The organism is Cupriavidus sp. 05T41, assembly GCF_056396525.1.
In genome coordinates, this window is the sequence record NZ_JBFTLQ010000078.1 from 1 (window position 1) to 54,354 (window position 54,354).

Genomic DNA, 54,354 nt, shown 5'->3' on the forward strand with positions numbered 1-54,354 from the left:
ATCGTGTCGCCCTCCATAGGATCGCAAATCGCAATGACGTCCGGAACCTGTCCCGGAAAGAGTTTGCGCCACATGCCATCGAACGTCTCCGGAGCAGTCTGAATACGCATGCTGGCTACCGCTTCCGGTGTCRCTAACGCCTTCGCATCAGGAAAGCGGTTAAGGAGGACTTTCAGTCCTAGGAAGTGATCACCATGCGCATGKGTKACGTAGATGGTTCGGAGCGTCTTGCCCGTGCTCGCAATCTTGTCTGCTAATTCCTCGTTTTGCGCTATGGTCAGGAACGTGTCGACCAGTACAGCATCGCTCTTCCCAGAAATCAGCGTGGAAGAGTTAGCAACCCACATAAGGGATTCTTTTCCCGGCGGAATGTCCCTATTGAGACCCAGACGGGTGGCAGTGAACACTTGGTAACTCAGACCGCTCGCGCTTTCCGCACTAGCGATAAGGGGTAGCGCGGGCATAAGGCACAGTGCACCCAGCTTCAGCACATTTCTACGATTCATCTCTCAGCCTCTAATTGAAACTTCGGCAATCCAATACGCCGCACAAGATTCCGGAACTTCTCCTTGCGAGTCAAAATTTTGAAGAACGTGATCGAACCTTCCCCAAACCGACAGTATATGACCGGTCATCTTAGTTTTCAAGGGCAGAATTTCGTGTGCATCGGTTCGATCTCCGGGGTCGTATAGATTCATGTTTGTATCGAGGGAGGAACTGGAGGGCTATCACTTTTCCCCGTGCGACGCAGGATCTCCTCGCTTGTGTGACAATGCGACGCATCGACGCGTGCGCTACTTGCGACATGGTCGACCGTCAATAGTAAGCGGAGTCGATTGTTGATGACATTTTTCTCCCCAGCCTTAATCTCCGAATGGGGAACGTGGGTAGTATTTCTCAGCGTCCTGGTGACCCAACTTKGCGCGCCGGTTCCCGCGGCACCGATGCTTCTCCTAGCTGGCTCTCAGGTAGCKGCTGGTTTCGTCTCCTTCGGTTCAGTATTCTTGGCCGCGGTCACCGCTGTTCTCATTTCGGATGGACTATGGTTTGCGCTTGGACGGCTGTATGGTCGGCGTCTCCTCGCACGGTTAGTCCGAGTATCTCTATCGCTGGACTCGAGCCTACGGAAGGCCACCGCCTGGTTCGAGCGTTATGGGGCACCACTGCTGCTTGTAGCKAAGTTCGTCCCTGGTCTTGGACTTATCGCGTCTCCGCTCCTTGGTACCACCAAGATTGACCGAAGAGTTTTTCTCTCGTGGGACATCGCTGGCGGCGCGATGTGGTCAGGGGTGTGGCTCGCTGGAGGAACGCTATTTGGTTCACAGTTGACCAGGATGATGTCCCTGGTGAGTGCGCAGGGCGTAACTGTTGCCGAAGTTCTCCTTGCTGTCGCGGCGTTGTTTGTGGCATACCGATGGATTCAGCGGCTACGTTTCCGTCGCTGGCTCGCGCATATTCGGATTACACCTCATCAGCTTGATGAGATGATGCGGTCAGAGCGTCCGCCTGTCATTCTCGATGCTCGCCCACAAGCGGTGCGCCATGCAGAACCACACGGCATCCCGGGCGCAATACCAATTGACTTGGCTTCACCCGAGAAAGTCGATCAGGCGCTACTCGAACGTGATCTTGTGGTCTATTGCGTTTGCCCTAACGAAGCAACGGCGAAGACGATTTCGCAACAAATGCGTCGAAAGGGATTTCGGCACGTGCGTGCGTTGAAAGGCGGCCTTGATGCTTGGGAACATCACGGTTATCCGGTAGAACAGCTCTCGCTGACGACCGAGAAAGAGGGCGTTGGAGAGGATGACAAGAACAATATGACCGTGCGCGCCATAGCTCCGAATTGAGAGCCAAGGACGGCAGGAATACGAACTCATGCTAGTCCTCGCCACCGGATCGGGCTTCTCTACTCGCCGCCGGTAATGTCAGCGTCTAAGCAAGATCGCGCACCTGCCGCGCTCGGATTGCGAGCGAACGAGTGAAGCCGTCGTGCCAGGTCTGCTCGAAGGCCGATTGTGCCGGAGGGTTTTCCAGAGCGACTCGTGCKAACGCGTCGGCGCTATTTCTGCAGCCCTTCCAAKGAGGCACGCAACAGCCGGCCACGGTGAAAGATGCCGGGTCTTTCCTGCAGGTCGCAGGCGTTAAGAACGTCGTTAGCGATCAGAATTTGCTGTGCGGCGAATCAATCAGCGATCCGACCGCTATACGTCTTGGGGAATTTCACGGTCCTACATGGGCCGGGCCGGCGTAGTGACAAGTGTAGCCGGATCGGAGGGCACATCACGTCGATCGCGCTGTCGACTGTCAGAGTCTTCGGCGGGCCGCATCAGATTGCGGTGATTGTGCAACCCGCAGCAGACAGACGCGTGGATCAGAAATGCTCCAGTTGCATCGGGCAAGGCGAGATCCCCGGGTGAAATGCTTGTGGCTGGTATCGTCGAGGGTTCTGAGGGCTACCGGTCAAACTCGCTGGACGCGTAAACCTTCGTCAGGCTACCTTGGCCAAAAGTTCATCGAGGGCTGCCGGCATCCAGGCGGCGCCGGTCCATCTTTCGAGGTGAAGGTCACGGAGCGGAATCGCTGTCAGCGCGCCGACCCAGTCGGTGGGGGCCGCGCCGCAACGCAGGCCGCTGGCGACCATCTCCATGGCCTCGCGCACATCGATATCGGCCACACGTGTCACCGTCGGCCACGGCAGCAGGCGTATGTCCCCCTCAGGCAAGCCAAAGCGGTACAGGCCAAACCGCGCATGTAGCGCGGCACGCGAAAGCAATTGCTTCGCTCCACTCAATCTGTTGTCAGCCAAGGCGGACGGGTCCCACTGCTGATTGCGTGAGAACCACAGTATTTCGTCGCCCGAACGCGGTGCTGTCGCGTGCGTAACTGCCGGCATCAGCCGCCTCGAGTGCGCAATAGCGACGAGGAGCGTCCCTATTGTGTAGTGCCAGACGTAACCGTTATCGCTATCCATAACACGCCTTGCTCTCCAAGATCTTCTCCCGTCGTCCATGAACGCCGGCGCGCGGTGGTTGAGTTCAAAACTTTGGGGGCTGTGCAAAACCCACGAGCATTTCCTCGTTGGCGTGCGATCACAGTGCCGAGATCCCGCCGTCAACGGCCACGGCCTGTCCCGTCAGATGCGAATCTTCCCTCGCGCATAGCGTCAGCATCGTGGCGACAAATTTCCTTGGGTCGGCGTACCAGGCCCTGATCCCATGCCGTCCGTCCTTCAATCAACCTTTGTATAATATGACTGGTCAGCTTGCAAGACAAGTACCGTAGCTACCGTTGAGTAGCTCATAGGCACATTGCGCAACAATCTGTGCCGGATACGGTCCATGCCACCCGTGGAGCTGCCCTATGCAGGCCGCGTTAGAAGAGTCCGGCGGGCGTCCGTACGCACTCAATTCGAGGATCGGCTCCTCGCATATCCACCGCGAAGGCGGTCTCTGTAATGGGGAAGGGTATCCTCCCCGCCACCCGCGTAATGCGTCCTCAGTAACTGCACGGATGAATGGTCGACGCGAGTCGATCGCAGCAGCGGGTTCATGCGGGTATGTTGCTCTTGACGCTGTCCTCGTGATGAACTATCGTCCGTTAACTAAACGATAGTTCATCAATAAAGGAGGGCGACAGGATGGATGCAAAAGAGCAGAAGGTAGCGCTCGTAATMGGAGCGGGCGACTCGACAGGTGGAGCGATTGCCCGACGTTTCGCCGCGGAAGGCATGGTTGCCTGCGTAACCCGCCGTTCTGCGGATAAGCTCGAGCCGTTGGTCGAGTCGATTCGGAGTACAGGGGGTACGGCCTACGCCTTTGGCACGGATGCGCGCAAGGAAGATGAGGTTGTGGCACTTATCGAAAAGATCGAGTCTGAGATTGGACCAATCGAAGTGCTCGTCTTCAACATCGGAGCCAATGTGCCTAGTTCAATCCTTGAGGAGACCGCGCGCAAGTACTTCAAGATMTGGGAAATGGCCTGCTTTTCAGGTTTCCTGAATGCCCGGGAAGTGGCCCGACGCATGGTCAGGCGACAACGGGGCACCATTCTCTTTACGGGTGCGACTGCAGGGCTGCGAGGTAAAGAGAATTACGCTGCTTTTTCAGGTGCGAAGCATGCTCTACGCGCGCTTGCACAAAGCATGGCGCGCGAACTCGGGCCCAAGAATATTCACGTCGCACATATTGTGGTCGATGGCGCTATCGACACCGAGTTCATTCGCTCGACTTTCCCTGACCGTTATGCATTGAAAGACCAAGATGGCATCCTGAACCCGGAGCATATCGCAGAGAACTATTGGTACCTCCATTCTCAGCCGCGTGATGCCTGGACATTCGAGTTGGACCTGCGTCCCTGGATCGAAAACTGGTAATCAAATCAGCTTGTCGTCTTCTGCTATTGATCCTGCATGTCGGCTCAGATTGCCAGCGAGAGGAAGTCCCGGACGACCGAAAGTCGGTGCCCCTTCGTCTATACGGATCAATAGAGCGGCGACTTGTGTCTGCCCATATTGTCATCATTAGGAGCGTAGTGTGCGCGAAGCAGTCATTGTTTCTACGGCGCGGACCGGGATCGGTCGTGCTTATAAGGGTTCCCTGAACAACACGAAATCGCCTTCCCTAATCGGCCACGTTCTTGCGCATGCGGTTCAACGCGCAGGAGTAGCGCCGGAAGAGATCGAGGACGTCGTTGTCGGTACATCGATGCCTGGAGGTACAGCGGGGATGAATCTTGGCCGCCTTGGTGCTCTGGCCGGCGGATTGCCAATCAGCGTCGCTGGACAGACCATTGACCGCCAGTGCGCCTCTGGCTTGATGGCCGTGGCCACGGCGGCCAAGCAGATTATGGCGGACGGTATGGATGTAGTTGCCGCAGGCGGGCAAGAGAGCATCTCGCTGGTGCAGGACCGCTTTGTCGAATGGATGGCTAGTGCCGCTGATCCGGCTTTGACGGAACGAGTTCCCCACGCATATATGCCTATGCTGCAGACGGCCGAATTCGTAGCCCGTAAGTACGGCATTTCGCGGGAGGCCCAGGATGTCTACGCAGCAGAGTCGCAGCGGCGTACTGCCTTTGCTCAGGAGAGGGGGCTTTTTGCGGATGAGATCGTGCCAATCAGGACTTCGATGGCCATCCAGGACAAGGACACGGGGGAGATCAGTTTCCGTGAGGTGACACTTGATCGAGATGAAGGAAACCGTCCCGGCACAACGGTGGAAGCATTGGGAACGCTTAGGACTGCAATTGACGGTGGCGTAGTTACCGGTGGCAATGCCAGTCAACTATCTGACGGTGCGTCCGCCTCCATCCTGATGGAACGCCGCTTGGCTGAGCGCCGTGGTTTGCAGCCTTTGGGAATTTATCGCGGCATTGCAGTCGCTGGCTGTGCGCCAGAGGAGATGGGGATTGGCCCAGTCTTCGCGGTCCCCAAGCTCTTGGAGCGCCATGGCCTGAAGGTAGGGGATATTGGACTGTGGGAGCTGAATGAAGCGTTTGCAAGCCAAGTCATCTACTGTCGGGATCGTCTTGATATCGATCCGGAGCGCCTCAACGTCAATGGTGGTGGCATTTCAATCGGTCATCCATACGGTATGACGGGGGCGAGGCTTGTTGCTCATGCATTGATCGAAGCCAAAAGGCGTAGTGAAAAGTATGTGGTTGTCACCATGTGCATCGGCGGCGGGATGGGTGCTGCGGGACTGTTCGAAGTGGCGTAGAGCGTTAATCGGCGTGGTGCAACGGCAGAATTGCTCAAGGCGATTTGCAAAAAGTCCGCTGGCACAAGCAGAAATCCATCCGGAAATCTTCATGAAATATATGACGTCTAAAGACCAGAATGCATCACACGACGACGCAAAGAAGTTTTCCCTATTCGTATTGAACTCGGCCGTTGAGCTAGCCGGTGTCATTACGATTGAGGCGCGTTCGGCAGGCGACGCGAGGGAGCGGTTCGAAGCCACACGGTCGGCCGACCAACACCTGATATCGGTACTGTCTGAATGTTCTCAGACATCATGGCACTCTCGGAGAAGCTGACCACCCTCTTGCACCGGCGTCGAGCCACACACGCACGGCCTGCGGGCCGTCGCTACATTTCACACAGACTTCACTATGCTCGTTGTCCAGGAGACATCATGAGTGCCCCACGTGTCCAGTTCCACTTTGATTTCGGTAGTCCAAATTCCTATCTTAGCCACAAGGTCATTCCGGCTATTGAGGCACGTCAAGATGTCGAGTTTGAGTATGTTCCGGTGCTACTTGGCGGAATTTTCAGACTAACAGGAAACCGATCGCCAGCCGAAGCCTTTGGGGGAATCAAGAACAAGCCGGAGTATGCGGAGCTGGAGATGCAACGCTTTGTCGCCAGGCACGGTCTGACGGCGTTCCAACATAACCCCTTTTGGCCTATCAATACCTTGCAGATAATGCGTGGCGCCGTGGCCGCCCAAAAGAACGACACCTTTATGTCCTACGTGAATGTCGTCTTCGAGAATATGTGGGAGCAAGGGTTGAAAATGGATGATCCGGCCGTCATCGCTACGGCGCTCGATGCTGTCGGTTTGGACGGTAAGGGATTTCAGGAGCGCATCGCAGATTCCGAAGTCAAACAGATTTTGCTAGAAAACACCGAGAACTCCTTTTCCCGCGGCGCGTTTGGCTCGCCAACATTCTTCGTCGGTGATGAAATGTTCTTCGGAAAAGATCAGTTGCGGGACGTTGAGGAGGAGATTCAAAAGACGAAAGCACGCAAGAAATAGATGAGTACGAAAAAAGGCAGGTACAAATAAAAAACCGCGCAACCATGATGATGGTGATATCGCAGCGGAAGAGGAGACAACATATGGAACGTCGATCGTTCTTGGCGGCTGTAGGTGCAGCATGGTTCGGAGGCACGACATTTGCAAGCCATCTAGCTCTTGCGCAGGAAGCAAAGAAGTACCMGAACAAGATTATCCGCGTGGTAGTGCCGTTTCCCGCGGGAGGGGCGACCGACAATCTCGCGCGTGCGTTGGGCCAAGAGCTCACGAAGGCAACGGGGCAGGTTGTCGTAGTCGACAACAAGCCTGGAGGTTCGACGATTGTCGGCTCAAGCGCTGTCGCTCATGCAGCGCCGGACGGCTACACACTCTTGCTGACACTCAGTGACGCGCTAACGCTGGTTCCATATACGATCAAGACACCATACGACCCAGTTCAAGATTTCACGCCTGTGGCGCAGATTGCTCGCACGCCAGGCGTCATGTACATGCACCCTTCGGTTCCCGCCACAGATCTCGCTGGGCTGGTCACTTGGATGAAGGCCAATCCAGGGAAGACGAACTTCGCCTCTGTCGGCCCCGGCACATCATCGCACTTAGCTGGCCTGTTATTCAATCAGTTGGCCGGAGTCGACATGCGGCATATTGGCTACAAGGGTTCGGCTCCGGCTCTCCAGGATCTACTCGGCGGGCAAGTTCAGGTCATGTTCGACGTGATGTCGACCGTGATGCCGTACGTCGAAAAAGGGAGATTGCGAGCTATGGCGATCAGCAGCCCAGCAAGGACCAAGCTTGCACCAGGAGTTCCGACGTTCAGGGAATTGGGATACCAGGGCATGGAGCAACTTGCCGTTAGCTTTGACCTGTACGCCCCACGAGGAATGGACAGGGAGCTGGCTGTTCACGTCAATGCGCTTGTGAAAGGGGTGCTGAACGCGCCAGTATTCGGCGAAAGATTCGAGCAGTTACGGCTGCTGCCACCCGATTTAGGGGATGTGGACAGTCTCACAAAGCAACTCGGCCAGGATCGGGAGAGGTGGGGCGAATTCATTCGCAGGCTTGGTTACAAGCCAGAGGTCTAGTCGCKGATTCATCGCCCGCTTCAATGCTGAGCCGCGGTGCGATGCGCCCGTCGAATATTCCCGCGGATTTACTACACACGAGATCTGGAGACTATGAACGAATTCCCCAATCCTACGCAGATGCAATCTCAGGATTTGCTGCCGCGGTCTGTCGTTACGGCTTTTACGAGCCTGCCGGACATGATTCACCAATGCGCCGCTGCGTGTGGAGAGCATCCGGCCATCATCTGTGAGGGAGAGACGGTCAGTTTTGCCGCGTTCGACGCCATCGTTGGCCGCTGCGCCGCGTCACTGCAACGCGATAGCATCGTCCCGCAGGACACCATCGCTATCTGCGCAAAGAGCTCCGTCCGCTATGCCGCCGTCTTCTTTGGTAGCCTGCGCGCGGGGGCCTCGGTGGCGCCGCTATCGCCTGATGCGCACCCTGATAGCCTCGCAAGCATGATCGCCAATTCCGGGGCGCGCATTGTCTTTATTGATGGGCCCGTCGAAYAGGTACTGGCGATGGCAAAGCTGCCGACGGGAATCCGCTTCATCCGAGTCGACACCCAGGAGTACGACGCGTGGCTCGCCCCTAAGGGCAGCGCGTCGTGGCCTGTTKACATCCAGCCGGAATGGGCCTTCAACATCATCTACTCGTCCGGCACCACTGGCACGCCCAAGGGAATCGTACAGTCGCACGCAATGCGCCACGCTTACACCGTGCGCAGCGCAGAGCGCGGCTACGGACCCGATGCGGTCACGATGATCTCCACACCGCTGTACTCCAACACCACGCTGGTTAGCTTTATCCCGACGCTAGCACTGGGAGGCACAGTCATCTTGATGCCGAAGTTCGATGCATCCCAATATCTCGAGCTTGCTCAACGTTGCCGTGCCACGCATACCATGCTGGTACCGGTGCAGTACAAGCGCTTGCTGGAGGATCCGGACTTCGATCGCTACGATCTTTCCTCGCTGCACAACCGCTTCTGCACCAGTGCTCCTTTTTCCGCGGCGCTCAAGGCAGATATCCTGCGACGCTGGCCAGGCGAGCTCACGGAGTTTTACGGTATGACGGAGGGCGGGGCGACATTCGAACTGCGAGCGCATGAATATCCCGATAAGCTCCACACCGTMGGAAGGCCAATCTCCGGTGACGAAGTGCGCATTATCGATTCGGAAGGCCGCGAACTCGAGCTTGGCGAGGTTGGCGAACTCGTGGGCCGCTCGCCTGCCATGATGACCGGCTACTACAAGCAGCCCGAAAAGACGGCTGAAGCAGAGTGGTACGACAGCGAGGGCCGCCGGTTCATTCGCACAGGTGACGTTGGCCGTTTTGATGAGGACGGCTTTMTCGTGCTAATGGACCGACGAAAGGACATGATTATTTCTGGTGGCTTCAACATCTATCCAAGCGACCTGGAGCAGGTGCTTGTGAATCACCCTAATGTTTCCGAGGCGGCAGTTATTGGCGTGCCGTCGGAACGGTGGGGCGAGACTCCTGTCGCCTTTGTCACTCTGCGCGCCGGGGCGCAACAGTTGGGCGAGGGATTGCAGGCTTGGGCCAATGAGCGCATCGGCAAGATGCAGCGCCTGGCGGACCTCGTTATCGTCGATTCATTGCCCCGCAGTCCGATTGGTAAGGTGCTAAAGCGCGAGCTTCGTGCCTCCTACAACGACAACCGTCCTCTCGCCTGATGACAGTGCCGGGCAGGCGACTCGAGCACGCCGAAGGCGGCACTTTGTTTCAGTGATACCGGTAGTGTTGGGGCGGTTCCTGTCCAACCCCGCATGCGCGTAGCGAAAGAAGCCGACACCATTGCATTTCTAAGACTGAACACGTGAACATTATGAAGACTCGTATTACCGAGATGTTTGGCATCCGACATCCAATCATTCAGGGCGGTATGCACTATGTCGGACTCGCCGAGATGGCGTCCGCAGTTTCGAATGCCGGCGGTCTCGGAATCATTACCGCTCTGACACAAAAGACGCCGGAGCTACTGGCACGCGAAATTGCGCGCTGCRCTGCCATGACCGACAAGCCGTTTGGCGTGAATCTGACGTTCCTGCCTACTTTCGCCGCGCCGCCCTATGCAGAATATATCGCCGCGATCCGCGAAGGGGGCGTGCGCATTGTCGAGACCGCCGGTCGCAGCCCGCAAGAATTCATGCCTTTGCTCAAGGCAGCCGGTATCAAGGTTATTCACAAGTGCACTTCTGTGCGGCATGCGCTGAAGGCTGAGCAGATTGGCTGTGACGCGGTTAGCGTCGATGGCTTCGAGTGCGGTGGACATCCAGGGGAAGACGATGTGCCCAACATGATCCTGTTGCCCAGAGCCGCGGATGAACTAAAGATTCCCTTTGTGGCATCAGGCGGCATGGCGGACGCACGCAGTCTTGTCGCGGCGCTAGCGCTTGGCGCCGATGGTATGAATATGGGAACCCGGTTCGTCGCTACAAAGGAAGCGCCAGTACATGAAAACGTCAAGCAGGCCATTGTCAGCGCATCAGAACTTGATACTCGCCTTGTTATGCGCCCGCTGCGCAATACGGAGCGAGTCTTAAGCAACGCGGGCGTCGAGCGGATCCTGGACATCGAGCGGGAAAAGGGGGGGAAACTGCAAATCGATGATATCTACGAACAGGTAGCTGGAGTTTATCCCAGGGTCATGGTCGATGGGGACATGGACGCGGGTGCCTGGAGTTGCGGCATGGTGGCGGGCCTGATTCGAGATGTCCCGACCGTACAGGCCTTGATCGATCGGATTATGGATGAGGCCGAACAGTTGATTGCGCATCGCCTCGCGCGGCTCCTGTCAGATCGTCGCGGTTAGTTAAACGTACATCATCGCGTCTGGACGCCGTTCGCTGTGGGATTAGTCGGTCGCACTTCAATTCCTAGCCAGGGCGTCCGCAGATGCTGTGCCTGCAACCAAATGCTATGTTMTCCGCCATGTCTTCATCATTGAAAAACGTCGAAAGCCTTTATACGAGAGTGCGGCTGATCGCGCGATGAAGTTTCAGGCGAACGCTGGGTGCTACTAATTTTGCGCGAGGTATTACAGGGCGGGAGACACTACAATCAGTTCGAAAGGTCGCTAGGCATCGCGCCGAACATGCTCAGCCGACGGCTGCGCTCCTTAGAGGCCCTAACAAAATGATCCTGCAGGGCTGCTAACTTCAAGCGACCTTTGCTAACCTTTGCGTTGTGTTAAGTCTTGGTGAGCGGTTCGAGTTGCTCGATGGACCGCCCAAGGAAGCGGCGGCTAGACGCGAGAATCTGCTGTCTAGTCCTGTCTGATTCAACCACTCGTGCGAGCAAGATGGCGCCCACGCACTGCGCTAGCAAAGCCCAGGCTGCATCAGAATCATCCAGGCGATTCTTCCAACTGCTCTGCAGCTTTCTTGCACTTTGCTCTACGGAGCTGCGGACTGAGGCGTCGGCCCTCGCAATCTCTGGTCCCAAGGTCGGTAGGGCGCAGCCTGTTTCTGGATGCAGCACATGAGAACTGCTCAAGTAACTGCGGATACGTTTCACAAAATGATCTTCATCTGTCTCTTTGCCCGCAAGCATTTCCGTGCTGTTGGAAAGCTCTTGCTCGATAACAGCAGCAAACAACTCCGCCTTCGAATCGAAATGACTATAGAAAGCGCCGCCGGTGAGCCCAATCGCCTTCATCAAGGCATCGACGCCTGTTGAATCGAATCCGCCCGTCTTGGCTATCGCTCGGCTGCTGTTCAGAATCTTCTCTCGTGTCTCCTGCTTGTGAGTGCTTGAGTACCGCATTCCGTTCACCATGAATGAGTCAATGTGTGGAAATTATAGCATTACGATCGTTTAGGAAAACGACCGCCACGCCGGCAGGCATTGGCATAGCCCAACACCGGCGCGCTGCGGTACTTGTAGGCCTGACCTAGGTCCCTGCGGCGTTCCCTGCCATGAATACCTGTTGACATGCTCCTGTACGTAACCTACGATCGTTTACCAAACGAACGTTAAACTACAGTCGAACCAGCTGGTGGCGTTTCCCCTTCGAGGGGGGTCCACGAGATGACAAGCGAGATAGAATTCGTCATGCAGCCTGGCAGGCACTGTGCGATACAGCCCACGGATTCAACCGGGGTATAACAACTATCAAGGAGACATTGAAATGGAAGCCAAGCGCTGGCATGGATCCTATCCGCCCGAGATGCCAACTGAGATTGAGATCGACGAAGAGGCGACGCTAGKATCAAAGATTGCGCAGGTAGTCAACTTGTTCGCGGACCGTCCATCGCTCACTTGCTTGGAAGAGTCGCTGACCTTTAGAGAACTTGGTCTCCTATCCGAGGCGCTTGCTACCTTCTTCCAACAGTCGGGATTGAAGAAAGGCGACCGGGTAGCCCTGATGCTGCCAAGTTGTCCTGCGTTCATGATCGGCCTGGCAGCCGTATTCCGAGCGGGGATGGTGGCGGTTCCGGTCAATCCTCTATATACGCCACGGGAACTTAAGTACCAGCTACAGGATTCTGGCGCTACCTGCATTATTGTCGCGGAGCAGTTGCAGCAGTCATTGCAGCAAGTACTGGCCGAAACCAGCATCGCGCAGGTATTAACAGCGACTGTTGTCGGACTGGGGGCGATTGTTGGCGAACTCGCGGCGACTGATGCTGAGCCTGTCCAGCAAGACGAAGCCGACGGCAAAGGGAATGCCAGAGCGTTGGCCGACGCGATCCTGCGTGGAGGCAGGAGCCGACTTGTCGAAGTCACTCAGACGGCTCAAGACATTGCCATTCTGCAGTACACCGGTGGTACGACAGGTCTATCCAAAGGGGCGATTCTCACGCACAAGTCCGTTTGCGCAAGTCTGGCGCAGGTTTCGACTTGGACTGGGTTCGCATTAACCGGAATGAAGGCATCGATGATTACACCGCTGCCTCTCTACCACGTCTTTCCACTCGCGACCGCACTGCTGGGACTGTCGCTAGGTGTTGAAAATCGTCTAGTTCCCAATCCCCGCGATGCCGCTACTGTGATTGCCGAAATGAAGCGGCATCCATTTCAGATTTTCATCGGTGTCAATACCTTGTTCAATACCTTGGTCAACGAACCTGAACTTCAATCGGTCGACTTCAGCGAGACTCGGCTGGTTATTGGTGCAGGGGCGTCAATCCATGAAGCCGTCGCGACGCGTTGGCGCGCAATCGGCGCGCCCGCCGTTACTGAAGCGTACGGTCTGACCGAGACTTCACCCAGCGCTACATTCAATCCTCCCGGCCGAAGTGGAACGATCGGCCTCCCTGCACCATCTACTGATGTTCGGATCGTGAACGAGGGTGGGGATGATGTCTCGCTTGGATCCCCAGGTGAGCTTCTTATCAGGGGGCCACAACTCTTCAACGGCTATTGGAACCGGGAGGAGGAAACAAAGAAGGCGTTTTCTACCGACGGTTGGTTCAAAACGGGGGACATCGTGACCATGGACGAGCAGGGCTTCATGAGAATGGTGGACCGCAAGAAGGACATGATTCTCGTCTCAGGCTTCAACGTTTATCCAAATGAGATTGAGTCTGTCATGGCAATGATGCCGAATGTCTTGGAGTCGGCGTGCATTGGCGTTCCAGATGAACGCTCTGGAGAAGTACCACATCTCTTTGTCGTGCCGCGCGGGGACGTGAACCTAACAACGGAGCAGGTGGAAGCACACTGTCGCGCTCATCTGGCGCCCTATAAGGTGCCGCGGCACATTACGCTAGCGGACTCTCTGCCTAAGTCCACGGTTGGAAAAATCCTACGGAGAGAATTGCGCTCTCGCATGGCACCCGATCGGGAAAGTACGTAGGCTCAGCTGATCGTATCGAATCTCGCATTCTTTCTCAAAAATAAACGGCAACTCGCCAACAATAGCTATGAACGCCTATCACGCTCCAGTTCGCGAATATCAGTTCGTGCTCCACGAACTGCTCGATGTGACAACCCCTCCCGCGTTTTCCGAAGCTGATGACCTGAGTTCCGAGACAATAGACCAGGTGATAGAGGCGGCTGGTCTGTTCGCGACAGAAGTGCTGGCACCATTGAACGACATTGGGGACCGCCAGGGATGCTCCATGCCCTCCGCAGGTGTGGTTACCACACCCGACGGGTTCAAAATGGCGTATCAGCAGTTCATTGAAGCAGGCTGGACGTCGCTGGGATGTAACCCGGAGCATGGCGGTCAAGGTCTACCCAACACCGTGAATGCGGCAGTTCTAGAGATCTTCGCCGGTGCCAACATGGCGTGGGCAGCTTATCCGGGAATGTCACAGGCGGCCTATACTTGTCTAGCTGCAAACGCTACGGCAGCGCAGAAAGAGCTMTACCTGCCGAAGCTGGTATCTGGCGAATGGGCGGGAACGATGTGCTTGACCGAGCCACACGCAKGAACCGATCTTGGACTCTTGCGAACTCGAGCTATTCCGCATGACGATGGCACCTTCGCCATCACGGGTACGAAGATATTTATATCGGGCGGTGAGCACGATCTCACGGACAACATCATCCATCTGGTACTCGCGCGGCTTCCGGACTCTCCGCTTGGCGTCAAGGGCATTTCTCTCTTCCTTGTTCCGAAGATCCTGGTGTCCTCCAAAGGGGAGTTGGGAGAGCGCAACGCGGTCTTTTGCGGTTCTCTCGAGCACAAGATGGKGATTMATGCAAATGCCACGTGCACAATGAACTTTGACGGTGCGACCGGATATCTCGTGGGTGAGGTGAACAAGGGGCTGGCGGCGATGTTCGTCATGATGAACCATGCGCGACTTCTTGTCGGTGTCAATGCAATTGGACTGATGGAAGCGGCGTATCAGAAGGCGCTAGCCTATGCCAAGGATCGTTTGCAAGGCAGGTCTCCAAAGGAATCGGCTAGAAGGGGCCCCGCAGACTCAATTATCGAGCACGCGGATGTGCGTCGTATGCTCCTGACTCAGAAAGCATACGTCGAGGGAGCACGTGCATTCGGATGGTGGGCATGCCAACTTGCTGACACGCAGCATGCCACCAAAGACCCCGAAATCCGCCATCAGGCGGCGGAGCTCTCTGCTCTTGTAACTMCGATTGTGAAGGCATTCAGCAGCGACCTCGCCGTTGAATGCACTAGTCTTGCAATGCAAGTATTTGGTGGGCACGGATACATCGCTGACAATCATGTTGAGCAGTATCTTCGCGATGCGCGAATTATCCCACTCTACGAAGGTGCGAACGGCATTCAGGMTTTGGATTTGCTCGGCCGTAAGGTTCTGATGGATGGCGGTAAGAAGCTTGAGATTTTCCTCAAAATCATCACAGAATTCATTGAAACGCATGCCGCCKACCCAGAAATGGGGGACTTCACAAACTCACTGTCCCGTGCGATCAACCTGCTGCGAAACGCGACGCAGGATGTGTCAGTGCAATCCAAGATCGACCCTCATACTGAAGGGAGTGTCGCTGTCGCGTACTTGCGGCTGGTCGGTCATGTGGGGCTTGGGTGGATGTGGGCCCGTATGGCTGCTCTAGCGTTCTCCAAAAGCCATKATTCTGATCCAATTTATGCGTCAAAGATCGCCACGGCACGTTTCTATTTCAAAAAGCTGCTACCAGAAGTGGATGCTCTTGCAGTGGAGATTGCAACCGGGTCGGGGCCGATCATGGCGATTGATTTCGGCTGAAGCGAGCGATCTTGACGTTTTTGCCCAGGCTGGTGGTTGGTCGCATAGGCTCAGGCAGTTCATCGCGTCGATGTTTGTGACAACGCCTCTGGCTCACGGGCCAGGGGGAAGAATTTGGTAAATATGACGACTCAGACTTCCGTTCCAAGCKATACACTACGCAACAGAAGGACAATTGTCCGGTCTTCAAGAGAGAACGTGATGCGAGTCACGACTCAGTTGGCGAGGATGCACGGGTTGAGCAAGTTCTCGATCAACGAGCTATCGGCACAATTAGGCATTTCGAAGAGCATGGTGTATGACCGCTTTCAGTCGCGAGCAGACCTTATCTCCGAAGTGCTGGTGGAATACTACTCGGCCTTACTCCGCGATGCGAATGACGTGACGCGAAACACCCCAAAAGGGATTCAGCGGCTTGTACGAATCATTGACATGTGGTTGGGCGAGTACGTGCTCAAGGATGGGGGGTGTCTACTGCTTCGTGCCGCTTCCGAATACTGCGCAAGTACTGACGAGCTGACCGGGGAGACAATGCGGTTTGTCGTAAATGGATGGCGTAACTGTCTTGATGTGCAGTTACGCGATGCCGTAGTGTGCGGGGAAATCCCTTCGGACGTAGATACCAGGCTGCTTGGTTTCGAAATCTATGGCTTCGTGCTGGGAATTCATCACGATTGTATTTTTCTAGGGAAACCTGTCTCTTTCAGGGCTGAGGCATTCTCTAAAATCTTTTCAAGGCATGGAATCAATTTGCCTATCAACGCTGCCCTACGAAAGTTTCAATGACGTGATGGGCTTGCGATCTCGGTGACCCGAGATCGCGCCACATGCGTTTGTGCTGCTTATATCGGGGTGTTCTTCGCGGCATGGGCTGTCGCCCACAACGAGCCGGGATTGATCCGATCGGAATAGAGTTCAAACATGCTGTCATAGAGCTCGCGCGCAGTCGTGGTCTGGTGATTCACGCGCTTGAGATTCATGATGTATTGCCGTGTTGTTCTGATATGGCGAGGACTGCTGTCGGGCTCGAGCGGCCCATGGCCCGCTGCGCGGAGAGCCCTACTTGCCGTGGCAGTCGGTCGATGAACACGGCGCCGAACTCGACATTCTGCTGCAGAAGCGGCGCGATGCCTTGTCTCGCGATAGGCAGGTTGACAACGCCATCGCGACGCCTCAAACGGCGCGGCGAACCATCAGCTCCTTGATCTTGCCGATGGCCTTGGTCGGATTCAGCCCCTTCGGGCAGACGTCGACGCAGTTCATGATGCTGTGGCAACGGAACAGGCGGTACGGGTCGTTCAGGTCGTCCAGGCGCTGGCTGGTGGCCTGGTCTTGATCGAGTTGTACTGCTTGAAGAACTGCGTCATGTMGACGATCAGGTCGCGCACGACCGGCAGGCCGGGCAGCGGGCGCAGCACGATGCGGTCCGGCAGCTCGCGCATATTGGTCAGGCACGCCAGGCCGTTCTTGCCGTTGATGTTCATCGCGTCCGAACCGCACACGCCTTCGCGGCAGGAGCGGCGGAACGAGATGGTCTCGTCCAGCTTCTTCAGCTTGACCAGCGCGTCGAGCAGCATGCGCTCGTGACCGTCCAGCTCGACCTCGTAGGTCTGCATGCGGGGAGCTGCATCCTTGTCCGGATCGTAGCGGTAGACTTCGAAAATACGCTTCATTTCTGTGGGTCCTGTTTAGCTCTTCGACGCGGTGCTTAGAAGGTCCGKGCCTTGGGCGGAACGCTTTCCACCGTCAGCGGTTCCATCTTCACCGGCTTGTAGTCGAGGCGATTGCCTTCGCTGTAGAACAGCGTGTGCTTGAGCCAGTTCTGGTCGTCGCGGTTCGGGAAATCGCTGTGCGCGTGCGCGCCRCGCGATTCCTTGCGGGCAGCCGCCGAGATCATGGTTGCCTTGGCCACTTCCACCAGGTTGGCCACTTCCAGGGCTTCCACCAGTGCGGTGTTGAAGACCTTGGACTTGTCCTTCAGGTGGATGTTGGCAGCACGCTCGGTCACTTCCAGGATGCGTTCGACGCCTTCGTCCATCAGCTTCTGCGTACGGAACACGCCCGCATGCGACTGCATGTTCTTGCGGATGTCGTTGGCCACGTCCTGGGTGTACTCGCCCGACGACGACGAYTCCAGCTTGGCCAGGCGCGACATGGCGCGGTCRGCAGCATCGGCCGGCAGCGGCTTGTGCTCTTTCTGCTTGATCGCGGTCGCGGCAATGTGGTTGCCGGCCGCGCGGCCGAACACCACCAGGTCSAGCAGCGAGTTGGTGCCCAGGCGGTTGGCGCCGTGCACCGACACGCASGAGCATTCGCCKATCGCGTAGAAACCGTTCACGACATCGTTGGGGTTGCCGTTCTTCGGCGCCACGACCTGACCATGGATATTGGTCGGGATACCGCCCATCTGGTAATGGATGGTCGGGACGACGGGAATCGGTTCCTTGATCGCATCCACGTTGGCGAACTTCATGCCGATTTCGCGGATCGACGGCAGGCGCTTCATGATGGTGTCCGCACCGACGTGGGTGAGGTCCAGCAGCACGTAGTCGCCGTTCGGGCCGCAGCCACGGCCTTCCTTGATTTCCTGGTCCATCGAGCGCGAGACGAAGTCGCGCGGCGCCAGGTCCTTCAGCGTCGGCGCGTAGCGCTCCATGAAGCGCTCGCCGTCCTTGTTGCGCAGGATACCGCCTTCGCCGCGYACGCCTTCGGTGATCAGCACGCCCGCGCCGGCCACGCCGGTCGGGTGGAACTGCCAGAACTCCATGTCTTCCAGCGGCACGCCTGCGCGCGCYGCCATGCCCAGGCCGTCACCGGTGTTGATGAAGGCRTTGGTCGACGCGGCGTAGATGCGGCCGGCGCCGCCGGTGGCGAACAGCGTGGTCTTGGCCTCGAGGATGTAGACCTCGCCGGTTTCCATTTCCAGCGCGGTCACGCCCAGCACGTCGCCGTCGGCGTCGCGGATCAGGTCCAGCGCCATCCATTCGACGAAGAAATGCGTCTTGGCGCGCACGTTGCGCTGGTACAGCGTGTGCAGCAGCGCGTGGCCGGTACGGTCGGCCGCGGCGCARGCGCGCTGGACCGGCTTCTCGCCGTAGTTCGAGGTGTGGCCGCCGAACGGGCGCTGGTAGATGGTGCCGTCGGGGTTGCGGTCGAACGGCATGCCGAAGTGTTCGAGCTCGTAGACCACCTTGGGCGCTTCACGGCACATGAATTCGATCGCGTCCTGGTCGCCCAGCCAATCGGAACCCTTGATGGTGTCGTAGAAGTGATAGTGCCAATTGTCCTCGCTCATGTTGCCGAGCGAGGCACCGATGCCGCCCTGCGCCGCTACCGTGTGCGAGCGCGTGGGAAACACCTTGGAGAGCACGGCCACGTTCAGGCCGGCTTCCGCGAGCTGGAGGGATGCGCGCATCCCGGCGCCGCCCGCCCCGACGATGACCACGTCAAAGCGACGACGCGGCAATCCTGTCTTGACTGCGACCATTTATTACACCCTCCAGAGAATCTGAGCTGCGTAGCCCGCGCAACCGACGAGCCACAGAATCGTAAGAACTTGCAGCACGAGGCGCACGGCCATCGGCTTCACATAGTCCATCCAGATGTCGCGTACGCCGATCCAGGCGTGGAACAGCAGCGACAGGATGGTGAGGAACGTGATGATCTTCATCCACTGGTTGGAGAAGAGACCTGCCCACGCTTCGTAGGAAGCGCCGTTCGAGAGCAGGAAGGCGACTGCCAGCACGACGGTGAAGACMACCATGATGACAGCGGTGACGCGCTGCGCGAGCCAGTCTTTCAGACCGTAGTGCGCACCGACGACAAGACGCTTGGGACCGATATTATTATTTGCCACCTTGACTCTCCTCAAAACAGGCCGAACAGCTTCAGGCCGAAAATCGCGGTGAGCAACAGGCTGATGACCATCACGGCGACAGCGGACTTGGCCGAGGCCGGCTTGGTCACGCCGACGTGCACGTCGAGCAGCAGGAAACGGATGCCGGCACAGAAGTGGTGGAGGTAACCCCAGATCAGGGCCAGCAGAACCAGCTTGACGAAGCCGCCGGACAGGAGCGCCGAGAACTTTGCGAAACTCAGTTCGGAGGTGACGCTTTGCTCGAACAGCGTCGCCTTGGCCTCAAGTAGCATCTCCGCGGTCGTAGACAGCGGGATGTCGGCGAGGCACGATACGCGGCATTCTGGCCCTTCACTGATATACTGTCCAATATCTATCGCATCTTTCTGATATATATAAAACCAGATATCGTATGGAACTGCGGCATATTCGCTACTTCCTCGCCGTCGCTGATGAGCGCAACGTCACGCGGGCAGCAGAAAGGCTCGGCATTGGCCAACCGCCTCTCAGCCAGCAGATTCACGTGTTGGAGGACGAGCTAGGGGTAAAGCTGTTTCGCCGAACCGGGCATGGAGTGGTCCTGACTGAAGCGGGCGAGGCCTTTGCAACGGATGCTAGGCGAATACTCCATGACACTCGCGCGGCCGTAGAGAAAGCACAAAGCGCCGGACGGGGCGAAATCGGGCGCCTCAACATCGGGTTTACCGGCTCCGCCGCGTTCAACCCCGTGGTCTCCAGGCTGATCCGGGCATATCGGCAGGATTACCCCAATGTTGTCCTCACCCTGGCAGAAGGTAATACTTCACAACTCCTCGCCTATCTCAACGATGGCCGGGTCGATGTCGCCTTTGTCCGTTTGAGCGGGCAGTCACCGGCCGGGGTTCAACTGCAGCACATTGCCGTGGAGCCAATGAAGGTMGTGCTCCCCGCAACCCATCCTCTTGCGAAGCGACGCCGGATATCCCTCGACGCATTGGCGGAGGACCATTTTGTTCTGCTGCCTCGCGAAGCGAGTCCTACCTTGCATGACGTCATTATCGGCGCTTGCAAGCTGGCCGGTTTTGATCTCATCGCCGGGCAGGAAGCGCCGCAGCTCTCTTCCGTAGTGAATCTTGTTGCAGCGGAGTTTGGCGTGTCAATTGTTCCTGCCTCTGTTTGCCAGATTCAGGTCGAGGGCGTTGTGTATAAAGACATAATTGGCAGTCCAATCTCTATCCGCCTGGCGCTGGCGTCGAGGATTGAGCCAACACCTGCGAAGACGGCCAATTTTCTGGCGAAGGTTTCGGAGGCTGTGGCTGACGATCATTGAATTCTCCGTTTGACAGCTGGATTCGCGTCCGATGGTGAGCTGCCGCAATGATGGTACTCGCCGGACCGTTACCAGCGACATACGGTCGGGGAATGGCGCCCGCCTGCTGCAAATCCTCACACGGCGCCCGGCGCCCCACTAGCGCCGTCAGCGGCGCCATGCCTGGGCTGGCCGCCGCCAGCGCGCGCTGCTCGTCGAGGATGTCCTGCAGGATGGCATCCGTCGTATCCGGGTCGGCCAGCACCACTCGGAAAACGGCAATCGGGCGGCCACCCCGCTGTGTCGACATCAACAGAGTGCGCGATACAAACGAGTGGCCGGCATCGAGCTGCATTCCTGAAGGCTGATGGTCGGCGCATCCAGCGCGTCTAGGATCTTCTCGCGCCTGTCGGCAGAAGCCGTTGCCAGCGCGGCACGCACGGTCTCGGGCGCATGGCGATAGGTCAGGATGCAATACTGCGGTTGGCTATCGAGTTMGTAGGATGACAAGGACACACACAGCGTCCGGAAATTCTTGACAACAAGATGACCGGTCATATTATACTTGGGCCGGTGCCATAGGTGCACAAACCGAAGCGTTTCGAGCGAATGAGCATCGACGGCAGCTTGCCCGCATGGAACTGGGCGCAGTCGGACAGGCCATTTACATCGCGCCTTATGAACGTTAATGAGCTATCGATATGACCAAGACCCTACTAACCAGCCTGCTTGTTGCGGCCACGGCCACCGTCGCCGTGCCGGAAGTATTTGCGCAACAGCGAAAGGCTGTGGACCCCTATACCCAGGGCGCTAAAACCGAGAAGCCGGATCCGTACACCGACGGCGCAAAGACGGGAAAGTTTGATCCGTACACTGACGGCGCAAACTCGGGAAAGTTCGATTCGTACACCGACGGTGCAAGGTCGTCAACGGCCTCCCGGTTGGTCGATGACAAAGTCGAAACCAAGGTCCGCGCACGCGATCCATATACGGATGGCGCCAGGAGTGGTAAGCCGGATCCATATACGGAAGGCGCGCGCAAAAAACAATGATTGTGGAGACGTCTCATTCGGCACCGCACGGTGCCGAATGAGACTGGGCCATATTMAGCGTGCGTCGTGGCGCTGCCGCGAACGCTGTAATCCMTGGCCCTTGTTCAATTGGCGGCTATCGCCGCCCATAGCTAAGACAGGCCTCAGAGGCAGTCATTCAAGTCATTCAAGCGCGTGCAAGTCGCAGCATCTGTAGTGGACGTTCTATGTCAACAATGAAGAAGAAGTTGTTCGCCGCCATCGCCGGCGCAGTGCTTGCGCCAGCCGCTTGGGCGCAATCGTCCGTGACGCTCTATGGCGTCCTCACCACGAGCATCCAGTACGTCAACCACGCGCAGAACACCAGCAACGGCGTGCTGGCGCCGGGCAGCGGATCGGCCGTGTTCATGAACTCGTCGGGCATTGCACAGTCGCGTTTCGGCCTGCGCGGTGTGGAAGATCTGGGCGGCGGCCTGAAGAGCCTGTTCGTGCTGGAAAACCAGTTCAACGCCGACGACGGCAAGATGGGCAACGGCGGCCTGCTGTTCGGCCGCCAGGCATTTGTGGGCGTGCAGAACCCGTGGGGCAAGATCACATTTGGCCGCCAGTACACGTCCGCGTTCCTGACCATGGGCAGCTTCACGCCGGTGGCGTACGCCGGGGAGTTCGAGCCGTTGGTGGGTATTGCAGGACCGAACTTCCGCGAGAACAACATGGTGCAGTACCAGGGCACGTTCGGCCCGGTCACGGCCATGGCGCATTGGTCGTTTGGCGAGCGATCGGGGACCTTTGCCGTGGGTTCCGCTTATGGCGGGGGCCTGCAGTACAACAGCGGTCCGCTCGGACTGGCCGCCGCCTACGACGAAGTGAAGTCGCTCAATACCGCGCAGGCCGCCGGCACATCGGGCTCGAACGACTATGGCCGCGACATGCGCGCCATGCTGGGCGCCAGCTACCGGCTAGGCCAGGTCAAGATGGTGGCCGGCTATCGCTGGGGCAATTCGGTGGGGCCGGCAACCGGCACGCCGACACTGCTGCCGCATCGCGACGATATGTACTGGGTGGGCATGAACTGGGACGCCACCGCCGCGCTACGCCTGACGCTGGCCTATTACTACGACGACATCAAGGCGGCGCGCATCAACGGCGTATCGACCAACCCCAAGAACCCCCAGCAATATCTGGCGCTGGCCGACTACAGCCTGTCCAAGCGAACCGACGTGTTCTTCGCGGTGAACTACGCGCACAATGCGTCGCTGAACTGGGACAACATCGCCTACTTGCCGAACGGCCAGTCCGTGGGCTATTTGCCGTCGACCTCACAGGTCTACTACAAGACGCCCGATGCCAGCGGCCAGCTTKGCATTTCGTTGGGCATGCGGCACATCTTCTGATCGTCCTAGCTCATATCCTTATTAAAGTAGCAGGTAGCTCGAAAGGCTAAGATTTCCGCGATGACGTACACCTCACTATTTTTTTCGCCTTGCAATTCCGTCCGGAGAAGTTCATGAAGCGTGCCCTCGCATTGATCATCGCAGCAATTTCATCCGGGACTGCTCTTGCCGCAGGACCGTCGGATTCAGCAGATMGCTATGATTACAACATGCGCGCTACGAATAGGGATGGGTATGTTCCTGATGCTGCAAGATCTATGGACAAATTCGATCCATACACCGAAGGCGCCGACAAAAGTACTCGGGCGAATCTGGCCCCGACGAAAGTGAGGAGCCGTCACCCAAAGAGCACCAAGCCACATCGTACTGCCGTCACGGCGGAAAGATGAACAGTCTCGAAGGCCTGTGTTAGTCCGCCGCATCATTGAAATGACACTGGGCGAATTCGCCGCGACGGAACGTCCTACTTCCGCTTGATGGGCTTGGGATTCTTGTTGTGCTGACGGATATAGCGCATCAACTTGCGGTCCCGATCCTTCACCAGATGTGCGGGAAGCCCCGGAGTTTAGTCCGGGGTCGAGAGCACGGACGCCGCAGGCGTCCTAGTGGGACGCTTGCTGTTCCTMAATGTATTGCCGGAGGATATCTATCGGCGCACCGCCGCACGATGACGCGAAATAGGAAGGCKACCACAACACGCCCCGCCGCTTCAGCCACAGATGAGAGTCTCCAAACTGCTGTCGGAGCATACGTGATGACACGCCCTTCAGCGACGCGACGAGATTCGACAACGCCACCTTCGGCGGGTGGTTGACCAACAGGTGTACGTGGTCGTGCTCGCCGTTGAATTCCACGAACTCGGCCCGACAACGAGACCCAGTTCCGCAGCCTCAAGCGGTACTGCAGTCGCCCGAAGGTCTGGTTATCCGGCTTCGACCTGCAAAAACTGAACAATGGCTTCAGCAAGTGCGAAGGCGTCTCCATCGGGTCAKCCACGCAGCAGCAGGGGTGCGAAGAGTTCGCGACACGGCTCAAGCAGTTCAAACGGAAGCGTCTCAACTGGCGCGTKAGCGACCGCAAGTCCCCCAAATACTCGCTGGAATGGGTTCCATTCAAGGCCCGCGCGCTGACGTACAAGAACGGCCAGGTCCGCTTCAACGGCATTAATATTGGGCTGTGGGACTCATATGGCCTGTCGAAATACGAATTGAAGGCGGGCAGTTTCAACGAGGACTCGCGCGGGCGTTGGTATCTCAACGTGGCCGTCAAGGTACAGATCGAAGAAAAGCGCGTGCCGGATGGTGCGTCGGTGCTCGGCATCGACCTTGGCCTGAAGTCGCTTGCGCTATTGCAGTGGCGAAAAATTCGAGCCGAACCAGTGGTATCGCKAGTCGGAAGCGGCGCTGGGTATTGCGCAACGCGCTCGCAAGAAGAAGCGCGTGAAGGCTATCCACGCCAAAATCGCGAATCAGTGCAAGGACGCCATCCACAAGGAAACGTCGGCGCTTGTCAAAAAACATGCAGCAATCTTCATCGGCAACGTGAACGCGAAGGCGCTGGCACAAACGAACATGGCGAAGTCCGCGCTCGATGCCTCGTGGAGGACGTTCCGGACACAACTCAAGGACAAGGCCATCAGGCAGTGCGTGGTGTTCGCAGAGGTCAACGAAGCGTTTTCAACCCAAACGTGCTCGTGCTGTGGCGTTATCCCGCCMGGCAGTCCGAAAGGTAGGGCCGGACTTGGAATAAGGCAATGGACGTGCAGCGATTGCGGAGCGGTACACGACCGCGACACAAACGCCGCCCGGAATATTGCTCGCCTGGGACTTCAGGCGCTTACAGAAGGAATCTCCGGGGTTTAGCCCGGAGAGGAAGTCAATGAAGTGGTAGTTCAACTGTTCGCTGAGCAGTCGCCCCGCTTCTCACAGCTTTGTTTCGCTATCGGAAAGTTGACAACGCTATGGAATCAGTGACTGAAACGTTCGGCCGACATMGTCTTGACGAGCAGTGCTGCAGCAAACATCTGAATAACGGCCGCGGCGATGAAGCTTCCCGAATAGTCGCCCGTTGCGGTTTTCGCTAACCCAATCAACCAAGGAGAGGCGAAGCCGCCGAGGTTTGCGAAAGTGCTAATGAAGCCAATCGCAACGGCTACAGTTGTTGGCGTCAGCAGCCTTGGGGGAAACTGCCAGAACAGTGAAATGGCTGCCCCCATCGCACCAAGTGCTAGCGCGAGGAGAACAGTGGTGAGATACGGATGGCCATGCCACGCGAAGGTCACCGCCACAAATGAGACGGCAATGCAAAGCGAAGAAAAAACAAAATGGCTTTGGACTGATCTCTTTCGCGATGCGCTAGTGGAAATGGCAATGGTGATCAGGGCACCGAGGATGCATACCACTGCTGAAGCGGTACCGATGCTTCCGTAGTTGGTGAACCCTGACAGCTTGAGAATCGTCGGCATGAAGAAGACCAGTGCAGCATTTGCGTAAAGCGTACAGAAATAGACTGCGATCAGCAGCCACACGGCCCTATTTCTAATAACCTCAAGCATGCCTTCATTCTGCGCTGGCGCCTTTGCCTCACTGCGCAAGTCCGAGAGCATCAACGCCTTTTGCTTGTGGGATAGCCATCGCGCGGACGACGGATCGTTGGACAGCACAAAGGCGGCGACCATTCCAAGGATGACGGTCGGCACCGCCTGCACAAGGAACATCCACCKCCATCCAGCGAGGCCCATGTTTCCGCCGAGATGGTCGAACGCCACTGCCCCGGAAAGTCCGACAATAACCGGTGCCAGTGCGGCGAAAGACTGAAAGACCCCAAAATTCCTAGTGCGGATCCTCTCGGGAAACCAATATGTGAKGTACAGGATTACCCCAGGGTAAAACGCAGCCTCAAAGATACCGAGCAGCAGCCGCAAGGCGTAGAACTCTGCCGGCGTGTGAACAAACATCATTGCAAAGCTGGCCGTTCCGCAGCCAATCACGATCGCAGAGATCATTCGCTTCGCACCAACTTTCTTCAAAAGGAGCGTTCCCGGCATGGCGAATGCAACGTAGCCGATGAAGAAGATGCCGGCACCGAAGCCGTAGACCGCCTCACTAAAGCCGAGATCGGAGAGCATCTGCAACTTCGCGAACGCGATGTTCGCGCGATCCACCCAGGCCATCAACCAGATCATGGACAACAGTGGGATGATCCTCCAGGTGGCAGTAKAGTACGCGACCGTGAGTTCGGACGTGTCGGTCTCGCGGGAAGTGGCTGATAGGCTGTCAACATGTGCGTTCACAGTTTGTCTCCTGGTATTGCATTTTTTACGCGAAATGATTTGGCCGAAGCGTCGGACATCATGCCCGACGTTTCAGAGGGAATCAGACAAGAAATCCGACTAACTCGGCCGMAAACTGCTATGAAAATTGAAACTGCGAGCCGTGACCGGAATCTGGATATCGTGGTGAGTTTGCGATCTCGACGACCGAGATCGCGCCAGGTACGTTCGTCCTGCTTATCTCGGGGTATTTTTCGCGGCATGGGCTGCCGCCCACAACGAGCCGGGATTGATCCGATCGGGGTAGAGTTCCAGCATGTTGTCGTAAAGCTCGCGCGCAGTCGTAGTTTGGCTATTCACGCGCTCGAAATCCATGATGTATTGCCGCGTCGCTCGGATATGGCGAGGGCTGCTGTCGGGGTCGAGGGGGCCATGGCCAGCAATGACGTATTTCGGGTTCAGTGCCTCGATCTTGTCGATCGCTGCGAGCCAGGCTCGACGACCGTCTTCGTCCGACTCCCCAAGGTAGGGGTGCGTGCTGTTGTAGATAGCGTCTCMGGAAATTAGGAGTCCGATGGACGGTACGTGAAGTGCGGTTGTGTTGTCAGTATCCGTGTGGCCGATGTCCACCACGCGCAACTCGTGCCCTTCCAGGTCGAACGTATTTCCGGTAAGCACCTCCGCTGGAATTAGCTTGGGAGGAACTTGCCCTGGGAAGCGTTTGCTCCAAACCTTATCCGTCTCTTCGTCTCGGATTAACTGATGCATTGCTTCAACGACCTGCAGCGGTGCGATTGCCCGGGCATCTGGGAAGTGCTCGCGCATCTTGGCCAACCMGAAGAAGTGATCAGGATGCCCGTGCGTGATATAAATGGTCTCAAGATGCCGATCGTGTGCTTTGATCCAGTCGATCATTTCCTGAGTGTGTCCGTCGCTCAGGAAGGTGTCGATCAGGACGGCGTTGCGCTCGCCGTAGATCAGCGTGACTGTGTTGGCGACCCAGGTGAGGTCTTCCTTGCCCGGCGGAACCCCTTGGGTGGCGCTCGCACGCCGCTTAACCAGCAGTTCCCATTTCAGAGGCGTTGCGGCGATGCTTGATTCGTTCATGATTTGCTCCGAGTGCTTGACGATGTGGTGCTTGCGAGTATTCAGGCTTGCTGCGGGAAGAGGTGCTCCGTGAACCAGTTGGTGGCTGCGCTACAGGCAGCCGCCGATTGACCCAAGTACAGGTCATAATGGCCGCCGGGAAGCAGTACGAGTTTCTTTGGCTCCAATGCTTGCTCGTAGGCAGCCAGCGCGAGGTCGGTCGGGGTGGCCTTATCCTCGCTGGCGACTACCAGCAGCAAAGGCGTTGGTGAGACTCGTGAGATCCACGTTCCCGGTTCGTACATGCGGGCCCATCGCGTGGATCGGATCGTGACTTTGTTCTCCCAGGTTCCTTCTGGCATCGGCTRAAGATTGAAGTCGATGGCATCTTGGGAACGATAAGCAGCAGGAGTTGCCGGATCAGCACTTGCTAATGCCTGGTGCCGGGGAGGTTCTCCGCGAAGCTGGGCGCGCTCATCCTCGTTAAGCGCCTCTTCGAGTGCCGGCAAAGCTTCTGCGGATACCCGCCTTAAACCTTGCACGTAGCCACTGATGGTMGGCACTTGAGCGACCACAGCCTTTAGTCGACGATCGGTCGCGCCGAGCACKATGGCATGACCACCGGCGTAGCTGGTGCCCCAGAGCCCGATTCGTGACGAATCGACCGCGGGGTGGGATTCCAGGTACGAGATGGCACGGCGCMAGTCAGCGATCTGCTGCCACGGGTTGATGTCTTGGCGCGGCTCACCGCCACTCGCGCCAAAGCCTCGGTGTTCGTGTACAAGGACAACGAAGCCAGCTGCCGCGAAGGCTTCGGCGAACTTCTCTAGGGCATGGTAGCGCGTGCCGCCGTATCCATGCGCCATGGTGATGGCAGGATGAGGCCCCTTACCATCTGGCAGGAAGAGCCACGCAGCGAGTTCGATCCCGCCTTCTGCGGGAAAGTTGACGTCGATCTTTGAAGACATTAGCGGGAAACTCCAAGAAAATGCTTGCGCGTTGCGCGCATGTGGGGAAGGGGTAGAGGCGTTCATCAGCCGCCTTTCTGGGGGCGCAATGGCACCCGTGGTGGCGTTGCAAATTGGAGACCAAGGCGGGCCGCTTCGTAACACCATCCTTTACGTTTGGGTCAGTTGACTACAGAACTATTTACCCTGACATTTCAGCGTGATTGCGATGACGGCCTGCTAGTACACCCGGCTCACACTGTTGCCCGGACCTTCAAACGAGAACGACCTGGAGGATKACTTCAGTCGCTTCTTCGAGCGGCGTGACACTCTTCTCCGCTTTCATACGCAGCATGGCGCCCTCCCAACTGTTGAGAACGAAGTCGGCTAAAACAGACGCCGGCATTCCATTTTTAATGCTGCCCGCCTGCTGTGCCTCTTCGATTGTCGATGCGAAGATTGCGCTCCAAATCTGGAAATTCTCCGCAAGGCGACCACGAATGAGATCGCTCTCGTCGGCCGTCTCCAGCGTAAAGTTTCCCATCAAACAGCCCCGTCGGAACCCGAGCGTTGCGAAGTGGCTGATTCGCTCACCGAAGTAACCACGCAACCGGTCCACTGGAAGAAGATCTGCGTTGCCGAAGAACTCATTTAGCTTGCTCAGGCCGAGTTCGAAATAATGATCAACCACCTCCGCAGCAAATGCTTCCTTGCTTTCGAAAAGGTTGTAGAACGATCCTTTTGGAACGCCTGCAGTCTTAACGATGTMGCCAATCCCTACGCCATTGAATCCGTGGGAATGGAATTCTGAAAGGCCAGCTGTTATCAGCTTATTGCGTGTCTCAAGCCCGCGCTTGTTATGGACAGAATTATCCAAACCGTCTACCTCATGGACTATCTAGGTGCATATCACTTCGCCCTGCGCACTACGCAGAGTCGGACATGCTGGCACCATATGGACCACCTTGACCTGCCGGGAGCCCCTATGTTCGGAGGGTCGAATTCCTTCCTTTAAAGATTCGAAACGAAGTCTTCGACCACCCTGGCCACCGCCTCCGGCCGCTCAAGGTGAGGGAAATGTCCCGCGTCGCGCACCTCGCCAATTTGGACGTTCTGGAACCGCGGCGCGACCACTTCGCGGAGCATTTCTTCGGGAAAGGCCTTGTCATCCGTTACCAACACCAGTGTCGGTGCAGTCACTAACGATGGCAGCTGGCCGCCAGGATGCCCACCGATCCACGATGCCAATGTTTGCAAGGTGGAATGCTCTGACTCCGCCGGCGTGGCAAGGATCATGCGCAATTGAGTCTCTGCGTTGACACTTACAGCCAGACCGACGCGATTAAGCCCAGCATTGACCCGGTCCAGGTCACGTGCACCAGCCTCGAAGGCTTCCCGTGCCTCGGGCGGAAGAGGAGTGCCAGCGAGAGGAGCTGGTGTGAGGAGCACCAGACCTTGAAGCCGCTGTGCGATTCGCGATGCCGCCAATTCGGCGACAGGCGCTCCCATTGACTGCCCCACTAGCACGATGACGCTCTCTGGCGCCGCACCATCTGTTATTGCATCGATGACTTGGTCTGCATAGTCTTCAAGCAAGCCAGCGGTGTCTGCGTTGCTGCGTTCAACGGCATGCCGCTGGACCGCGATGATCCGCCATTCCTCTTCGGGCTTGAGGTTGTCGATCACCCACTGCCAACCCAAGGCGCTGTCACGCCAGCCGTGAACGAATACCAAGACCCGCTCGGTGCTACMGCCGTTGGAAAGATACTCGACCCCAGATGGGGTKATTTTGCGTGCGAAGTCGGATATCACGATTTCTCTACTCAAGAATATAGGTGCAATGTCATCACGAAAGGACGCTGTGCACAGACCACACCTCGGACAGCACGGCCACATCTGTACTCTTCTGCTGAATGTGCAAAATACGCCATCCGTCCTCGCGCCTCATTAGACTGAAGTTAACTACGCAGCGCTCGATCTCCGAATCGTCAGCTCGCCGACGAGACCAAATCACCCTGATCTGTGCGCTGTTCTTGTTGAATACGGTGACCTGGCGATCGGGTACGGCCGTGTGGCTGTAGCCAGCTGCTTTGAGTCGCGCATGGATAGGCGCCAGAATTCCAGCAACTTCCGCCTCTGTCGCTGCCAAGACGACCGGCTTGTCATCGATGCTTACCCATAGCGGCGCGCCCCAGTATTCGGTGACGAACGAAGAGTCTTCTCCTCGCTCACCCGCCGTGGCCCATCGCGGGAGATAGTCTGCAAAGAACCATTGCCATACCTCTTCCAAGGTGTTCTTCTCTTCAATCTGATTTGACACGTTTCCCATATCTAATGTCTCTGCTTGGTGGTTAAGAGCTGCGCAGGCGCTGCATACGTCCATGCTGTGGCAGCACAATTGCTCACCTTTCCTGTACGTCGCTGCAAGCTCAGGCTCGGAGCGGAAGGGCAGTAAGGCCACCACAAGGATGTCCCGTCTACGTCTGGCCGGGCTTGTATAATATGACCGGTCGTCTCAAAACTCAAGCCGAATTTATGTGGGGCTCAGGAAAGTGCAGCATCCCGATGCCGCGCTGGTCCGCTGCGACCAGAGGGGCACTGGGCTGAGTGGCCTGTATCTGCCAGGCCGGGATCTCGGGGCTGCCGACCGCGAACTGGTGGAGCCCATMGACGGTCAGGCCTTCAGATATCGCGGTGCAGGGCGTCCCGTCTGCGTCGCTGCAAAAAGCTCGACMMGAGCGGCATCGAAGTTGGACCACAAGCTCTMATCCGCCACCGATGGCCAAGTGACMAACTCACCCTTGTCGAACCCGGCCAAGGCAGCGTCAACCATGTCTTCGGCGGTCATCACCTTGTCTTTGTCGATGGCTGCCAGTGGTACACCCGACGCGCCCTCGGTCCAGATTTCCGTGGCAGTCACGCCGGGGAGGACAAGTTGTAGCTTCACGCCGGTCGTTGCGATCTCATTCTGAAGGCTGCGCGTAAATGCCAGCACGTATGCCTTCGTGCCACTGTAGACTGCGCTGATAGGCAGGTATTGGATGGAAAGGATTGAAGCGATGTTGATGATGGCGCCCTCGTTCCTCGAAAGGAACCCCGGCAGCGCCGCATGGGTTAGGCGCGTTAGGGCTACGATGTTCAATGAAATCTGCGACAAGGAATCGCTTACTGCCGTGCTGGCGAGCGGGCGCATCTTCGACATGCCGGCGTTGTTAATAAGCAGGCTGATGCTCTGTTCCTCCGCCAGGACGGCCTCGACCTTTGCGAGGTCAGCGTCTTTCTCGAGGTCAGCCGTCAGCGTCTGGACATTGACGCCGTACGCCTTTGAGAGCTGCTCCGACACTGCTGCCAGTCGGTCAGCTCGACGCGCGACGAGGATTAGATTGAAGCCGCGAGCAGCGAGGCGATCGGCATACACAGCGCCAATGCCTGAAGAGGCGCCGGTAACGACTGCGGTCTTGTTGGTGGTGGACATGGATATCTCCTATTGATGGGGCTGGACTGATAGACAGACCAGTTGATGGTTTGACTTCATGGTCTGCAGTACCATCCGGCGCCGAGGGTCTTGCCAACAATGCGCTTCCAGGCAGACCCTTCCAACAGGGCTCGCGAGCATCAGGGAGCATTGCTCTTGCTGCACGCAGTCCGCGTCGTCTTCGATTCTCTCGCTGCTGCAAACGAAGGCATCGCTTTCAACGGTGAGCGCGCGTACGTCCAGCGTATTCTTCAGCGCCGCGAACACACCCTTAGCGAGAATCGGGATCTGGTGCATGCCTTACACGCGGGAGAAGGGGCCTCGATTAGGCACCTTCCTCCCGTTCTGATGTGATTCCCTCGGTGTGCCTGACGGCTACTGTCCGAGCTTCCCCAGGTATTCGCCGAGTTGCAGCTCGAAATCGAGCCCCTTCTCGGCCACGACCTTCCCGAGCTTCGGCCTGCGAGCGAGGAAGCCCTGCCAGGCAAGGGAGCGGCTGTACTCGCCGTAGGCGGCGTGTAGGTCTGCATCCGGCGGCAGAGTTGCCCGATTGACCTGGGCCTTGGCCGCAACCAGAGCCTCCTTGTCAAACGAGGCTAGACGCGACGCAACTGCCTCCACAAAGCGATCTAGGTCGACATCAGGAACGGCGCGTGTGATCCAGCCGTAGCGTTCGGCCGTTTCGGCGTCGTAGTCCTGAGCGCTTAGGATGGCTTCAAGCGCACGGTCACGGCCAATCAGGCGCGGCAGCCGTTCCGATCCACCGCCGCCAGGCACGATGCCGGTGCCCACCTCTGGTTGCGAGAAGTACGCTTGCTCCTTGCTCGCGTACCGAAGGTCCATCGCTAGGCTCAGCTCGTTGCCACCGCCTCGGGTGCGTCCCCGGATCGATCCGATGCTGATGAAGGGCGCCTTGGACAGCCGCACCACCAGGTCTACCCAGGCAGGCGTGGAATCATCCCCAGGCAAGTTGGGGAAATTCGCGGCCTGGCTCAGATCGAAGTGGTTGAAGAAGAAGCGCGGCGTGCTGCTGGTGAAGATGACAACCTGAACCGCCGGGTCCTCGCTCAACGACTTCACTACCTCGCGCAGCTGTGATACGGCCTCGGGCACAATCAGGTTCACGGGTGGGTTGGCATAGACCACCTTACGGATCTTTGGCGACACGACCTCCACTGTGACCATGCGCCCTAGCTTAGCTGTCGGAGCTTGAGCCAGGGCCGGCACGACATGGGTCGACACGATGGCTGCCGCCGTGATGAGTTGGGTGATGAGCTTCATTGGCCTTCTCCTTATTGCCCGAGGAAGGTGTTGACTTCGGCAGCGAACTGCTCCGGGTACTGGAACAGGAATGCATGCCCCGCGTCCGGGTAGATGCTTAGCGTCGAGTTCGGGATGTGCTGCGCCAGCAAGTGGGTGTTTACGGTCGGCACCATGATGTCGTTGTCGCCATTTGCAACCAGAGTAGGTTGCTTGATGGCGGCCAACCGGGTCAGCTTCGTGGGGTCAGGGATGCCCCAAGTGGAGATGGCGGTGAGGTGTGCATCACGCGTGGCAATGCTGACAGGCAGGTCGCGATCCGTTTGGCGCAACTGACGGCGCCGAAGGAACTCGATACCCTTGGCGCGGCTGGTGGCGCTTCTCTCGAAGAAGATGGTCAGGACATCTTCCGCGTCGCTCTTCTCGGCGAGTGCAACCTTCAGGACTTCGGGCACGTACATGTGCATGTCTTGGCCGCCCTGCGGGCCAGTCCCGGCGAGCACCATGCGGCGAACCTGATGGGGCCGCATCAGCGCGAATTCCTGGGCAATGAAACCGCCGAGCGAGAAGCCGAACAGGTCGCAGCGCTCAATCTTCAGCGCGTCGGCGAACGCTATGGCGCCGTGCGCCATCTCCCGGATGGTGTTGGGCGTCGCGCCGCTGGAGCCACCGACACCCACGTTGTCCATCAGGATGACCTCTCGCTGCTCGGAGATCGCGTCCACGAGCGCCGGATCCCAGTTGTCCAGGTTCGCACGGTAGTGGACGAAGAAGATCAGCGGCAAAGCATTGCCGTCGGCCTTGCCGAATCGCCGATACGCGTACTTGATGCCGTTACTGCCTTCAATGGTGAGATTTTGGGCATTGACCTGCCCAACCTTTGTCGTCATTTCGTGTCCTTGCTTCATACAACACGGCTGTGCCTTAGCCTCAACGGCACGTCAAATTAATCTGACCGGTCAGCTTCAATGGGGCAACAGTTGTCTCATCAAATGGCTTCGCTGTCGCCCCCGGCCTCCTGAACGCCTTAGGCGTTCACGTCGACGAGCGTGCGTCCACGCACTTCGCCTTTCAATACCTGCACTGCGCGGCCCGCGGCCTCATTCAGGCCGATGACCGTGGCCATGCTGTCGAGCAGACCCGGATCGAGATCCGTGGCGAGACGAGACCAGGCCTGCTCACGGATTGCCATAGGTGCATTCACCGTGTCGATGCCGCTCAGCGTTACGCCCCGAAGGATGAACGGTGCCATGTTGCCCGTCAGGTCCATGCCCTGCGCGAGGCCGCAGGCGGCCACCGTTCCACCGTACTTGGTCTGTGCGAGCACATTGACGAGCGTATGACTTCCGACGGTGTCGACTGCGCCGCTCCATCGCTCGGCGCCGAGGGGACGCTGTGGTGGGCTGGACAGAGTAGCCCGATCGATGATCTCGGCCGCGCCCAGCGAGCGCAGGTAAGCCTCTTCGGATGCGCGGCCGGTTGACGCGAGGACCCGATAGCCCAGTTTTGCGAGGACTGCGATGGCCACAGACCCCACGCCGCCAGCGGCACCAGTGACGATAACGTCACCGCCGCGCACGCCTCCGCGCTCGAGGGCGAGCACACTCAGCATGGCCGCGAACCCGGCGGTGCCGATAGTGGCCGCCTGACGAGTGGAGATGTTCGCCGGCAGTTTGACCAGCCAATCGCCACGTACACGGGCCCGCTGCGCAAATCCGCCGTGGTGTGTAGCGCCAAGCTCGTAGCCGTTCAGGACTACGTTGTCGCCAGGTTTAAAGTCTGGATGKGACGACGCTTCGACGGTGCCCGCAAGGTCGATACCCGGGATCATCGGGAACCTTTTGATGAAGCCGCCGAGCCTGGTGATTGCAAGACCGTCCTTGTAGTTGACGGTCGAGTAATCCACCTTGATMGTAACGTCGCCTTGATCGAGGTCTGCATCCGTCAGCTCCGCGAGCTGAGCCGCGAGCTTGCCGTCTACTTCCGTGACCTGTACGCCTTTGAACGTTCCCATACCTCTCCTTTTACACGGATGTTCGCCCACGCCAACTGACGCGGCAGCGGTCGGTAGTATAAGACGATTGGTCATATTGTGCATTCCGCTCGAGACAGGCACAATGACGGTATGACCTAGAACTGTGCGCGGGAGCCAATTTAGACATGGGAAGAGTGAGCGTTCGACCACAGCTTGTGGATGCCGCGCTGGAGGTTTTCCAGGCGCAAGGCTTCAATGCCTCAAGCGTTCAAGACTTGACGGAAGCCGCCGGCGTGCCTAAGGGCTCGTTCTATAACCATTTTGAAAGTAAGGAAGAACTGGCGCTTGAGGCGTTAAGCGTCTACGTCAGTCAGCACGGGATCGAAATCCTGCGCGACCAAAAATATGAGCCACTGGAACGGATGAAGCGCCACTTCCGTGCCAATTGGAAGGTGGTGCGCGAACGCGGCTACCGGAGTGGTTGTTTGTTGGGTTCGCTGAGTTCAGAAATGGCCGACTCCCATGAGGCGGCAAGGGTTGAGTTTGCGAATTATTACCGGGGCTGGTCTGCCGAAATAGCCAGAGTAATCGGGGAGGCGCAGGCCACGGGAGTGATCAGCGATTTGATCGACCGACAGGTCCTCGGTAGGTTCGTGCTGAACGCTTGGCAGGGAGCGCTAATCCGAGCAAAGGTGTCGAAAGACGAGGAGGCATTCAAGGATTTTCTGGCTGTCATCTTTGGTGTGATCCTAGCTCCGAAACTMAAGGACTGAGCAACTGAGTTGGTCGCCAAACGGCCTGTGTGGCCTAATCMACCTAGGCGGCATGGCGCCAAAGAAAGCGCTTACTTGCTGGGGGGCGTAGCCGCACGGCAGCAAGGATCAGGGTGGGCGCGTATCAGTTGGTCTTGAGAGCTGGGACTAGTTCCCGCGTTTTGTTTTTGCGCAGCAACGGCAGCGATATCAAGCGCCGTCTGCGCAATGCGTCCMCCTCGACCATCGTCTTGTGGTTTCCAGCGCCGAGGCCGAGTTGAGACGGCAAAGCCGCCAGAAAATGCGCGGCTCCCGAAGAGGGAAGGGGACTCACTTGCCCGTACGGCACCAGGGTTTATGCAACAATTCCCCACGGCGCTCCGAGACTTCCGTCGCTCAAATCTTCAAATCGACAGGCAAACTTTGCCGAAATGCTTGCCAGCTGCCTGGTAGCGAAACGCGTCGGCAATCTCGTCGAGTGGAAACGTACGGTCAATCGCGGGCTTCATGCCAGTTGCGTCGATCGCGCGCACCATGTCGACCTGATTCTTGCGGCTGCCGACAATGAGCCCCTGCAACTTCTGTTGACGAAGCATCAGGGAAACCGTCGGCACTTGACCGGCAATGCCGGTCAATACGCCGATCAGCGCGATGTGGCCACCGATCCGGCAGGCACGGATCGACTGTCCCAGCGTGTCCGGACCGCCCACTTCGACAACATTGTCGACGCCGCGACCGTTCGTGATTTCGAGTACCTTCGCAGCCCAATCGGTATCGCGTCGGTAGTTGATCAAGTGATCGGCGCCTAGCGCGCGGGCCTTTTCCAGCTTCTCGTCGGACGACGAGGTTGCAATCACCGTCGCACCCATCTGCTTGGCGAACTGCAGCGCGAAGATCGAGACGCCTCCCGTACCCTGGACAAGCACCGTGTCGCCGGCCTTCAGCGCGCTGTCGACAACCAGGGCGCGCCACGCGGTCAGCCCGGCAGTAGTCAAAGTCGCAGCCTCCGTATGGCTGTAGCCTCGCGGCGCGAGCGTGAACCACTGGGCTGGGCGGACGACGGCTTCCCGCGCRTATCCATCGACGCCGTCGCCCGGTGTCGTCGAAAAATCGGCTTGTGTCGGACCGCCGTCAAGCCACGATGGGAAGAACGTCGATACGACCGCGTCGCCGACCGAAAATTCGGTTACGCCGTCGCCGATCGCTTCGACAACGCCTGCGCCGTCCGACATGGGAATGCGACCGTCATCGGTGTGCATGCGTCCTGTGACTACACCCAAATCATGGAAATTGAGCGAGCTTGCGTGGATGCGTACGCGGATTTCTCCCGGCGCCGGCGAACCGGGATCGGCGAGATCCACGCGCTCGAGGTGCTCCAATGTGGCGGGTTGGCGCAAAGTAATAGCTTTCATCGAAGTAACTCCTGGTAATCGATTGACGGGTGCACTGCGCGATGCGGCTTCTGCGTCGAGTAGGCCAGAGCGCGCATTGATCGGTGCGCGCGGCCGAGGAAGATCCGCGACCACGTACGTCATGATTTTCCGGGTCTGCGTTGATTACCGCAAGAACGTACAATTAACTCAGGTACTACCAATCATGTAGGTATAAAGCTATGCGACCAAAACGCCTGGACAGCAAGAGTGGCTGCGCCGTCGAAGTGACGCTCTCCGTGATCGGCGGCTTATGGAAGCCGCTGATCCTCTTTCATTTGTTGCGCGAAAAGAAGCGATTTATGGAACTTACACGACTGATGCCAAACACCACGCAACGCATGCTGACGCTGCAACTGCGCGAACTGGAGGCGGACGGCATCGTTGCGCGCCATGTCTATCCGCAGATCCCGCCAAAGGTCGAATACGAGCTGACGCCCTTTGGTGAAACGCTCGCGCCGTTGCTGATCAGCCTGAGGGAGTGGGGTGACTCCTATCAGGCACGCGGCGCCAAAGACATTGCGCCAGGCAACGAGGGCAATACAGACGCGCCGCCTTCGCACGACAAGGACTTGAGGGCCGCAGTGTCGGGATGTCGGACTTGTCCCGCATAAGGCGCGGGTTGGGTTGCCTTACCAGAGTGTCCCCAATATCCCGATACTGAKGATCTATGTAGTGCGCTGTTCACAATCTGGAGACACTTGCGCGCGCGATCGCGTAGCGCACGCTCCAGCGGTGGATCGACGTACCTTTCTGTAATTGTTCGCTAAGTCAGCGGCACTGGCGATGAAAGGCGTGCAGAAAAGGGAAACAGCGGCGATCACAGTAGTGGTAAGGCGGTTCATACGTTGTCCTTTCGGGGGGATGCAAGCTACGGGTGGTGCAAGGGCGGACTACGCGTCGTGGAGTTCGAGAACGGCATCGCCGTACCCAACAGTCTCGCCATCGTCCACAAGCTGGTTTCCAGCCATCCCATCTGCCGGAGCGATGATGGCGCTCAATACCGAGTCAATGGTCAGGTAGCCCACGTGGTCTCCCTGCTTTACCGCATCGGTAGATGTCTCAGCCGCGAGAGGGTGTGCTCGACTKAATGCGCCAGTTGCATCAGATAGGACTTCCTTGCGCCGCGCAGGCTGGGGGGCGACGATTGAGCGGGTCGTTACAGTCGTCCCATGTGCATCGCTCGGCGATGCGGCCACGTCGGCAAAGCGTAGCGTCAAGGTTCGAGTGCCATCCCCACACGTCAACTCCGAAACGCCGGCTCGCTCAAGTCTGGCGACCAGGGAGGTAAGCTCTTCAGTGTTCATCATTGCCCTCCTTTGAAGCTGCGTCCCACAGCGATAGCAGTCTTTCCAGGTAGTGGATGTCTGCGCCGCCAGCGACGAAGGTGGGTTCATCCATCAGCTTGCGATGCAATGGCACAGTTGTCTGAATTCCTTCGATCCGAACCTCGTCAAGCGCGGCCTTCATTCGCGCTATGGCCTCCTCCCGAGTGACGCCATGTACCACGAGCTTCGCAATGAGGGAGTCATAGTGCGGTGGCACGACATAGCCCGGATACACATGTGAATCCACGCGGACACCCGGCCCGCCAGGTGCAATCCAATCGAGGATTTCTCCGGGGCAGGGCGTGAACTTCCATGGGTGCTCGGCGTTGATGCGGCATTCAATGGAGTGGCCGGAAAAGGAGACATCRCACTGCTTCACGCTGAGCTTCTCGCCGCGCGCAATGCGAAGYTGTTCGGCAACGATGTCAATACCGGTGACGAGTTCGGTCACGGGATGCTCGACCTGAACACGCGTATTCATCTCGATGAAGAAGAATTCACCGTTTTCGTACAGGAACTCGAACGTGCCGGCGCCGCGGTATCCAATCTGGACGCACGCTTGCGCGCAGAGCTCTCCGATCTTTGCTATCTCGCTTMGGGCGATGCCTGGTGCCGGAGACTCTTCAATGAGCTTCTGATGACGTCGTTGCGTGGAGCAGTCTCGCTCACCCAGCCAGACGGCATTGCCGTGCGTGTCGGCCAAGATCTGGATTTCGACGTGGCGCGGCGTCTTCAGATACCGCTCCAGATAGACAGTGGGATTCCCGAATGCGCGGCCAGCTTCCTCCCGCGTCACCGCTACCGCATTGACCAACTCGGCAGGGCTCTCGACGACGCGCATACCTCTACCGCCACCACCGCCCGCCGCCTTGACAATAAGCGGGTATCCGACGCGCTCTGCGACGTCAACAATGCGGTCTGGTTCTTCTGACAGTGGGCCATCTGAGCCAGGAACGCAGGGAACACCAGCTTTTGCCATGGCCTGCTTGGCGCTCACCTTGTCACCCATCAGCCGGATGGATTCGGAGGTCGGTCCCACGAAAACAAGTCCGGCGCTCTCGACTGCAGCAGCAAACGAGGCATTCTCGGAGAGAAAGCCGTATCCAKGATGCACGGCTCCCGCGCCTGTTGCCTTCGCGGCGAGAAGAATCTCTTGGTGATTCAGGTAGCTCTTCGACGATGGAGCAGGGCCGATGCATATCGCCTTGTCCGCCAATGCGACATGTCGAAGCGTGGCATCCGCCTCGGAGTGAGCCGCTACCGTCTTGAGTCCGAGTTTGCGACAAGCACGCAGAATTCTCAGTGCAATCTCACCACGGTTCGCTATGAGGACAGTATCAAACATGGGCTGCCTCCAGCTTCTCGATGACAAATAGCGGTGTGTCGGCGGAGATCGCCGCGCCGTCGGCAACGAGAATCTCCGCAATCCGTCCTGCACGGTCGGATTCAATCGGGTTGAGCAGCTTCATTGCTTCCACGATTGCCAAGGTTTGGCCTTCCTCGACGGTGTCACCAACCGACACGAACGAGGGTTGGTTCGGGGCAGGAGAGCGATAGAAGGTGCCAATCATCCCCGCAATCACACTATTTCGAGTGGTCGTCGCCGTGGGGGCCTCGGGGCCGTCGGCCTCTTCCGCCAACGCAGGCGCCAGATCCGCCACAAGTTGTTCGGACGTCCCGGCGGTGGGGCTAGGGCGTGATGAGCGCCTCTCGAGCTTCACCTGTCGCTGCCCGTCGCCATATTCGATTTCGCTGAGCGCCGTTGAGCTTTCAAGGACGTCGAGCAGCGTTTGCACGAACTTCAGGTCCATGTGTTCCTCAGCTGAATGACTTGACCACGATGCCAGCGCCCTCGAGCGTGCAACGGACTTTCGCCGCCATCTGGATGGCACCGGGCGTGTCGCTATGGACGCAGATGGTGTCAATCTGGACGGGGAGAAGCTTCCCGGAAATAGTTTCAATGGCGCCGGCCCGGACCATCCGCAGCATGCGGGCCGCCGCTTCGTCGCCGTCGTGCAGCACTGCGCCGGGCACGGAGCGATGTACCAGGTTCCCCTCCTCGGTATATGCACGGTCGGCGAAGACCTCGCGCCGCACAGAYAAGCCCATCTCGGAAGCCACGCGCTCCATTGCAGCGCCAGCGAAAGTCATGCAGGTAAGGCTCGGGTCGACCGCCTTGATTGCACGTGCAATKGCTTTCGCGACGGCTTCGTCAGTCTGCGTCAGGTTTCCGAGCGCACCGTGTGCCTTGACGTAGGTAATCGGGTGACCGGCATATCGGGACAGCGCTTGCGCCGCGCCAATCTGATACGYAACCAGACGTTCAATTTCGCCGTGCGTGAACGGAATGACGCGACGACCGAAGCCCCACAGGTCGGGGAAGCCAGGATGGGCGCCCACAGCGACGCCACGAGCCTTTGCCAGCGCGAACGTCTTCGCCATGATTTCCGGGTCGCCCGCGTGCAATCCACAAGCGACATTGGCGGAGGTGACAATCTCGAGGATGGCAGCATCATCGCCCATACGGTAGGCGCCGAAACCCTCACCCATATCGGAATTAAGGTCTACTTCGATGGCGCTATTTTGTGTGCTCATGATTCTCGGTTCCTTGTTGAGGTTTGGGAGGCGGCTGGCTAGGCGCGCCCGGACATCATTGCCAGGGTGTCCCTGATGCGTAGTTCTTCGTCGCGTCTCGTTTGAAGTGCGGCTATCGCAGTATCAATGTCGGTGAGCCCGAATCGAATTCCGCAACCGATAGGAGCTTGCGAGAGCTTCCACAAGTCGGCTTCAATCACAGTGGCAATCTTCGGGTAGCCGCCGCACGTATTAGCTTCTGCAAGCTGGACGATGGCTTGACCCGACGGGGGGACCTGAATGGTTCCTGCGACGATGCCGTGAGAGAGCAGTTCGACGTGCTGCGATTGGTTCAGCACCGGTCCGTTGAGTCGATATCCAACGCGATTTGCGTCTGGCGTCACCTTGAACACATCTTGCAAGAAGGCCGTCTGCGACTCGGGCGTGAATCGCTCGAACTCCGCAGCAGGCAGTACACGGACGGTGATGCAGTTCGTGCTCAATTCATCCCAATAATCGAGCAAGCCCTCAGGAACCACGCCGAGCCCGACCTTCCAGGGACGGTCCGAAGCCGATAGCTCATTGCCGACCGCCAGGCGGTCCCCACGCATCAAGCCGCGACCCGAGGCACCACCGAAGGTGCCTTTCAGGTCGGTCGACTTCGAGCCCATGATTGGTTTGACGTCGATGCCGCCACCAATGGTCAAGTAGGCTCGGGCCCCGCGCCGCGGGCGCTCGATGACAAGGGTCTGCCCCGCCGAAGCAGTACGGCCCCACCAGGGCGCGAGGCGGTGTTCGTCCAGGCTTGCCTTGGCGTCTGCGCCTGTCACGGCAAAACGTGTGTCCTCGTGGAACTTGACGCGAAATGGGAACAGGTTGATTTCGATGCCCGCTTCCCCACGGTCATTTCCTACCAGCGCGTTACCGATTGACAGGGCGAAAGGGTCCATGGCGCCGCTGCGGCTGACGCCGTAACGCATGCATCCGTAGCGTCCGAGGTCCTGCACTACGTTTGGCGCACCGTTCGAGAGAATCTCTATCACGCCACAATCTCCTTGATGCTGAATCTGACCGTGTCCCCGGGCGCGAGCAAGCACGGACTGTCCTTGGTTGCGTCAAACATCTCCCGGTCGGTCATGCCGACGAGATGCCAGCCTGACGGCGCTGTGCATGGCATGACGCCGGCCTGGCTGCCGCCCACAATCACCGAGCCCTTCCGGACCTTCATGCGTGGCGTGCTTCGGCGAGGCACTGAAAGCGCTTCCGGAAGTCCCGTCATGTACGCGAATCCGGGCATTGAGCCAACGCACGCAACGGTGTAGACCCCTGAGCTATGCCGAAGGACATACTCGTCTATGGTGAGTGCCGCGCCTTCTGCGAGGTTCTTCAAGTCCTCGCCATACTCGCCGCCGTAGGTGACGGGGATGTCGAAATGCCTGCCGCAGCGGTGCGACGGCGTTGCGGACTCCMATAGCTGGCGCATCAGCGCCTGCGCTTTACGAGGGTGAAGCTGGAGGGGGTCGAATGTCAGGAGGAGGTTGTTGATGCCGAGTATCACCTCATGCGGCGTAGCCTTCCCTAAGCGCTGACGCAACTTGCTGGCCAGTGAAAGCAGGAATGACTGGATGTCGTTGTCGAAAGCGCCTGTGGAAGCGTCGAGCAAGAGCGCGCCGGAGCCCGCGGCGTGAATGTGGGCAGCGATGGTGTTGTCGGGCGCTGCCAGTTCCAGTGTGAGCGTCATGCTTGAAAGATGCCGGTTGCGAGTCGGGGTCCGGCCGCGCAATGACGCAGCGGCCGGGACTGGTCAGTGTTCCAGCGGCTTGTGAGCCGTTTCCTTGGCTGCGAGCAGGCTGGCCAAAGTGACCAGCAGGCCAGCTCCGATGTAGAGCGAGAGGGGGGTGGACGACTGATATGTCTTGTAGAGGCTGGCGAAGACGAGGGGCGCAAATCCCCCGCCGATGATGCCGCCCAGCGTCGCTGCAAGCGATGCTCCCGCATACCGGACACGCGTCGGGAACTGTTCCGTCACAAAGGCAGCTTGTGGGCCGTACATCATGGCCTGGAACAACATGCCGACTACGACGGCGATACAGATGTTCACCGGGTCGAGGGTGTTCATCAGCGCAAAGTATGCAAACGCCCAGCCAATCGACAACACGGTGCCCGCGCCATACACAAATCTCCGGCCGAGCTTGTCGCTGAGCGCGCCGAAGAGTGGCACCGAAACTGCATGGAGAGCAGCGCCGAGCATGGTTGCGGTCAGCGCCAGAGAGCGAGGCAGCTTGAGCACTGTCGTCACGTAAGTGAGCGTGAAAACCACGAGCAGGCCGTAGACAATGTCGGAGCCGATTCTCACGGCACCCGCAATCAGCAGACGCCGCCAGTAGCTGTGGAGTACTTCCTTCAGCGGCATCTTGGCTTTGCTATGGCCCCGCTCGAGCTGCTCGAACATCGGCGTCTCGTCCACGCCGCGGCGCAGCCACAGACCAAATGCAACGAGAAATACACTTGAAAGGAAAGGAATCCGCCAGCCCCACGCGTGGAACGCTTCGGTGGGGAGGAAGTAGGTGAAGAAGGTAATGAAGCCCGCACCTAGCAACGTGCCACAGGCAGGTCCAACCTGGGCGAAAGATGCATTGCGCCCACGTTGTTCCTGGCTGCCATGCTCCATCGAAAGCAGCACGGCACCCGCCCATTCACCTCCAATCGAGACGCCCTGGAGGAAACGAAGCGCGACCAGCAGGATGGGACTCCAGATTCCCCAGACTTCATAGGTGGGCAACATACCCATGAGGCCAGTCGACGCACCCATCAGCACCAACGTGGCGACCAGGACGAAGCGTCGCCCGAGCTTGTCACCGAGGTGGCCGAAGACAATGCCGCCGAAAGGCCGTGACAGGTATCCGACGGCGTAGGTCGAGAAGGCCAGGATGGTTCCAGACAACGGGTCCACCGACGGAAAGAACACGCTGTTGAAGACGAGCGCCGCCATGAGGTTGTAGACCGTGAAGTCGTACCATTCCAGCGTCGTACCAATTGAACTCGCGGCAGCGAGGCGCCGCATCTTTTGACGCGGAGCCGCGACATTGGCCAACTCGCCTGTTGGCGAAAAAATCGTTGTGTTGTCCATTACTTCAACTCCTCGCGAGACAGCTTCCACGTCAGCTGATAGCGGGCTGCATCGGCCGGCGAACAGGGAAGGGCTTCGATGGCATGGCGCAAGGCAGCTTCGTTCGAAGCGGAGTTGCTGCTTTCGATGATGTAGAGCGGACGCATCTTGCGCGTGGCAAGGTCCTCAAGGGGGAGCGGGCGGCTGAGCTCGTCATTCGGGCTGATGAGGTATGAGCGGACGAACGCATTGTCTTCCGCAAGTAGGGCCCCCACGTTCTTGCAATTCCCTTCCACGTCAGGAGTGGCGGCATTCAGCGGGAGCACTGCGACCCAACCTCCACTGCCTTGACCGACGTCTGCGGAAACGTCGCCAATCCGGCGCGTTGGGAGGAGCATTTTCGGCAGTACCTTCATGGACCAGGGAGTCTGGTTCTTGAAGGCATGGGAATATGCCGGTGAAGAAAATACTGAAATCGATTCCGCCCAATACAGGCCCAGATATTTCGGACGACCAGTTACCGCAATATAACGAGCCGCCGAGATAACTCCTTCCATCCGGACCMGCTCTTCAATATGTTCCCGGTCATACCAGGCGTTGAAATCTATTTCATCTTCAGGGCGAATATCCGATGCKACAAAAAGCATGCCAAGTCTATTCTCTGTCATTTCCCCACCTCKCTCGTTTTGGTAATTTGAATGCTACTAAGACGACGTAGTGAGGCACAAACGGGAATTTTTTCGACTACCTAATAGACTTTCTTTCGACCCTTAAGGGTTGGTGCACCAGGGCGATCGAAAATGGGGCATTTCTGGTGCATCAAGTGCCTTCTGGAGCTTTTGTGGCGAGGGTAATCCCTATTCATCTGGCCATGGAAGACTTCGGTTTATTCGGAATATGGGGGCTAGGGTAATCCCTGGGAGGGGCTCAAGGTGCTCCCGGAACCAAGAAATGCTGCGTGCGGATCGGTGAGTCCGCATCAATGCGGCGAGAATGATGCGGGCATTGAGCGCATAAATCGGTCTGCTTCMTGRCAAGCCAATTCGGCGACAAGTTTGATGGCGTCGGATTCGCGGCTTTCCAGATAGCTGACAATCAGGCCCTGAGGCGGGAGCGGCATGTCAGTTTCGATAATCCGCAGCTCACCCCTGACAACCTCCTCGCGTACCGGCGGCAGTGGTATTAATGCGTTTCCAAAACCGCATCGCACCAGTCGAGCAAGCGCAGCTATCGAATTAACGCAATGCACCTTTCCCATTGGCACACCAGCGCGCCGATACACGTCCCTAAGCACAAGGTAAGGCTGAGAGCCACGGCTCATTGTGACCACTGGTTGGGTAAGCAGCTCCCGGACGGCTACCTTGCGCTCGCCTTTATTGCCAGGCCCAACCCATCCCATCCGCATTGGGAGGCAGGTCGTGCTAACGACACCATCTCCGGCCAGCTGGTCGGTCTGGAGGGCAATATCGACATCCCCGTCGCGAAGACTCTTGTTCAGTCGGTCGGTGGACTCAGAACTCAGCTGGACTTCAATTCCCGGATAGGATGACTGGAGATGCTCGATGAAGCCCACGAGCCAAGTGTGGACCACGGTATCAATTGCACCGATGCGAACACTGCCGAGCACGTTCTGGTCCGACTGTCCGAGCTGCATGATGTACTTCTGCATCTCGAGAACCCGCTCGCCAAGCGGTATCAGCCGCATGCCTACCGGCGTCAGGCGCAAGTCCCCCGCATCTCGGGAAAAAACCCGGGCGCCGATTTCTTCCTCCAGTGATGCAATACGATTGGAAATCGTGGCCTGGGTGATGTGGAGCTTTTCGGCAGCGGCGCGAAAGCTACCTAACTGCACGACAAGGATGAAGCTCTCAAGAAAGCGAGTGTTCATGTGAGTACAAGGCCCGGTTTCATGCCGCTGCAACTACCTTCCGGCGCTACGGCGACGTCAGCGGCGCTCAGCACTTGTTACGAACGCATCGATGCGTCGCCACATMTCCACCGGATTGGAGTACATCGGAAAGTGGCCACAATCGCTGATTTCCGCGAGTTCKACGCCGGACTTGGCCAGGAGCGGCAAGTACGTCAGATAACTATTCTGTTCACCGTACATGAACATCCTCGGGAAAGGTAACGACAAGAACTTGCCCATGAGGTCGCCATGGTCCGACAGGTGCACCATCGACGTGAAGATGCCGGACACCGCCTGCGCACGGACCTTGTGACGCAGACTTGCGGCGTAAAGCGGCGAAGAGTACTGCGAGGAGTGCCAGTTTCGTTCGATGAAGTCGTTGAAGAACGCTTGAGTGTCATCGGCGGGGAAGTCCACAATCTGCCTGCTCAGGAAGCAGTCTTCCGGTGCGACGTTGCCCTCGATGTCCACAAAGCTCAATACTCGGTCGCGCAACTCATGCGCAAGCATCAGCGCTGTGAGTMCACCCATGGAGTGCCCGACCAAATGAAAGCGGTCGATGCCTGCATGGGCGAGCATCGCTTTGGCCGTCTCGACCAGGAAGGGAATACACACCTTGCGAAGGTCGCCACAGGCAGTCTCTCCACAGCCAGGTGCATCATAGGCAAGGAAGGGACGGCCACCGAATGCACGATTGATGGAGATGTCTGCGTAGTCTTCCTTCGTGGACCCGAACCCGTGCAAGAACACGATAGGCGCGCGCTCACCCGGACGACTGATGGCAGCGATTTTAAGCGCCACGCCGTCGACCTCCATCGATACAGTTTCCTTCCGGGTGTTTCTGTTCGTCGTTATCATTGGGATGCTGTTATCCTGAATTCCACAAGTGTCAATCGACCGTGGCGCCATATTGTTGTGTCGCGACGTAGGGCCAGTGATGTTGCCGACCCTACTTCCAATCTCACTCAAGAGACAGGCAGAACCGACGAATGGCTTCGCAGGCCTTACGCAGCGAATCGTTGTCCAGCGCGTATGCGATGCGGATGTATGGACCGAGCCCGAATGCGGAGCCGTGTACCACGGCGACGTTCGCTTCCTCAAGCAGTGCAAGCGCAACATCCTCGTCTGTGCGAAGCAGCGTGCCTGCGGGCGTGGTCTTGCGGAGCAGCCCTTCACACGAGGCAAACGCATAGAATGCGCCGCCCGGTACGGCACAACTCAGTCCCGGCGTATTGTTCAGCAGGTGCACCATCATGTCTCGCCGCGCCTGAAATACGGCCTTCGAGTCGCAGATGAAATCCTGAGGGCCTTGCAACGCGGCGAGAGCAGCATGCTGCGAGATTGAGGAGGCGCCAGAGGTTTGCTGTCCTTGCAGCTTCTCCATCGCCTCGAGCAGCCAGGCCGGCCCGGTGCCAAAGCCGATGCGCCAGCCGGTCATGGCATAGGCTTTGGAGACGCCGTTCATGGTCAGCGTMCTGTCCTTGAGGCGCGGTTCCACCTGAGCCATGGTATGGAACTGCGCGCCATCGAAGGTGAGATGCTCGTAGATGTCATCCGACAGTATGAGCACGTGGGGATGGGCCAGCAGTACTTCGGCCAGCCCTGCCAACTCTGCTTGCGAGTAGACGGCACCGGTCGGGTTCGATGGGGAATTGAGAATCAGCCAACGAGTGCGCGGCGTGATGGCTTTGCCCAACGCGGCAGGCGTCAGCTTGAAGCCTACCTCGGCGCCACACTGTACGACCACCGGCGTGGCCCCACACAGCTGAACCATCTCGGGATAGCTCACCCAATAGGGCGCAGGGACGATGACCTCGTCGCCGGTGTTCAACGTGGCGGCCAGGGCGTTATAGATGACCTGCTTGCCGCCCGAGCAGACGATGGTGTCCTGCCAGCTTGTATCGAGGCMGTTCTCGCGTTTGAACTTCTCGGCGATGGCTTCCCGCAAGGCGCGCAGTCCCGCGACCTGAGTGTAGCGAGTATGGCCGCTGCGAATGGCGCCGATGGCCGCCTCACAAATGTGACCCGGCGTGTCGAAATCGGGCTCTCCCGCACACAGGGAAATAATCTTTGCACMGGTCGCGCGCTTTGCTGCGACGCGGTCCATCATGCGGTAGGTGGCCGACGGCTGGGCGTTGGCAAGATTGACGTTCAAACGCTGCTGTTCGGCTGCCATCACGCCTTCCTCTGCAAGGTATGGTAGCCAAGGGCTTCGCGCGCTTCACCCAGTGTCTTGCCGTTGGCAATGTGCTCGCGAATCTGCGATTCCACATCTTCAATCTTGCGTGCTAGTTCCGCGACTTCCTTGGCGCGCTMACGCGGAATGACGACGACGCCGTTGGCATCCGCTACAACGATATCGCGAGCGCAGACGCGGGCAGTGCCCACCGAAATCGGTGTGTTCACGGAATCGACCTGCACGCGGTCCTTGCCGGTGCGCATGAACCGGCCGCGCGTAAAGAGCGGGTAGCCGTCGCCGAGAGCTTTCGTCACGTCTCGACAGACACCGTCAATCACCGTCCCGGCGATGCCGCGTGCCCCCGCGTACTGCGTCATGATGTCGCCCCAGACTGTGCAGTCTGTGCGGCCGTCATTGTCGATGACAATGACGTCGCCGGGGTTCACATCGTCAATGAAGTCGCCGACGGTGCCGGGAGGGGTACTGGCGGACACGTACTTGACCGTGAAAGCCGGGCCGACCACAGGCTTGCGGTAGTTGTCCAGCGGCGCAATATCCAGGCACTGACCGGGCAGACCAAGCCGGTCCATCGCATCKGACACGCCAGGGGTGTCCAGGCCCTCGAAAAGGGATACCAGATCCTTGTCAGTCATTTTGCCTCCTTGCTGTTGATGGCTTCGAATTCCTTGTCGTGCATGACTTCTTCGACGGAGCGTCCAGCGCGCACTGCCTGCACCATGCCGTCCTGGCGACGCGCGATACGCTCTCCCAGGTCGAGCACTTCCTCAATTCGGCTCGCGGGGACGAAGACGGTGCCGCAACGGTCTGCGATGACATAGTCGTCCTCGTTGACGACCACACCCGCAAACTCGACGGGCTTGCCGGCGTCGACCTGCACCACGCGGTTTCGGGCGCTGATCATCGTGACGCCGCGGCCGAACACGGGATACCCGATGGATTCGCTGCCTTCGATATCGCGGCTCACGCCGTCGATAACGGAGCCTCGCACCCGCTTTGCTGCCGCGGCGTTGGCGAGGATGTCACCCCAGCAAGAGATGCCATCGATGCCGCCGGCGATTACCAGAATGCGATCATCAGTCTGAATCTGGGCGACTACCGGCGTGATGAGATGCGCGGTCGGTTTTGCATCGGTCTTGGGGCCAAGTTGTATGGTGCTCGCGCGACCCACAATCTTGGGGCAGTCCCAAAGCGGGCGAATGCCAAAGGTTGCACCAGGGAGATTGAGGAAGTCGAGGGCGTCCGAAACCGTATTGGTGTCGAGCGATGCCAGGCGGTCCAGCAGTGAAGGTGTACTCATGAGGAGAGGGTGTGTGGGGTTGCCATGTTCATACTGTCGGCGCTAGAGTTGTGAATGTAAATTCCGAATCCAGTAACCTTTCGATACGCCAAACCTATCAATCGTCATGATTAACTTCAGGCTTGTCCGGCATCTCTATCTGTTCCTCGCGGTGGCTGAAGAAGGGAATTTCGGGCGTGCCGCGAAGCGGCTTGGAATGTCCCAGCCGCCGCTGACGGAGCAGATTCAGGTGTTGGAACAGGCGCTTAAAGTGAAGCTCTTCGAGCGCGGCAGGAAGGGAGCGTCCCTGACTCCGGTTGGGGCGGCAATCCTCCCCGCGGTACGCAAGTTCGCAGAGCAACTGGACCGTCTCGAACTCGCAGTGCAGGAAGCAATTGCCGGCAGCACGGGTGTGCTAACGATTGGCGCGATCTCGTCGGCGCTGGTCGATACGTTGCCCGGCTTGATTGACGCACTGGGGAAGAGATTTCCTCAGTTGACCGTCTCAGTCAGGGAGATCGACAGCGTCGACGCGGTGCCAGCGCTGGAGAGGGGCGACATCGACTTGGCCTTCGCGCGACTCGAAGGCGACTTGGGGTCAACCATTGGCGCCGTTCCGCTGAAACAAGACCGACTCGCCGTTGCTCTACCGAAGACCCACAGGCTCGCGGACCTGCCCAGGGTTCGTCTCGCGAGCCTCTCCGAGGAGCCATTCGTCATCTTTTCTCGTGCTGTCAGTCCGACGTACTTCGACAGTATCATCGCAACTTGCMGCGCCGCGGGTTTTTCGCCGCGCATACTCCACGAAGTACGAACCGTTGCTACTCAGGTGGCGTTTGTTGGCTGTGGGCAAGGTATTGCGCTCGTGCCATCGTCTATGAAGAAGGCCGCACCCGAGAGCGTTGTTGTTCGTCCGTTAAAGGAGGCCGTCAATGTCGTCACCACCGCGATGGCCTGGTCGAAGAGCAGGCAKAGCCCTGCCGTTGAAGCCGCCATCGACATCCTTTCGAGTGGGAAAGTGGCTGCGTCGAAGTTAATCCAGCCACGCCAGGCGGGATAGGGGCCACCAGACTAACCATAGGTTTAGCGTATCGAATCCATCCGGTATTTGGAATTTACAGAAGTGAGGCGTTGCCGGAGAGTTCGCACATCACCGCGACCTTTCCAGGAGATGCCAGTGGCAACGTCCAACCTAGTAATCAATCCCGTTCCAGACCTCGCGCCTGCCGAAGTTATCGAGGCTTTCCGGAACGTGGTCACGCCGCACATCAGCGACAACCTGCAGCGGTTGTCCGGCGTAACAGGCCTGAAGCGATACAACCGCAGCCGCAAGCTTGTCGGTACGGCCATCACGGTAAAGGCTCGACCGGGTGACAATCTCCTGATTTACAAGGCCTTGATGGAGTTGCAACCCGGCCACGTTCTGGTTGTCGACGGCGGCGGTGATTGTACGAACGCCCTTGTGGGCGAGCTCATCATGCAATACGCGGCGGCGCGGGGCTGCGCCGGCTTTGTCCTGGACGGCGCCATCCGCGACACGGCCGCGTTCCATGACGCAGATTTCCCGTGTTACGCGAGGGGTGTCAGCCATCGAGGGCCCTACAAGATKGGACCGGGGTCCATGAACGCGCCAGTGACGATTGGGGGCCAGATTGTCTCTCCAGGCGACGTCGTTGTTGGAGATGAGGATGGCGTAGTCTCATTMCCGGTGTCTCAGGCAAGCGCTCTGCTGGATGCAGTCGCCCTCACCGCGAAGAACGAGCGGAAAATCATGGCAGAAATCGCGGGCGGCGTGAGGGAGCAGGAGTGGCTTCGCAAGGTGCTTGAGCCTCACGGCCTGTACTGATTTAGCGGTGAAGAAAKGGAGCTGTTCAGTTCGCCTCCCGAGCTCTCGACAATCAGGGCGCTTCCATGGCACCTGGAGACCGTCGCCTCATTGTCCAGTGCTTTCAGTATCCCTAGGTTGCCTGTTCGTCGGCCCCCAAATGCTTCGCAATGGGGGCCTCTTGCCACCGTACCAGAGGGGCGCCGGGCAGGTGCGGGGGCACTTAATCTGGCGACTTGCTTAGATGCTCGACCAGGAGTGCGGCCGAGCCGGAAGGCGCGCGGGCAGCGCTCGTGGCGATCAGAAGGCGTCTTTCTGCCCAGGCATCCTCGAGCCAAATGGCTTTCAAGCCCATAGGCTCCAGCTTCCGGAAGCAAACTCCGAGCGGCAGTACACCAATGCCCAGATTCGAGGCAATCATTTCCGACATCGCGTCGAAGCTGCGCACCTGGACTCGCAGCCGCAAAGGGAAGCCGATGTCGTGGGCGGCGCTGGAAATTGTGTTCAGCAATGAGCTTCCGCGATTCAGGCCGACAAAGTCATACGACAGGCAACTCCGGAAGTCGACTTTGTCGACTGCTGCCAGGGGGTGGGTCTTGGAGCAAAGGACGACCAGACGGTCCGTCCGATACGGAAGCACGTTCAGCCCGTGTGTCGGCGCGCCMTCGACGAATATTCCCACGTCGGCCAATCCTTCTACCAAGGCGCGAACGATGTCTCCACTAAGCTGCTCTTCCACMTCGACGCGGGTGTCCGGGTAGAGATGGAGAAAGCTTTCCAACGCGGAAGGCAGAAATTCGACCAAGGCAGACATGTTTGCCCATAGCCGGACGTGTCCCCGCGACCCGCTCGAATATTCGCTTAGCTCATTGCTAAACAGCTCGAACCCTTGGAACAGTCGCATCGCATGCTGGAGAGCGACATGTCCGGCCGGCGTCAGGCGTATCCCGTGCACCGTTCTCTCCATGAGAACGGCCTTGGACGCCGCTTCGAAATCGGAAATGCGGCGGCTCGCAGCCGAGAGCGCCAAATTGCACCGCTCAGCCCCCTTCGTGATGCTGCCGGTCTGAGCTACGGCGCAGAAGAGACGCAATGTGACGAAATCGACGCGGGCGGGGTTGATGAAGTCCTGTGACATGGACACATCCTAGCARGAAAKCGCACATGCATCCTTCGCAAAACGCGAAGGATGCATGTGAAATTAGGAATTCCGCCCAATCGCCCAGCGCGCATACATTCGCTTCATTCGCGGAATTGCAAGAAGGAGACTCCCGTGATTCACCATTTGGACCATCTCGTACTGACCACGAGCAACGAGCAGGCATGCGTAGACTTCTACGTTGGCCTGCTGGGAATGACACTCGAGACATTCGGAGAAGGCCGCAAAGCCTTCAAGTTCGGCGAGCAGAAAATCAATCTGCATGTGAGGGGCAAGGAATTCGAGCCGAAGGCCCATCTTCCCGTGCCTGGCGCGCTGGACCTCTGCTTTATCGCGGCGATTGCGCTGGATGAAGTCATCGCGCAACTGAATGCCCGCGGCGCTCACATCATCGAAGGGCCAGTGGCCCGCACCGGGGCCAACTACCGCATTCGCTCGATCTACCTGCGCGACCCCGACCTCAATTTGATTGAAATCTCCGAGAGGGCCGACGCATGACTGGCGCAAAGTCCGACCGCACTATCGTTGGCTTCGTTGGCCTTGGCCAGATGGGCAAGCCAATGGCGCTGAACCTTATTCATGCCGACACGGACCTGCTGGTCGCGTCGAAGCTGCAAGACGCCTATCCGGAATTGCGGGCGGCGGGAGCTACGACGACTGAAGACCTCGCCGGATTGACCGACGCGCATATCGTGTTCCTGAGCCTGCCAGGCACGGCATCAGTACTCGATGTGCTGTTCGGCGAGGGCGGTTTGGCATCGCTGCTTCGCCCGGGGTCTATCGTCGTCGATACMAGCACCATGGAGCACGGTGCCACGATGGACATCCATGCTCGTCTTTCGGCTGCCGGCATCGCGTTMCTGGATGCGCCGGTGTCGGGTATGCAATCGCGCGCGGAAGCAGGAACGCTGACTGTCATGTGCGGCGGCGCCGAAGAGACATTCGAAACGGTCAGGCCGTGGCTCGAACGTATGGGCAACAACATTCTGTACATGGGTGACGCAGGCAGCGGACAGCTGACGAAACTCGTCAATCAGTTGCTGTTTGATATCAACTGTGCCGCGCTCGCAGAGATCCTGCCCATGTCGCGAAAGATGGGACTTGACCCGGAGAAGATTGCATCAGTCATCAACAGCGGCACGGGGCGCAGCTACGCCTCGGAATTCTTCCTGCCGCGCATCCTGGCACGCCACTTCAGCGACGGCTATCCGCTCAAGGCCGCCTACAAGGACCTGGTTAGCGCCGCCGAGCTTGGTGCGCGCCACTGCATCCCCATGCCGGTCCTTGCTGCCGCGACCGCGACCTATCAAATAAGCCTTCTGGCCGGCCACGGTACCAGCGACAAGGGCGCAATGACCCGATTCTTTGAAGACATGCTGGCMGTGCAGTTCGGCGCCGCAGCACCCCACATGGAGAACCAACATGGCTGAACCGCTTGGCCTCGACAATGGACTGACGAACTACGGTGACCGTGACTTCGCGCGTTACCTGCGCCGCTCGATGGCGCACTCGATGGGCATTTCTGGAGAGCTGCTCTCGCGACCCGTAATCGGCATCGCAGCTTCCCCTAGCGATTTCAACAACTGCCACCGCTACATGCCGCAACTGGTGGAAGCGGTTTCGCGTGGGGTGCTGGCCGCGGGCGGCCTTCCGCGCATGTTCCCCACTGTTTCTCTGGGCGAAGTGTTACTTAACCCGACGAGCATGGTCTACCGC

The 54,354-nt window shown here is 58.4% G+C and carries 54 protein-coding genes and 6 pseudogenes; 24 read left to right on the top strand and 36 right to left on the bottom strand.

Features of this window, described 5'->3' with window-relative positions:
- Positions 1–407 (bottom strand): MBL fold metallo-hydrolase (locus tag AC1DKV_RS32005; protein ID WP_477138890.1); only part of this gene is annotated, 407 nt, incomplete at its 3' end.
- A 537-nt stretch (positions 408–944) separates the two neighbouring features.
- Between AC1DKV_RS32005 and AC1DKV_RS32010 the strand changes: the two are divergent.
- Positions 945–1,295 (top strand): annotated as a pseudogene (locus AC1DKV_RS32010) (DedA family protein); the annotation flags it as partial.
- Between the two features lie 39 nt (positions 1,296–1,334).
- Positions 1,335–1,850 (top strand): thiosulfate sulfurtransferase GlpE, encoded by a 516-nt coding sequence (locus AC1DKV_RS32015; protein ID WP_477138918.1) that lies wholly within the window; start codon positions 1,335–1,337, stop codon positions 1,848–1,850.
- A gap of 641 nt (positions 1,851–2,491) precedes the next feature.
- On the opposite strand, the gene AC1DKV_RS32020 is transcribed toward AC1DKV_RS32015, so the two are convergent.
- Together AC1DKV_RS32020 and AC1DKV_RS32025 are read right to left on the bottom strand one after the other, a co-directional pair.
- Positions 2,492–2,974 (bottom strand): hypothetical protein, encoded by a 483-nt coding sequence (locus AC1DKV_RS32020; RefSeq protein WP_441623255.1) that lies wholly within the window; start codon positions 2,972–2,974, stop codon positions 2,492–2,494.
- A 118-nt stretch (positions 2,975–3,092) separates the two neighbouring features.
- Positions 3,093–3,194: pseudogene (locus AC1DKV_RS32025) on the bottom strand (SDR family NAD(P)-dependent oxidoreductase); the annotation flags it as partial.
- Between the two features lie 446 nt (positions 3,195–3,640).
- On the opposite strand from AC1DKV_RS32025, the gene AC1DKV_RS32030 reads away from it, so the two are divergent.
- The 7 genes from AC1DKV_RS32030 (at position 3,641) to AC1DKV_RS32060 (ending at position 10,989) form a co-directional block, all read left to right on the top strand.
- Positions 3,641–4,375 (top strand): SDR family oxidoreductase, encoded by a 735-nt coding sequence (locus AC1DKV_RS32030; protein WP_441623254.1) that lies wholly within the window; start codon positions 3,641–3,643, stop codon positions 4,373–4,375.
- Between the two features lie 160 nt (positions 4,376–4,535).
- Positions 4,536–5,720, top strand: coding sequence for an acetyl-CoA C-acyltransferase (locus tag AC1DKV_RS32035; protein ID WP_441623252.1), 1,185 nt, complete (start codon positions 4,536–4,538; stop codon positions 5,718–5,720).
- Between the two features lie 417 nt (positions 5,721–6,137).
- A complete protein-coding gene (locus tag AC1DKV_RS32040) occupies positions 6,138–6,761 on the top strand; it encodes a 2-hydroxychromene-2-carboxylate isomerase (RefSeq protein WP_441623250.1) in 624 nt (207 codons plus the stop codon).
- An 83-nt stretch (positions 6,762–6,844) separates the two neighbouring features.
- A complete protein-coding gene (locus AC1DKV_RS32045; protein ID WP_477138891.1) occupies positions 6,845–7,843 on the top strand; it encodes a Bug family tripartite tricarboxylate transporter substrate binding protein in 999 nt (332 codons plus the stop codon).
- A gap of 93 nt (positions 7,844–7,936) precedes the next feature.
- Positions 7,937–9,523, top strand: coding sequence for a class I adenylate-forming enzyme family protein (locus AC1DKV_RS32050; RefSeq protein WP_477138892.1), 1,587 nt, complete (start codon positions 7,937–7,939; stop codon positions 9,521–9,523).
- Between the two features lie 152 nt (positions 9,524–9,675).
- Positions 9,676–10,662 (top strand): NAD(P)H-dependent flavin oxidoreductase, encoded by a 987-nt coding sequence (locus AC1DKV_RS32055; RefSeq protein ID WP_477138893.1) that lies wholly within the window; start codon positions 9,676–9,678, stop codon positions 10,660–10,662.
- A gap of 201 nt (positions 10,663–10,863) precedes the next feature.
- Complete coding sequence (locus tag AC1DKV_RS32060) at positions 10,864–10,989, top strand: winged helix-turn-helix transcriptional regulator (protein ID WP_441623242.1); 126 nt, start codon at positions 10,864–10,866, stop codon at positions 10,987–10,989.
- A 50-nt stretch (positions 10,990–11,039) separates the two neighbouring features.
- On the opposite strand, the gene AC1DKV_RS32065 is transcribed toward AC1DKV_RS32060, so the two are convergent.
- Entirely contained in the window at positions 11,040–11,627 is a 588-nt protein-coding gene (locus AC1DKV_RS32065; RefSeq protein ID WP_441623240.1) for a TetR/AcrR family transcriptional regulator, read from the bottom strand.
- 352 nt (positions 11,628–11,979) lie between these two features.
- On the opposite strand from AC1DKV_RS32065, the gene AC1DKV_RS32070 reads away from it, so the two are divergent.
- From AC1DKV_RS32070 to AC1DKV_RS32080, 3 genes are all read left to right on the top strand, one after another.
- Positions 11,980–13,650 carry an AMP-binding protein gene (locus AC1DKV_RS32070; RefSeq protein WP_477138894.1) on the top strand — a complete coding sequence of 557 codons (1,671 nt, stop codon included), beginning with the start codon at positions 11,980–11,982 and terminating at the stop codon, positions 13,648–13,650.
- Between the two features lie 67 nt (positions 13,651–13,717).
- Positions 13,718–15,493: an acyl-CoA dehydrogenase C-terminal domain-containing protein gene (locus AC1DKV_RS32075; RefSeq protein WP_477138895.1), complete on the top strand. Its 1,776-nt coding sequence runs from the start codon at positions 13,718–13,720 to the stop codon at positions 15,491–15,493.
- Between the two features lie 201 nt (positions 15,494–15,694).
- Positions 15,695–16,279, top strand: a complete 585-nt coding sequence (locus AC1DKV_RS32080) for a TetR/AcrR family transcriptional regulator (RefSeq protein WP_477138896.1) — start codon at positions 15,695–15,697, stop codon at positions 16,277–16,279.
- Positions 16,280–16,335: 56 nt separating this feature from the next.
- On the opposite strand, the gene AC1DKV_RS32085 is transcribed toward AC1DKV_RS32080, so the two are convergent.
- Complete coding sequence (locus tag AC1DKV_RS32085; protein WP_441623232.1) at positions 16,336–16,473, bottom strand: hypothetical protein; 138 nt, start codon at positions 16,471–16,473, stop codon at positions 16,336–16,338.
- Positions 16,474–16,538: 65 nt separating this feature from the next.
- On the opposite strand from AC1DKV_RS32085, the pseudogene AC1DKV_RS32090 reads away from it, so the two are divergent.
- Positions 16,539–16,626: pseudogene (locus AC1DKV_RS32090) on the top strand (IS6 family transposase); the annotation flags it as partial.
- A 40-nt stretch (positions 16,627–16,666) separates the two neighbouring features.
- Here the strand turns inward: AC1DKV_RS32090 and AC1DKV_RS32095 are convergent.
- The 4 genes and pseudogenes from AC1DKV_RS32095 to sdhC form a co-directional block, all read right to left on the bottom strand.
- Positions 16,667–17,166: pseudogene (locus AC1DKV_RS32095) on the bottom strand (2Fe-2S iron-sulfur cluster-binding protein).
- 35 nt (positions 17,167–17,201) lie between these two features.
- Positions 17,202–18,980, bottom strand: a complete 1,779-nt coding sequence (sdhA, locus tag AC1DKV_RS32100; protein WP_441624475.1) for a succinate dehydrogenase flavoprotein subunit — start codon at positions 18,978–18,980, stop codon at positions 17,202–17,204.
- 3 nt (positions 18,981–18,983) lie between these two features.
- Positions 18,984–19,349: a succinate dehydrogenase, hydrophobic membrane anchor protein gene (gene sdhD, locus AC1DKV_RS32105; RefSeq protein ID WP_441624477.1), complete on the bottom strand. Its 366-nt coding sequence runs from the start codon at positions 19,347–19,349 to the stop codon at positions 18,984–18,986.
- 11 nt (positions 19,350–19,360) lie between these two features.
- Positions 19,361–19,621 (bottom strand): annotated as a pseudogene (gene sdhC, locus AC1DKV_RS32110) (succinate dehydrogenase, cytochrome b556 subunit); the annotation flags it as partial.
- Positions 19,622–19,761: 140 nt separating this feature from the next.
- Between sdhC and AC1DKV_RS32115 the strand changes: the two are divergent.
- Positions 19,762–20,658: a LysR family transcriptional regulator gene (locus tag AC1DKV_RS32115; RefSeq protein WP_441619846.1), complete on the top strand. Its 897-nt coding sequence runs from the start codon at positions 19,762–19,764 to the stop codon at positions 20,656–20,658.
- 288 nt (positions 20,659–20,946) lie between these two features.
- Here the strand turns inward: AC1DKV_RS32115 and AC1DKV_RS32120 are convergent, their stop codons facing one another.
- On the bottom strand, positions 20,947–21,195 hold the full coding sequence (locus AC1DKV_RS32120) for a hypothetical protein (RefSeq protein WP_477138897.1): 249 nt from the start codon (positions 21,193–21,195) through the stop codon (positions 20,947–20,949).
- Positions 21,196–21,338: 143 nt separating this feature from the next.
- Between AC1DKV_RS32120 and AC1DKV_RS32125 the strand changes: the two genes are divergently transcribed.
- Together AC1DKV_RS32125 and AC1DKV_RS32130 are read left to right on the top strand one after the other, a co-directional pair.
- Entirely contained in the window at positions 21,339–21,689 is a 351-nt protein-coding gene (locus AC1DKV_RS32125; RefSeq protein ID WP_441619850.1) for a hypothetical protein, read from the top strand.
- A gap of 215 nt (positions 21,690–21,904) precedes the next feature.
- A complete protein-coding gene (locus AC1DKV_RS32130) occupies positions 21,905–23,062 on the top strand; it encodes a porin (protein WP_477138919.1) in 1,158 nt (385 codons plus the stop codon).
- A 602-nt stretch (positions 23,063–23,664) separates the two neighbouring features.
- On the opposite strand, the pseudogene tnpA reads toward AC1DKV_RS32130, so the two are convergent.
- Positions 23,665–23,925 (bottom strand): annotated as a pseudogene (gene tnpA / locus AC1DKV_RS32135) (IS200/IS605 family transposase); the annotation flags it as partial.
- 477 nt (positions 23,926–24,402) lie between these two features.
- On the opposite strand from tnpA, the gene AC1DKV_RS32140 reads away from it, so the two are divergent.
- Positions 24,403–24,924, top strand: a complete 522-nt coding sequence (locus AC1DKV_RS32140) for an RNA-guided endonuclease InsQ/TnpB family protein (RefSeq protein ID WP_477138898.1) — start codon at positions 24,403–24,405, stop codon at positions 24,922–24,924.
- 104 nt (positions 24,925–25,028) lie between these two features.
- Here the strand turns inward: AC1DKV_RS32140 and AC1DKV_RS32145 are convergent, their stop codons facing one another.
- From AC1DKV_RS32145 to acuI, 10 genes are all read right to left on the bottom strand, one after another.
- On the bottom strand, positions 25,029–26,354 hold the full coding sequence (locus AC1DKV_RS32145; protein WP_477138899.1) for an MFS transporter: 1,326 nt from the start codon (positions 26,352–26,354) through the stop codon (positions 25,029–25,031).
- Between the two features lie 216 nt (positions 26,355–26,570).
- The gene (locus AC1DKV_RS32150) at positions 26,571–27,440 is read right to left on the bottom strand and encodes an MBL fold metallo-hydrolase (protein ID WP_477138900.1); all 870 of its coding nucleotides are present in this window, start codon (positions 27,438–27,440) and stop codon (positions 26,571–26,573) included.
- 41 nt (positions 27,441–27,481) lie between these two features.
- A complete protein-coding gene (locus AC1DKV_RS32155) occupies positions 27,482–28,387 on the bottom strand; it encodes an alpha/beta hydrolase (protein ID WP_477138901.1) in 906 nt (301 codons plus the stop codon).
- 253 nt (positions 28,388–28,640) lie between these two features.
- On the bottom strand, positions 28,641–29,243 hold the full coding sequence (locus AC1DKV_RS32160; RefSeq protein ID WP_477138902.1) for a TetR/AcrR family transcriptional regulator: 603 nt from the start codon (positions 29,241–29,243) through the stop codon (positions 28,641–28,643).
- 134 nt (positions 29,244–29,377) lie between these two features.
- Positions 29,378–30,100, bottom strand: coding sequence for an alpha/beta fold hydrolase (locus AC1DKV_RS32165; RefSeq protein WP_477138903.1), 723 nt, complete (start codon positions 30,098–30,100; stop codon positions 29,378–29,380).
- Positions 30,101–30,212: 112 nt separating this feature from the next.
- Positions 30,213–30,686 carry a DUF6841 family protein gene (locus tag AC1DKV_RS32170; protein ID WP_441619865.1) on the bottom strand — a complete coding sequence of 158 codons (474 nt, stop codon included), beginning with the start codon at positions 30,684–30,686 and terminating at the stop codon, positions 30,213–30,215.
- Between the two features lie 354 nt (positions 30,687–31,040).
- Positions 31,041–31,841 carry an SDR family NAD(P)-dependent oxidoreductase gene (locus AC1DKV_RS32175; protein WP_477138904.1) on the bottom strand — a complete coding sequence of 267 codons (801 nt, stop codon included), beginning with the start codon at positions 31,839–31,841 and terminating at the stop codon, positions 31,041–31,043.
- A gap of 375 nt (positions 31,842–32,216) precedes the next feature.
- Positions 32,217–33,122 (bottom strand): enoyl-CoA hydratase/isomerase family protein, encoded by a 906-nt coding sequence (locus AC1DKV_RS32180; protein ID WP_441619869.1) that lies wholly within the window; start codon positions 33,120–33,122, stop codon positions 32,217–32,219.
- 11 nt (positions 33,123–33,133) lie between these two features.
- Positions 33,134–33,991, bottom strand: coding sequence for an alpha/beta fold hydrolase (locus tag AC1DKV_RS32185; protein ID WP_441619871.1), 858 nt, complete (start codon positions 33,989–33,991; stop codon positions 33,134–33,136).
- 137 nt (positions 33,992–34,128) lie between these two features.
- Positions 34,129–35,115 (bottom strand): acrylyl-CoA reductase (NADPH), encoded by a 987-nt coding sequence (gene acuI, locus AC1DKV_RS32190; RefSeq protein ID WP_441619873.1) that lies wholly within the window; start codon positions 35,113–35,115, stop codon positions 34,129–34,131.
- 146 nt (positions 35,116–35,261) lie between these two features.
- On the opposite strand from acuI, the gene AC1DKV_RS32195 reads away from it, so the two are divergent.
- Entirely contained in the window at positions 35,262–35,849 is a 588-nt protein-coding gene (locus tag AC1DKV_RS32195; RefSeq protein ID WP_441619875.1) for a TetR/AcrR family transcriptional regulator, read from the top strand.
- Between the two features lie 383 nt (positions 35,850–36,232).
- On the opposite strand, the gene AC1DKV_RS32200 is transcribed toward AC1DKV_RS32195, so the two are convergent.
- On the bottom strand, positions 36,233–37,240 hold the full coding sequence (locus tag AC1DKV_RS32200; RefSeq protein WP_441619877.1) for a zinc-dependent alcohol dehydrogenase family protein: 1,008 nt from the start codon (positions 37,238–37,240) through the stop codon (positions 36,233–36,235).
- 200 nt (positions 37,241–37,440) lie between these two features.
- Between AC1DKV_RS32200 and AC1DKV_RS32205 the strand changes: the two genes are divergently transcribed.
- Entirely contained in the window at positions 37,441–37,872 is a 432-nt protein-coding gene (locus AC1DKV_RS32205) for a winged helix-turn-helix transcriptional regulator (RefSeq protein ID WP_441619879.1), read from the top strand.
- A gap of 279 nt (positions 37,873–38,151) precedes the next feature.
- On the opposite strand, the gene AC1DKV_RS32210 is transcribed toward AC1DKV_RS32205, so the two are convergent.
- The 13 genes from AC1DKV_RS32210 to AC1DKV_RS32270 form a co-directional block, all read right to left on the bottom strand.
- Positions 38,152–38,286 (bottom strand): hypothetical protein, encoded by a 135-nt coding sequence (locus AC1DKV_RS32210; protein WP_441619881.1) that lies wholly within the window; start codon positions 38,284–38,286, stop codon positions 38,152–38,154.
- Positions 38,287–38,554: 268 nt separating this feature from the next.
- Positions 38,555–39,931 (bottom strand): acetyl-CoA carboxylase biotin carboxylase subunit, encoded by a 1,377-nt coding sequence (accC, locus tag AC1DKV_RS32215; protein ID WP_477138905.1) that lies wholly within the window; start codon positions 39,929–39,931, stop codon positions 38,555–38,557.
- Positions 39,924–40,397, bottom strand: a complete 474-nt coding sequence (locus AC1DKV_RS32220) for an acetyl-CoA carboxylase biotin carboxyl carrier protein (RefSeq protein WP_441619884.1) — start codon at positions 40,395–40,397, stop codon at positions 39,924–39,926. The genes accC and AC1DKV_RS32220 overlap by 8 nt, the downstream gene beginning before the upstream one ends.
- A gap of 7 nt (positions 40,398–40,404) precedes the next feature.
- Positions 40,405–41,181, bottom strand: coding sequence for a LamB/YcsF family protein (locus AC1DKV_RS32225; protein WP_477138906.1), 777 nt, complete (start codon positions 41,179–41,181; stop codon positions 40,405–40,407).
- 38 nt (positions 41,182–41,219) lie between these two features.
- Positions 41,220–42,203 carry a 5-oxoprolinase subunit C family protein gene (locus tag AC1DKV_RS32230; RefSeq protein ID WP_441619887.1) on the bottom strand — a complete coding sequence of 328 codons (984 nt, stop codon included), beginning with the start codon at positions 42,201–42,203 and terminating at the stop codon, positions 41,220–41,222.
- Entirely contained in the window at positions 42,200–42,901 is a 702-nt protein-coding gene (gene pxpB, locus AC1DKV_RS32235; protein WP_477138907.1) for a 5-oxoprolinase subunit PxpB, read from the bottom strand. The genes AC1DKV_RS32230 and pxpB overlap by 4 nt, the downstream gene beginning before the upstream one ends.
- Before the next feature lie 63 nt (positions 42,902–42,964).
- Positions 42,965–44,224, bottom strand: a complete 1,260-nt coding sequence (locus AC1DKV_RS32240; protein WP_441620020.1) for an MFS transporter — start codon at positions 44,222–44,224, stop codon at positions 42,965–42,967.
- A 65-nt stretch (positions 44,225–44,289) separates the two neighbouring features.
- Positions 44,290–44,916 (bottom strand): hypothetical protein, encoded by a 627-nt coding sequence (locus AC1DKV_RS32245; RefSeq protein ID WP_477138908.1) that lies wholly within the window; start codon positions 44,914–44,916, stop codon positions 44,290–44,292.
- Between the two features lie 332 nt (positions 44,917–45,248).
- A complete protein-coding gene (locus tag AC1DKV_RS32250; protein ID WP_477138909.1) occupies positions 45,249–46,157 on the bottom strand; it encodes a LysR family transcriptional regulator in 909 nt (302 codons plus the stop codon).
- Positions 46,158–46,214: 57 nt separating this feature from the next.
- On the bottom strand, positions 46,215–46,994 hold the full coding sequence (locus AC1DKV_RS32255) for an alpha/beta fold hydrolase (RefSeq protein WP_477138910.1): 780 nt from the start codon (positions 46,992–46,994) through the stop codon (positions 46,215–46,217).
- A 145-nt stretch (positions 46,995–47,139) separates the two neighbouring features.
- Positions 47,140–48,354 (bottom strand): pyridoxal phosphate-dependent aminotransferase, encoded by a 1,215-nt coding sequence (locus AC1DKV_RS32260; RefSeq protein ID WP_477138911.1) that lies wholly within the window; start codon positions 48,352–48,354, stop codon positions 47,140–47,142.
- On the bottom strand, positions 48,354–49,010 hold the full coding sequence (locus tag AC1DKV_RS32265; protein ID WP_477138912.1) for an RraA family protein: 657 nt from the start codon (positions 49,008–49,010) through the stop codon (positions 48,354–48,356). Before AC1DKV_RS32265 ends, AC1DKV_RS32260 begins: the two co-directional genes overlap by 1 nt.
- Positions 49,007–49,675 (bottom strand): RraA family protein, encoded by a 669-nt coding sequence (locus AC1DKV_RS32270; protein ID WP_441619899.1) that lies wholly within the window; start codon positions 49,673–49,675, stop codon positions 49,007–49,009. The genes AC1DKV_RS32265 and AC1DKV_RS32270 overlap by 4 nt, the downstream gene beginning before the upstream one ends.
- 106 nt (positions 49,676–49,781) lie before the next feature.
- On the opposite strand from AC1DKV_RS32270, the gene AC1DKV_RS32275 reads away from it, so the two are divergent.
- The gene (locus AC1DKV_RS32275) at positions 49,782–50,714 is read left to right on the top strand and encodes a LysR family transcriptional regulator (protein ID WP_477138913.1); all 933 of its coding nucleotides are present in this window, start codon (positions 49,782–49,784) and stop codon (positions 50,712–50,714) included.
- Positions 50,715–50,825: 111 nt separating this feature from the next.
- Entirely contained in the window at positions 50,826–51,500 is a 675-nt protein-coding gene (locus AC1DKV_RS32280) for an RraA family protein (protein WP_477138914.1), read from the top strand.
- 202 nt (positions 51,501–51,702) lie between these two features.
- Here the strand turns inward: AC1DKV_RS32280 and AC1DKV_RS32285 are convergent, their stop codons facing one another.
- Positions 51,703–52,617 carry a LysR family transcriptional regulator gene (locus tag AC1DKV_RS32285; protein ID WP_477138915.1) on the bottom strand — a complete coding sequence of 305 codons (915 nt, stop codon included), beginning with the start codon at positions 52,615–52,617 and terminating at the stop codon, positions 51,703–51,705.
- A 135-nt stretch (positions 52,618–52,752) separates the two neighbouring features.
- On the opposite strand from AC1DKV_RS32285, the gene AC1DKV_RS32290 reads away from it, so the two are divergent.
- From AC1DKV_RS32290 to AC1DKV_RS32300, 3 genes are all read left to right on the top strand, one after another.
- Complete coding sequence (locus tag AC1DKV_RS32290; protein WP_441619907.1) at positions 52,753–53,136, top strand: VOC family protein; 384 nt, start codon at positions 52,753–52,755, stop codon at positions 53,134–53,136.
- The gene (locus AC1DKV_RS32295; RefSeq protein ID WP_477138916.1) at positions 53,133–54,068 is read left to right on the top strand and encodes an NAD(P)-dependent oxidoreductase; all 936 of its coding nucleotides are present in this window, start codon (positions 53,133–53,135) and stop codon (positions 54,066–54,068) included. The genes AC1DKV_RS32290 and AC1DKV_RS32295 overlap by 4 nt, the downstream gene beginning before the upstream one ends.
- Positions 54,061–54,354: dihydroxy-acid dehydratase domain-containing protein (locus tag AC1DKV_RS32300; RefSeq protein WP_477138917.1), on the top strand; the 294-nt coding region annotated here is incomplete at its 3' end. The genes AC1DKV_RS32295 and AC1DKV_RS32300, both read left to right, overlap by 8 nt.

Coding starts and splice junctions, on each gene's coding strand:
- AC1DKV_RS32015 (WP_477138918.1), top strand. CDS start 1,335: ATGATGTCCCTGGTGAGTGCGCAGGGCGTAACTGTTGCCGAAGTTCTC.
- AC1DKV_RS32020 (WP_441623255.1), bottom strand. CDS start 2,974: ATGGATAGCGATAACGGTTACGTCTGGCACTACACAATAGGGACGCTC.
- AC1DKV_RS32040 (WP_441623250.1), top strand. CDS start 6,138: ATGAGTGCCCCACGTGTCCAGTTCCACTTTGATTTCGGTAGTCCAAAT.
- AC1DKV_RS32065 (WP_441623240.1), bottom strand. CDS start 11,627: ATGGTGAACGGAATGCGGTACTCAAGCACTCACAAGCAGGAGACACGA.
- AC1DKV_RS32080 (WP_477138896.1), top strand. CDS start 15,695: ATGCGAGTCACGACTCAGTTGGCGAGGATGCACGGGTTGAGCAAGTTC.
- AC1DKV_RS32085 (WP_441623232.1), bottom strand. CDS start 16,473: ATGAATCTCAAGCGCGTGAATCACCAGACCACGACTGCGCGCGAGCTC.
- AC1DKV_RS32125 (WP_441619850.1), top strand. CDS start 21,339: ATGACCAAGACCCTACTAACCAGCCTGCTTGTTGCGGCCACGGCCACC.
- AC1DKV_RS32180 (WP_441619869.1), bottom strand. CDS start 33,122: ATGAAGCTCATCACCCAACTCATCACGGCGGCAGCCATCGTGTCGACC.
- AC1DKV_RS32185 (WP_441619871.1), bottom strand. CDS start 33,991: ATGACGACAAAGGTTGGGCAGGTCAATGCCCAAAATCTCACCATTGAA.
- AC1DKV_RS32205 (WP_441619879.1), top strand. CDS start 37,441: ATGCGACCAAAACGCCTGGACAGCAAGAGTGGCTGCGCCGTCGAAGTG.
- AC1DKV_RS32220 (WP_441619884.1), bottom strand. CDS start 40,397: ATGGACCTGAAGTTCGTGCAAACGCTGCTCGACGTCCTTGAAAGCTCA.
- AC1DKV_RS32240 (WP_441620020.1), bottom strand. CDS start 44,224: ATGCGGCGCCTCGCTGCCGCGAGTTCAATTGGTACGACGCTGGAATGG.
- AC1DKV_RS32270 (WP_441619899.1), bottom strand. CDS start 49,675: ATGAGTACACCTTCACTGCTGGACCGCCTGGCATCGCTCGACACCAAT.